Annotated in this window: 53 protein-coding genes, 3 pseudogenes and 2 riboswitches (1 of these 58 only partly in view); of the genes and pseudogenes, 35 read left to right on the forward strand and 21 right to left on the reverse strand. The window is 56.9% G+C overall.

Annotated features, from left to right (window positions below; genetic code table 11):
• Window positions 1-479: 479 nt before the first annotated feature.
• Complete coding sequence (locus KSX58_RS08255; RefSeq protein ID WP_217735868.1) at window positions 480-1,274, reverse strand: hypothetical protein; 795 nt, start codon at window positions 1,272-1,274, stop codon at window positions 480-482.
• Window positions 1,275-1,843: 569 nt separating this feature from the next.
• Window positions 1,844-1,981, reverse strand: a complete 138-nt coding sequence (locus KSX58_RS08260) for a hypothetical protein (RefSeq protein WP_162882248.1) — start codon at window positions 1,979-1,981, stop codon at window positions 1,844-1,846.
• A gap of 270 nt (window positions 1,982-2,251) precedes the next feature.
• On the opposite strand from KSX58_RS08260, the pseudogene KSX58_RS08265 reads away from it, so the two are divergent.
• Window positions 2,252-2,502 (forward strand): annotated as a pseudogene (locus KSX58_RS08265) (IS3 family transposase); the annotation flags it as partial.
• A 132-nt stretch (window positions 2,503-2,634) separates the two neighbouring features.
• On the opposite strand, the gene KSX58_RS08270 reads toward KSX58_RS08265, so the two are convergent.
• Window positions 2,635-3,060 (reverse strand): protein-(glutamine-N5) methyltransferase, encoded by a 426-nt coding sequence (locus tag KSX58_RS08270; protein WP_075662579.1) that lies wholly within the window; start codon window positions 3,058-3,060, stop codon window positions 2,635-2,637.
• Window positions 3,061-3,244: 184 nt separating this feature from the next.
• Here KSX58_RS08270 and KSX58_RS08275 point away from each other — a divergent pair, with 184 nt between their 5' ends.
• The gene (locus tag KSX58_RS08275; protein WP_117320019.1) at window positions 3,245-4,153 is read left to right on the forward strand and encodes a DnaB-like helicase C-terminal domain-containing protein; all 909 of its coding nucleotides are present in this window, start codon (window positions 3,245-3,247) and stop codon (window positions 4,151-4,153) included.
• Between the two features lie 380 nt (window positions 4,154-4,533).
• On the opposite strand, the gene KSX58_RS08280 is transcribed toward KSX58_RS08275, so the two are convergent.
• The 3 genes from KSX58_RS08280 to KSX58_RS08290 all read right to left on the reverse strand — a co-directional run bounded on the left by KSX58_RS08280 (window position 4,534) and on the right by KSX58_RS08290 (window position 7,156).
• Window positions 4,534-5,733 (reverse strand): PD-(D/E)XK nuclease family protein, encoded by a 1,200-nt coding sequence (locus KSX58_RS08280; protein ID WP_217735867.1) that lies wholly within the window; start codon window positions 5,731-5,733, stop codon window positions 4,534-4,536.
• Between the two features lie 104 nt (window positions 5,734-5,837).
• Window positions 5,838-6,386, reverse strand: coding sequence for a hypothetical protein (locus KSX58_RS08285; RefSeq protein WP_229043250.1), 549 nt, complete (start codon window positions 6,384-6,386; stop codon window positions 5,838-5,840).
• A gap of 47 nt (window positions 6,387-6,433) precedes the next feature.
• Window positions 6,434-7,156 carry a hypothetical protein gene (locus KSX58_RS08290; protein WP_151911384.1) on the reverse strand — a complete coding sequence of 241 codons (723 nt, stop codon included), beginning with the start codon at window positions 7,154-7,156 and terminating at the stop codon, window positions 6,434-6,436.
• Between the two features lie 192 nt (window positions 7,157-7,348).
• Between KSX58_RS08290 and KSX58_RS08295 the strand changes: the two genes are divergently transcribed.
• Window positions 7,349-8,158, forward strand: a complete 810-nt coding sequence (locus KSX58_RS08295; RefSeq protein WP_236838046.1) for a DnaB helicase C-terminal domain-containing protein — start codon at window positions 7,349-7,351, stop codon at window positions 8,156-8,158.
• A 404-nt stretch (window positions 8,159-8,562) separates the two neighbouring features.
• Entirely contained in the window at window positions 8,563-9,012 is a 450-nt protein-coding gene (locus KSX58_RS08300; protein ID WP_217736176.1) for a GatB/YqeY domain-containing protein, read from the forward strand.
• A 95-nt stretch (window positions 9,013-9,107) separates the two neighbouring features.
• Here the strand turns inward: KSX58_RS08300 and KSX58_RS08305 are convergent, their stop codons facing one another.
• From KSX58_RS08305 to KSX58_RS08320, 4 genes are all read right to left on the reverse strand, one after another.
• Window positions 9,108-9,788 carry a methionine ABC transporter permease gene (locus KSX58_RS08305; protein ID WP_107646323.1) on the reverse strand — a complete coding sequence of 227 codons (681 nt, stop codon included), beginning with the start codon at window positions 9,786-9,788 and terminating at the stop codon, window positions 9,108-9,110.
• Between the two features lies 1 nt (window position 9,789).
• Window positions 9,790-10,614 carry a methionine ABC transporter ATP-binding protein gene (locus tag KSX58_RS08310; protein ID WP_003810431.1) on the reverse strand — a complete coding sequence of 275 codons (825 nt, stop codon included), beginning with the start codon at window positions 10,612-10,614 and terminating at the stop codon, window positions 9,790-9,792.
• A gap of 87 nt (window positions 10,615-10,701) precedes the next feature.
• Window positions 10,702-11,547 carry a MetQ/NlpA family ABC transporter substrate-binding protein gene (locus KSX58_RS08315; protein ID WP_195561156.1) on the reverse strand — a complete coding sequence of 282 codons (846 nt, stop codon included), beginning with the start codon at window positions 11,545-11,547 and terminating at the stop codon, window positions 10,702-10,704.
• Window positions 11,548-11,745: 198 nt separating this feature from the next.
• Window positions 11,746-12,546 (reverse strand): Cof-type HAD-IIB family hydrolase, encoded by an 801-nt coding sequence (locus KSX58_RS08320; RefSeq protein ID WP_021913803.1) that lies wholly within the window; start codon window positions 12,544-12,546, stop codon window positions 11,746-11,748.
• Window positions 12,547-12,677: 131 nt separating this feature from the next.
• Here KSX58_RS08320 and KSX58_RS08325 point away from each other — a divergent pair, with 131 nt between their 5' ends.
• The 12 genes and pseudogenes from KSX58_RS08325 (at window position 12,678) to KSX58_RS08380 (ending at window position 26,166) form a co-directional block, all read left to right on the forward strand.
• Window positions 12,678-13,826: a M20 family metallopeptidase gene (locus tag KSX58_RS08325; protein WP_035010785.1), complete on the forward strand. Its 1,149-nt coding sequence runs from the start codon at window positions 12,678-12,680 to the stop codon at window positions 13,824-13,826.
• A gap of 86 nt (window positions 13,827-13,912) precedes the next feature.
• Window positions 13,913-15,610: an NAD+ synthase gene (locus KSX58_RS08330; RefSeq protein ID WP_038444599.1), complete on the forward strand. Its 1,698-nt coding sequence runs from the start codon at window positions 13,913-13,915 to the stop codon at window positions 15,608-15,610.
• A gap of 43 nt (window positions 15,611-15,653) precedes the next feature.
• A complete protein-coding gene (locus tag KSX58_RS08335; RefSeq protein ID WP_003810421.1) occupies window positions 15,654-15,863 on the forward strand; it encodes a hypothetical protein in 210 nt (69 codons plus the stop codon).
• Window positions 15,864-16,011: 148 nt separating this feature from the next.
• Window positions 16,012-18,387 carry a formate C-acetyltransferase gene (pflB, locus tag KSX58_RS08340; RefSeq protein ID WP_033499672.1) on the forward strand — a complete coding sequence of 792 codons (2,376 nt, stop codon included), beginning with the start codon at window positions 16,012-16,014 and terminating at the stop codon, window positions 18,385-18,387.
• A 137-nt stretch (window positions 18,388-18,524) separates the two neighbouring features.
• Window positions 18,525-19,403: a pyruvate formate-lyase-activating protein gene (pflA, locus tag KSX58_RS08345; RefSeq protein ID WP_011743355.1), complete on the forward strand. Its 879-nt coding sequence runs from the start codon at window positions 18,525-18,527 to the stop codon at window positions 19,401-19,403.
• Between the two features lie 187 nt (window positions 19,404-19,590).
• Window positions 19,591-20,223 (forward strand): DUF3000 family protein, encoded by a 633-nt coding sequence (locus KSX58_RS08350; RefSeq protein WP_003810416.1) that lies wholly within the window; start codon window positions 19,591-19,593, stop codon window positions 20,221-20,223.
• Window positions 20,216-21,511, forward strand: a complete 1,296-nt coding sequence (locus KSX58_RS08355) for an HRDC domain-containing protein (protein WP_039775331.1) — start codon at window positions 20,216-20,218, stop codon at window positions 21,509-21,511. Before KSX58_RS08350 ends, KSX58_RS08355 begins: the two co-directional genes overlap by 8 nt.
• A gap of 52 nt (window positions 21,512-21,563) precedes the next feature.
• On the forward strand, window positions 21,564-22,934 hold the full coding sequence (tig, locus tag KSX58_RS08360; RefSeq protein ID WP_038444595.1) for a trigger factor: 1,371 nt from the start codon (window positions 21,564-21,566) through the stop codon (window positions 22,932-22,934).
• 222 nt (window positions 22,935-23,156) lie between these two features.
• A pseudogene (locus tag KSX58_RS08365) lies at window positions 23,157-24,538 on the forward strand (amino acid permease); the annotation flags it as partial.
• Window positions 24,538-24,828: pseudogene (locus tag KSX58_RS10640) on the forward strand (homocysteine S-methyltransferase family protein); the annotation flags it as partial. The pseudogenes KSX58_RS08365 and KSX58_RS10640, both read left to right, overlap by 1 nt.
• A gap of 19 nt (window positions 24,829-24,847) precedes the next feature.
• The gene (gene mmuM / locus KSX58_RS08375) at window positions 24,848-25,486 is read left to right on the forward strand and encodes a homocysteine S-methyltransferase (protein WP_337927066.1); all 639 of its coding nucleotides are present in this window, start codon (window positions 24,848-24,850) and stop codon (window positions 25,484-25,486) included.
• A 56-nt stretch (window positions 25,487-25,542) separates the two neighbouring features.
• A complete protein-coding gene (locus KSX58_RS08380; RefSeq protein ID WP_011743349.1) occupies window positions 25,543-26,166 on the forward strand; it encodes a 3'-5' exonuclease in 624 nt (207 codons plus the stop codon).
• Window positions 26,167-26,197: 31 nt separating this feature from the next.
• On the opposite strand, the gene KSX58_RS08385 is transcribed toward KSX58_RS08380, so the two are convergent.
• Window positions 26,198-26,950 (reverse strand): YdcF family protein, encoded by a 753-nt coding sequence (locus KSX58_RS08385; RefSeq protein ID WP_039775325.1) that lies wholly within the window; start codon window positions 26,948-26,950, stop codon window positions 26,198-26,200.
• 158 nt (window positions 26,951-27,108) lie between these two features.
• Here KSX58_RS08385 and KSX58_RS08390 point away from each other — a divergent pair, with 158 nt between their 5' ends.
• Together KSX58_RS08390 and KSX58_RS08395 are read left to right on the forward strand one after the other, a co-directional pair.
• Entirely contained in the window at window positions 27,109-27,882 is a 774-nt protein-coding gene (locus KSX58_RS08390; protein ID WP_011743347.1) for a GNAT family N-acetyltransferase, read from the forward strand.
• A 296-nt stretch (window positions 27,883-28,178) separates the two neighbouring features.
• Window positions 28,179-28,835: an ECF transporter S component gene (locus KSX58_RS08395; protein ID WP_237976476.1), complete on the forward strand. Its 657-nt coding sequence runs from the start codon at window positions 28,179-28,181 to the stop codon at window positions 28,833-28,835.
• A gap of 17 nt (window positions 28,836-28,852) precedes the next feature.
• Here KSX58_RS08395 and KSX58_RS08400 read toward each other — a convergent pair whose 3' ends face one another.
• Window positions 28,853-29,608, reverse strand: coding sequence for a metallophosphoesterase (locus tag KSX58_RS08400; protein ID WP_237976477.1), 756 nt, complete (start codon window positions 29,606-29,608; stop codon window positions 28,853-28,855).
• Window positions 29,609-29,891: 283 nt separating this feature from the next.
• On the opposite strand from KSX58_RS08400, the gene KSX58_RS08405 reads away from it, so the two are divergent.
• Genes KSX58_RS08405 through KSX58_RS08415 form a run of 3 tightly spaced genes read left to right on the forward strand, consistent with a single transcriptional unit; the run spans window position 29,892 to window position 30,794 of the window.
• Window positions 29,892-30,137: a type II toxin-antitoxin system RelB/DinJ family antitoxin gene (locus tag KSX58_RS08405; protein ID WP_033494219.1), complete on the forward strand. Its 246-nt coding sequence runs from the start codon at window positions 29,892-29,894 to the stop codon at window positions 30,135-30,137.
• Window positions 30,124-30,444, forward strand: coding sequence for a type II toxin-antitoxin system PemK/MazF family toxin (locus KSX58_RS08410; RefSeq protein ID WP_011743342.1), 321 nt, complete (start codon window positions 30,124-30,126; stop codon window positions 30,442-30,444). The genes KSX58_RS08405 and KSX58_RS08410 overlap by 14 nt, the downstream gene beginning before the upstream one ends.
• Entirely contained in the window at window positions 30,441-30,794 is a 354-nt protein-coding gene (locus KSX58_RS08415) for a nucleotidyltransferase family protein (protein ID WP_011743341.1), read from the forward strand. The genes KSX58_RS08410 and KSX58_RS08415 overlap by 4 nt, the downstream gene beginning before the upstream one ends.
• 91 nt (window positions 30,795-30,885) lie before the next feature.
• On the opposite strand, the gene KSX58_RS08420 is transcribed toward KSX58_RS08415, so the two are convergent.
• Both KSX58_RS08420 and KSX58_RS08425 read right to left on the reverse strand, forming a co-directional pair.
• Window positions 30,886-31,770, reverse strand: a complete 885-nt coding sequence (locus KSX58_RS08420) for an Abi family protein (protein ID WP_217736173.1) — start codon at window positions 31,768-31,770, stop codon at window positions 30,886-30,888.
• Between the two features lie 449 nt (window positions 31,771-32,219).
• Window positions 32,220-32,543: a nucleotide pyrophosphohydrolase gene (locus KSX58_RS08425; protein ID WP_217736172.1), complete on the reverse strand. Its 324-nt coding sequence runs from the start codon at window positions 32,541-32,543 to the stop codon at window positions 32,220-32,222.
• Window positions 32,544-32,602: 59 nt separating this feature from the next.
• Between KSX58_RS08425 and KSX58_RS08430 the strand changes: the two genes are divergently transcribed.
• The gene (locus KSX58_RS08430) at window positions 32,603-34,741 is read left to right on the forward strand and encodes a DUF2075 domain-containing protein (RefSeq protein WP_011743338.1); all 2,139 of its coding nucleotides are present in this window, start codon (window positions 32,603-32,605) and stop codon (window positions 34,739-34,741) included.
• Window positions 34,742-34,844: 103 nt separating this feature from the next.
• Window positions 34,845-35,042 (forward strand): hypothetical protein, encoded by a 198-nt coding sequence (locus KSX58_RS08435; protein WP_003819003.1) that lies wholly within the window; start codon window positions 34,845-34,847, stop codon window positions 35,040-35,042.
• 18 nt (window positions 35,043-35,060) lie between these two features.
• Here the strand turns inward: KSX58_RS08435 and KSX58_RS08440 are convergent, their stop codons facing one another.
• The 5 genes from KSX58_RS08440 to KSX58_RS08460 form a co-directional block, all read right to left on the reverse strand.
• A complete protein-coding gene (locus tag KSX58_RS08440) occupies window positions 35,061-35,342 on the reverse strand; it encodes a type II toxin-antitoxin system YafQ family toxin (RefSeq protein ID WP_033499846.1) in 282 nt (93 codons plus the stop codon).
• On the reverse strand, window positions 35,335-35,595 hold the full coding sequence (locus tag KSX58_RS08445; protein WP_033499845.1) for a type II toxin-antitoxin system RelB/DinJ family antitoxin: 261 nt from the start codon (window positions 35,593-35,595) through the stop codon (window positions 35,335-35,337). The genes KSX58_RS08440 and KSX58_RS08445 overlap by 8 nt, the downstream gene beginning before the upstream one ends.
• Before the next feature lie 193 nt (window positions 35,596-35,788).
• The gene (locus KSX58_RS08450) at window positions 35,789-36,253 is read right to left on the reverse strand and encodes a D-aminoacyl-tRNA deacylase (RefSeq protein WP_217736171.1); all 465 of its coding nucleotides are present in this window, start codon (window positions 36,251-36,253) and stop codon (window positions 35,789-35,791) included.
• 118 nt (window positions 36,254-36,371) lie between these two features.
• Window positions 36,372-37,739: an ABC transporter substrate-binding protein gene (locus KSX58_RS08455; protein ID WP_080863173.1), complete on the reverse strand. Its 1,368-nt coding sequence runs from the start codon at window positions 37,737-37,739 to the stop codon at window positions 36,372-36,374.
• 53 nt (window positions 37,740-37,792) lie between these two features.
• On the reverse strand, window positions 37,793-39,568 hold the full coding sequence (locus tag KSX58_RS08460) for a glycoside hydrolase family 13 protein (RefSeq protein WP_217736170.1): 1,776 nt from the start codon (window positions 39,566-39,568) through the stop codon (window positions 37,793-37,795).
• 256 nt (window positions 39,569-39,824) lie between these two features.
• Between KSX58_RS08460 and KSX58_RS08465 the strand changes: the two genes are divergently transcribed.
• The 5 genes from KSX58_RS08465 to KSX58_RS08485 all read left to right on the forward strand — a co-directional run bounded on the left by KSX58_RS08465 (window position 39,825) and on the right by KSX58_RS08485 (window position 44,161).
• Window positions 39,825-40,868, forward strand: a complete 1,044-nt coding sequence (locus KSX58_RS08465; protein ID WP_217736169.1) for a LacI family DNA-binding transcriptional regulator — start codon at window positions 39,825-39,827, stop codon at window positions 40,866-40,868.
• A 157-nt stretch (window positions 40,869-41,025) separates the two neighbouring features.
• Window positions 41,026-41,697 (forward strand): hypothetical protein, encoded by a 672-nt coding sequence (locus tag KSX58_RS08470; RefSeq protein ID WP_011743333.1) that lies wholly within the window; start codon window positions 41,026-41,028, stop codon window positions 41,695-41,697.
• Window positions 41,698-41,714: 17 nt separating this feature from the next.
• Window positions 41,715-42,194: a D-aminoacyl-tRNA deacylase gene (gene dtd, locus KSX58_RS08475; protein ID WP_033499841.1), complete on the forward strand. Its 480-nt coding sequence runs from the start codon at window positions 41,715-41,717 to the stop codon at window positions 42,192-42,194.
• Window positions 42,195-42,247: 53 nt separating this feature from the next.
• A complete protein-coding gene (locus tag KSX58_RS08480) occupies window positions 42,248-43,240 on the forward strand; it encodes a D-2-hydroxyacid dehydrogenase (RefSeq protein WP_035010844.1) in 993 nt (330 codons plus the stop codon).
• Window positions 43,241-43,435: 195 nt separating this feature from the next.
• Entirely contained in the window at window positions 43,436-44,161 is a 726-nt protein-coding gene (locus KSX58_RS08485; RefSeq protein ID WP_085380376.1) for a potassium channel family protein, read from the forward strand.
• A gap of 139 nt (window positions 44,162-44,300) precedes the next feature.
• Here KSX58_RS08485 and KSX58_RS08490 read toward each other — a convergent pair whose 3' ends face one another.
• On the reverse strand, window positions 44,301-45,281 hold the full coding sequence (locus KSX58_RS08490) for a DUF1524 domain-containing protein (protein WP_217736177.1): 981 nt from the start codon (window positions 45,279-45,281) through the stop codon (window positions 44,301-44,303).
• 160 nt (window positions 45,282-45,441) lie between these two features.
• On the opposite strand from KSX58_RS08490, the gene KSX58_RS08495 reads away from it, so the two are divergent.
• The 5 genes from KSX58_RS08495 (at window position 45,442) to KSX58_RS08515 (ending at window position 54,485) form a co-directional block, all read left to right on the forward strand.
• Complete coding sequence (locus KSX58_RS08495; protein WP_011743328.1) at window positions 45,442-46,857, forward strand: C1 family peptidase; 1,416 nt, start codon at window positions 45,442-45,444, stop codon at window positions 46,855-46,857.
• 76 nt (window positions 46,858-46,933) lie between these two features.
• Entirely contained in the window at window positions 46,934-50,773 is a 3,840-nt protein-coding gene (locus tag KSX58_RS08500; protein ID WP_080703732.1) for a DEAD/DEAH box helicase, read from the forward strand.
• Window positions 50,774-50,872: 99 nt separating this feature from the next.
• Window positions 50,873-51,025, forward strand: a riboswitch (FMN riboswitch).
• The gene (locus KSX58_RS08505; RefSeq protein WP_003810354.1) at window positions 51,010-51,657 is read left to right on the forward strand and encodes an ECF transporter S component; all 648 of its coding nucleotides are present in this window, start codon (window positions 51,010-51,012) and stop codon (window positions 51,655-51,657) included. Its footprint overlaps the riboswitch before it by 16 nt.
• A 113-nt stretch (window positions 51,658-51,770) precedes the next feature.
• Window positions 51,771-54,098, forward strand: coding sequence for an energy-coupling factor transporter ATPase (locus KSX58_RS08510; protein WP_217736168.1), 2,328 nt, complete (start codon window positions 51,771-51,773; stop codon window positions 54,096-54,098).
• A gap of 81 nt (window positions 54,099-54,179) precedes the next feature.
• Window positions 54,180-54,485 (forward strand): YhbY family RNA-binding protein, encoded by a 306-nt coding sequence (locus KSX58_RS08515; protein WP_085380374.1) that lies wholly within the window; start codon window positions 54,180-54,182, stop codon window positions 54,483-54,485.
• A 102-nt stretch (window positions 54,486-54,587) separates the two neighbouring features.
• On the opposite strand, the gene tenA is transcribed toward KSX58_RS08515, so the two are convergent.
• Window positions 54,588-55,355, reverse strand: a complete 768-nt coding sequence (tenA, locus tag KSX58_RS08520; RefSeq protein WP_021913686.1) for a thiaminase II — start codon at window positions 55,353-55,355, stop codon at window positions 54,588-54,590.
• Window positions 55,349-55,455: riboswitch (TPP riboswitch) on the reverse strand. Its footprint overlaps the gene before it by 7 nt.
• 128 nt (window positions 55,456-55,583) lie before the next feature.
• Between tenA and KSX58_RS08525 the strand changes: the two genes are divergently transcribed.
• The gene (locus KSX58_RS08525; RefSeq protein WP_034984606.1) at window positions 55,584-56,597 is read left to right on the forward strand and encodes a glycosyltransferase family 2 protein; all 1,014 of its coding nucleotides are present in this window, start codon (window positions 55,584-55,586) and stop codon (window positions 56,595-56,597) included.
• Window positions 56,598-56,851: 254 nt separating this feature from the next.
• On the forward strand, window positions 56,852-57,267 hold the 5' portion of the coding sequence (ppgK, locus tag KSX58_RS08530) for a polyphosphate--glucose phosphotransferase (RefSeq protein ID WP_011743321.1). Its footprint extends 352 nt past the window's final position; the window shows 416 of its 768 coding nt (coding positions 1-416); it begins with the start codon at window positions 56,852-56,854; its stop codon lies off the right edge, out of view.

Below are 57,267 nucleotides of genomic sequence, written 5' to 3' on the forward strand. Positions count from 1 at the left end.
GAGGTGCGCATGATAACTGTAGTCATGGCTCCAAGTGTCTCATGGGCTTGAGACCGGGGCTGGATATTCCTTGCTCTTCGCAGGAATGCGGGTTGTGATCAGGGATATGGGGTGGCTGGCCACCAAGGTTGAGACCAATGCATTGGGTAATGATATGTCGAGCGGTTCCGGCGTTTCGCTGTTGGGCCGTGATTGCGATGCCTTGTTCTTCGATAATCTGTGTCACGTTGGCCCTGTGGATCCAGTTCGCGCCGCAGTAAGTGCCTGACGTTTCACCAAGAAAACGTCCGCAGCCCCCTACCCTTGTGGCATGATTGGTGGCGGTGAAATCAATGACGAGTCCGGCGAAACGTCGCCAGTCCCGACACGCGGATTTATTTGGCGAAAGACATCTTTAATGAGCCGCAAGCGCTAGGCCAACACTTGCGGCTCACATTATAGATAAAACTAGTCCGGCTTTACCAGACAGATTTGGTTATCTAATTATTGTTATTACTCTTTATGGGAGGATAGCCATAATATACGGAACCGTAATGCGGTGAAGAAGTATTGTACTTTAACAACGTGTATGATTCTGCCTCGCCAACTTTTGTAATACTTTTTGCTAGACTGACTGGTGTATTGATGGCTCCAGCGTCAACTTTACTGCTGCCACTAGCAATTGAATTCCAAATTTTTGAAGCGAAAGTAGAACAGTTGTTAAGATAGCCCCATTTATCGTTATTTTTAATATTAGAATTCACTGTATTTAAATCAATTTGCCTTAAGGGTAATTGAATGGAAACATTCTGAAGATTAATACCATTGGAATTAAGCTTCGAATCAAGATTGAGCCACAGACCCTTATGTTCTCTACTGACATCTACAGATTCATCCCAAGTGCTTGCTGTTATAGATTTACCATCAGCAACGTTAATCCCAGCAATGTTTGCCGTAGAACCAGACAGGTTTGTGATCATAAGCCAAGAATGACCGAGATTCGTGAAACTAGATGATGAGCCGGATCCTGTAGTGGAATAAATCCGCAGTAAAGCTACAGCCTCTGCAGCGCGCGTTTTGTAATTAGCGCCCCGAGAAGGAGATGAGATAATTCTCAGATCTTCGTTATCTGTGGCTTTCTTGAGATCTTCCAGAGAAGCATTAGACGGAAAGCTAGATAGGATAGGACTCCTATAGGGAGTTTCGATAGATTCTGCTGCCGACGCATTTACTGTCACAGTTCCAGCCAATATTACAGATACTAGAGCAGTGACAATTTGTTTGAGTTTCTTCATTTATTTCTCTTTTTTGTCAGAAATAAAATAGTTTCGACAGCACCAGCAGCGACAAGGAAGGGAACCGCTCGTAAAAAATAAAGATATGAAGGAAAGCTAGACACGTATTCTGGATGCAGGTAGTCAAAAATAAAGCCGCTTACTGTGCGTAGGAGTCCGGCACACACTAGGAGACCTGCAAGAATGTGGCAAATTCGGCGCATATTGACTCGATTCTCGAACTGCGGAGGAATGAGCCCTATTGTAACTTGCTGGAGAGGCCAGGCTCAGTTCAAGGAACAGAAAAAGTGATATGAGCTGATTTTTGTTCCGCATTCCCCTAACTCGATGGGAGATGATGGGATTATGGCAAAGGGCACTTGATACGCGGGCGAGTTCAAGGTGAAGGCAGTCCGGTTGCGTGGGCCGCGTGTCGTTCTGCCTGTTGTCCGACGCGGAGGCGTACTGCCGGGCGAATGCTTCTGGGCGCCACCCATGCGGAACATCATGAAACCACAGGGGGGATTGCACTTTTCCACGCCGGTCGGCGAAGACGTTGAGCGCCGGCAGAACGGTGGAATGTCACCGGATTATTCTTGGGTGCCTGTAGGTGCCTCGTGGAAGACGAGGGTAATCGGCAGGTTTCCCAAAAATTGAAAGCCTTGGAACAAAGCCAAAAACAGCTGACCACGATTATCATCGGAGGTGCGCATGATGATGGTAGTCATGGTCCCAAGTGTCTCATGGGCTTGAGACCGGCGATGGTGCGATTGCGGGAATGGCGCAGAGAGCCGTGGGCTGGCCGCGGCCGATAGCCGGGCTATAACGTGGAACGTCATACGAATTGGCTCACTATGATCAGCGCACCAGCAGCGACAACCATGGGTGGCTCCTGCTCTGTATTTTGATGCTCCTATACATTGTCAAGCGTTTGGACCCGTTGTTTGGGTTCGGGCAGGTTCTGTGCTCCGCGTTCGATTTCGCTGATGCGGCTCGACGGCACGGTCGGCGACTCATACGACAACGCCATGGCCGAATCCGCCGACGGTGCATACGAGACCGAGCTGGTGTGGCGGCGCAAGCCATTCGCCGACCTGGCCGAGCTGGAATTGGCGACGTTCCGGTGGGTCTCGTAGTGGAACTCGAAGCGTCTCCACCAGTCGCTGGGCTACAGGGCACCGGAACAGATCGAAACCGAGTATTATGCAGACCAAGCGGTACAAGCCGCCTCATTATGAAGGCGGAACAAAATCAGTTCATATCAGTCCGAATCCGTCAACAGTACATACGAGACCGAGTTCGTCTGGTGCGACGTAAGACAGTCTTACTATATGGGTGAGAATCAGCCCGTTTTACATGTCGCTGAGCTAATATACGCAAATTAGCGATTAAGCTTTTCAATGTCTTTAGTGACTTTGCTGGGGGGAAGGATGGCTCGCTCGTCAAAGTAGGCAATGGGGTTCTTGGAGTCGTTGCGTTCGAGGGTTTTGCCGATCCAATTGTCGTAGTCGCCGTGAATCGGCTTGCCGATAAAGCCCATGCGCATATCATCGCGCTTGATGATGCCGTTGATCTTGGCGACGCACGCCACCACGTTGTCGGGGGTCAGGATGATGCCTATATCACAGCGGACCGCCCGGCCGGGTTCGAGCCGCCACCAGCTGTTGCCGGAGCGCCAGATTTCCTCGAAGTTGCCTTCCATCTTGGGATCCCATCCCACCAGATGCCGAGTGCCGCCCTCTGGCAGGTCCTCGACCCAGCCAAGTTCCCTGCGGGGGCCAAGTTTCATCGTCACAATTTCAGTCATACCTTATATCTTACAACCTTGTGATTCTGCCATCTTGGAAAGAAGATGGCAGAATCACAAGGCAACAATTCTCTGCTGCCGTGATACTCGTCGTGTGGGAATCCGAGCCGGACCGGGATATGTCGAATCACTTACCTCATGTCCAAGGTATCTTATATAAAAGATAAAATGCATACAAGATAAAATGCAACTGAATAAGGAAAACACCCGGATCGAGACGAAAGGACTGGTCATGGTCGCTATGAAGCAGGAGAAGATCGGCACTCGGAATGGTGCTTCCACGGTCCACGACGTGATGTCCCTCGCGATGGATTTGACTGATGTGCGTTCAAGTGTACGAGGTCGGGGCCGATATGTTCCTACGGGATATGTCGGGTATGACCAGCGAGTCAAAGGGCTTGCACTGGGGAAACTCTCCATTATCGGAAGCAGGGCTGGAGAAGGACATGACGTGTTATCGCTCGACATTGCTCGACATGCCGCCGCGGCCGATGTGCCTTCCTGTTTTTTCTGCCCCGACAAGTCCGCGATCGAAATAGGCAGACGAATCATGTCGGCAGAGGCGGGTGTGCCAATGGAGACTTTGTTTTCCGGTAACGATTTGGACGAGGGAGAATCCGTTCTATGTGACGCGGCCTATTCGCTATGTGAACGCATGCCTTTGTATATCAAGGCGGGGCGGTCCATGGATGCCGATTGCATCGCGGAGACCTGCCGTGGATTAAAACAAACCTCAGGACTGAAGCTCGTGGTGGTCGATGGGCTCCCCTCCATCGTTGATCACGTGGACGACGAACCTAGGGTTTTGGAACAGTTCTCCAAGCTGGCCCGAGACCGTGACGTGGCCGTGGTGCTCACGGATCTTGCGACGCGGGGACCGCTCAGAAAGCCGGGATTAGGCAATCTGATAAATGGCGAAGCGGAATGCCGATATGCGGACGCCATACTTTTCGTATACCGTCCGGAATTCAAGTGTGCCTGTGGGGGAGACGCCAACAAGGCTGAGCTCATGGTTCTCAAGCATCCATGGATTCAGCCATGTACATTTGAACTCCGTTTCCAGCCCGAATACTCGAGATTCACGAATCACTGACTTCCTCCGGCCCGATGCCCAATTTTGGTAAGTATAAGTGAGTGTCTTTCATAGGAATACGAAACGCGTCGCCGAAACAGTGACTATCAATATCGACCCGATTCGATATTTTGTGAGCATTTGATTTTCTGAGCAGGAAGTCCCCATTCCGTATAGGTTGTGGAAAGACATGGGAAACCAGCCAATGAGACGATACTCTATGAATTCGATGCCATAACGGCGGCTGGTGAAAATCGGAACTTGACTACGGAACGTACCGCGATCCGGATATTGGTTTCATCCAGACGAAAATGACCGGTGCAATCAACGGGGGTCACGGCATCCTCAAGCGCAAGGATGCCGTGACCCCATCCCCTAATGGAGTGGAATGGATTCGGATTCTAGATATTCCAATTGTCTTTTAGAGTTCTCTCAACTGCCGCCTCCACGGCCTTCTTGATGTCCTCATTGGAATCCGTTAACTTTGCATCGAGTGTTTCGTTATACGGATTGGTGATTCGAACCGTAGGCTTTTGATCCGTGCCAAGTCCGCCCCAATACGCTTTATACCAAATTGTGTTGAAGGATCCGGATTCCGGATCGGAAACTACATATCCGTCATCAAATTTAATGTTGAAGAAAAACTCACAAGTGATGATGCGGTCCACATCACTGCTTCCCGGATTTTCCAGCTTAAACGATTGGGCATAATACTGATTGTCGAACGGCTTGTGTCGTTTTGGCCACTCCCAATTGTCCGCAAGCGTTACACTCTTTCCATTTACAGGACTTTCCTCTGCCCATCGTGAAATAAGGTCCGCATGAACTGTCTGTAGCTTGCTGCGGACCGCTTCCGTGTACTTTTCGAATGATTGGCGAACGTTGACAAGTTGCTGCTCAATGCCATTGGCTTGAGAGACGAATTGTGTGATATCGGTGGACGTGTTATCCATTTTCTTCTGCTTTCGTTCCGGGGAATAATTATCAATAAACTGTTGAAGAAGATCAACGGCGCGAGGATCCGCGTCAAGTGAATACTCTCCCAACATTCCAAGCGCGTTTCTGAAAAGCTCATCGTAGTGGACATCGAAAAGATCCTGCCCAACTACAAGACCTCGCGCAGACGGATGATCTTTGAGAACAAACTTATTGAATGGGTGAAGGACAATGACAATAGCCGAATCATTATTGGATTGTTCCGCTGCCCAACTACGATAGTCAGCTAAATCGTTATAGAGACCGGCATCCACTTTATTTTCGATGGCGATGCTGATATCTGGCAAGTCCAAGAGAATGTCTATGCGATTATTCTTGCCTGTAGACGCTTCCGTGGACACGCTGACATCGCTGACATCCATGTCTTCCTTGTGAATTGTCCGCAGCAAAGCCTTGAGCATCAAATCCTTAAGGCCATGCCCTTCGGCAGGGTCGAAAAAATAGGCAAGGACATTGCTGCTGACCGTCTCACGTCGGGGGAAGCCGGCTATACGAAAGATGTTCGGACGCGTTGCCTCTGTGGAGGAAGCGGGCACTTCCGTGAATACCGCTATGGCATCATGCCATGTGTCCGACGCATTTATTCCATTTATCTCATTGATCATTGATATAGCCCCTTTTCTAATAGATAATAATAGACAATTCATTTGGCGGTTTTGAACCGCACCCTGATTGTTGGATGTTGTTAGCCCAACAAACGGGGTGCGGTTTAGTTTTCGTGCGCCGCCGTCTCTCCTTCGGGCTTTGCGAGGATGACGGTGATTTCTGTGTCTTTTTGTTGCGGGTCCAGTGCCAGACCACAGATGATTAAGGCGTCGTCCTGGACCGCTTCCTGCACGATTGTGACCAATGAGGTGACTTTGGCCATACCAATATTGGCGGGAGCCCCAATGTTGATCAGCGCCCTATCGCAGCATGACGGGTTGATCCCTTGCGCGGCGAGCGCGTCCGAGAATGCCTTGCTCGGATCATCTCCGGCATTGAACCGTATGATGCGTATGGCCGCGGACGCGCAGATGGAAATGACGTCCGAACAATCAATGTGAATGTAACTGTTCGAGTCGGTAAGCGATGTAACGATCGCCGCGGTCTGTTTCAGCGCGGTTTCGGCACTGATGCCGGGAGGCGGGATGAGATGGGCGGCCGGAGTCGCTTCGACGTCGGCAAGGGGAGCTGTGGAAATAGTCAGCTCCGTCTTGCCGTCCTCATTGCGAAACGTGACGATTGAGCGGTCGACATCGATGTCAGAGGTAAGCATTGCTGGTCCTTTCTGTTTTGTCTATTTTCAGTATGTAGAGGGTGAAGTTATTCTCGATCGAAGCCGTCGTCCTGGGGATTCGTGCATGGCAGCTGTGTCGCATAGGCGTGCACGCGTTCATTGAGCCGGTCGCAGCCTTGTTCCATGGTCTTGAACCATGCGTCGTCTATGGTGAAGCCATCCTCTCCGAACAGCGTCAACCGGTATCCGGGGAAAGCTCCCAATGATTCCCTCAGCCATAGCAAGGATCGCTTGGCGGTTAGGAGACGGATCGCCAGATCGGGAGGCAATGGGTCTTCATAGGAAGATTCCGACTGGTGGCGATTGTCGGGGTCAGAATCGTCATATTCCTCTCCGTTGTCGAAAATCAGCCATAGCAGATCGACGGCATCCCAGATCCGCTGATACGCCTCGCACTCGAAGAGCTCGGCGTCGATCTCGTCGCCGTCTTCGTCAAGCACTCGCGTTTTTTCGGAATTGGTACGTTCGACGGAAAACCATGAGACCTGATACCCCTGGCCGTCACGTTCCCCACGCTCCGGGCGCAGTTCCAGCAGGTCCCGCACGTCAATCGCTGTGGAGTCGAACGAACCGACGCAGGCCTCCACGCGCCACCCATCCCAGGCTAGGTCGGACAGCCAGTCGCACACGGTTTGAGCAAGCCTGTCGTTCTGACTGTTCAGCCATCCGTCGGACCGAGGAAGATGACCGGGCATGCGATTGCATGGGTCGATGACCAGATGCCTGCAGCGGAGCCATAATGTTGCCATCGCTAGTACCTCCTATTTTGTATCAAAGGTATCTTGTATATAAGATACCACATAAGCAGGTATGCTTGTAACATCGTTGTATGGGGAGGAACCGAAGTGAACCACATCATCACGCAACACATGGGCGGCAATGCATCCGCCGACGCACATGGCGGGGAGGACCCATGAGACCTGAATCCGATATATCCGGCGATGCTGCAGGTCATGGAGCTGATGGGCAAGCAGCGCATCAACCCAGCGGACGGGAACTACGTGCCCAGCGGATTCAAGGAATACGATAAACGCACCAACGGGTTCGCCCGAAGAACCCTCACGATCATCTCTGGATGGACATTGGCTGATTCGAGGAACCTGCAACTGGACATCGTGCGCCACGCAGCCGTGAGCGGCCTGCCGTCCGCCATCTTCTGCCCTCGATTGTCCGGCTGCGAAATCGCGGTGCGTATCATGTCGGCGGAAACCGACGTGCCGATGAAGGTCCTCCTCGCGGACGGCGGCCTCGATGAGGACGAAAGGGGATTATGCGACGCATTCTGCTCGCTGTGCGAGCATATGCCGCTGTATGTCAATTCGGAACGATCCATTACCCTGGACTCCATCATGGATGCCTGCCGCAGGCTGAAAAGAACCGTGGACCTGAAACTCGTGGCCCTGCATCGCATCGACGTCATCGCCGACAATTCAGGCTGCGAATTGGGCAAGGTGCTGGACAGACTCGCATCATTCGCCGACGAGATCGACATCGCCGTCATCGTGACATCGGAAATGGAACGGGGTCGGGTGCGCATAGACGGCAGAAGACCTCTGCTTTTCCACCTCAGGAATTCGGACTCTGTATGCCAGTACGCGGACACCGTGCTCATAGCTCACCGCCCGGGACTGTACAACGACAAGACGGATCCGAACGAAACCGAACTCATCCTCGCCAAGCACCCATGGCTCTCGCCGTGCACATTCAATCTCATGCTCAAACCGGAATACTCAAAATTCACAGACCAATGACAGGGCCGCGAAGACGCGGATCGCCGGGGGAACCGAAGGATTAAAACCTGCGGCCAGCGATGAAAACGCTTGATGCGCGCTATGTCCGCCACTGCTCCGGGGAACGGCAAACGTTTGGAGTTGCGGTTGGCGGTGTTTCCGGATTATTTTCGGGTGCCTGTAGGTGCCTCGTGGAAAACGAGGGTAATCGGCAGATTTCCCAAGAACGGAAAACCTTGGAATAGAGCCAAAAATGACCACATGTGATTATCGTCAGAGGTGCGCATGATAACTGTAGTCATGGCTCCAAGTGTCTCATGGGCTTGAGACCGGCGTGGATGCCGACGGCACGGATACAGGACGGCGGATTGGTAGACGCGTAGTATTAAGACGGTGTTCGAACGGTCAAGAAAAGAGGAACGAACATGTCGATGAAGGACACGCTGAAGAAAGCCAAGATCACGGCGATGAAAGCCAAGGACAAGGCCAAGCTCAACCCGATCAACCTGACGTTGGCGGACATCCAGAACCTGGAGATCGCCAACGGTCACGAAGCGACCGACGAGGAAGTGCTCAAGGTCATCCAGAAGGGCGTCAAGACCCGTCGTGAGACCGCCAAACTGTACGAAGACAAGGGACTGGCGGACAAGGCCGCTCCCGAAACCGCCGAGGCCGATTTCCTGGAAACCTTCCTGCCGGCGGCCGCCAGCGACGAGGACTACGCCAAAGCCGTCGCCGACGCCGTGGCAGAAGTGAACCCGGTCGGCCCCAAGGACATGGGTCGCGTCGTCAAAGCCGCTCGTGCCGTGCTTGCCGGCAAAACCATCGATGGCGGCAAGCTGGCCGGTCTGGTCAAGGCCGAGCTCAACAAGTAATCGTCTACGAGCAGCGTCTCTTTCCGCGTACGAAAAGCGGGTCCAAACAACAAACGTTTGGACCCGCTTTTCATAAGGAACGCGAATGTGCTGGCTCAACGCTCGTGATGGTCGATATGGTCGGACACCACGTCGCCGATGGTCTGCACGATCTGCACGAGAACGACGCACAGGATCACGGCAACGGTCATCACGTCGTACTGGTAACGCTGGTAGCCGTAACGGATGGCGATATCGCCCAGGCCGCCCGCGCCGACGGTACCGGCCATGGCGGAGAAGCCGAACAGGGTGATGAACGTCAGTGCCGCACCGCGCACCAGCGATGGCAGGCTTTCGAACAGCAGCACCTTGAACACGATCTGCAGGTTGCTGGCACCGAAGCTTTGCGCGGCCTCCACCAGACTGCCGTCCACTTCGGCGAGCGACTGTTCCACCACGCGCGCCACGAACGGAGCCGCGGTGATGACCAGCGGCACGATGGCGCCCGGCACGCCGAGCGAGGTGCCGACAATCAGTCGGGTCAGCGGGATGATGGCCACCAGCAGAATGATGAACGGCACGGAACGCACGATGTTCACGATCCAGCCGAGCACGGTGTTGAGCGGTGCGTTCGGACGGATGCCCTTTTTCGCGGACGTGATGAGCAGCACGCCGACCGGCAGGCCGATCACATATGCCAGCAGCGTCGCCACAGCAGTCATGATGATCGTGTCACGCACGCCTTCGACCAGCAGTTCGCCATAATCGGCGATGAATTGCGAAACCACCTGTCCCATCTCACTTCACCTCTTTCTGGGCGGAATCATCGGCCGCCCCATTCTTCGCGCCATCCGCCGTTTCGTGCGTATGCCGATGGTTCGTCACCTTCGCGTCGGCGATCAAAGTCTTCAGAATGTCACTGTGCGGATCGGCGAACAGCGCTTCCGTATCGCCCATTTCCACAATGCGGCCTCCGTCTATCATGGCCACACGGTCGCAGATGTTGCGTGCCACGGACAGCGAATGCGTGATGACGACCAGCGTCACATTAAGTTCACGGTTGATGCGACGTAGCAGGTCGAGGATCTGCGCCGTCGTGGTGGAGTCGAGCGCGCTGGTGGCCTCATCGCACAGCATGATGGACGGATTGTTGGCCAACGCCCTTGCGATGGCCACGCGCTGCTGCTGGCCGCCGGACAGCTGGCTGGGGTAGCGGTCGGCCAGATCAGCCAGACCGACCAGATCGAGCAGATACCGCGCACGTTCCTCACGCTTGGCTTTCGGCGTGTGGTTGAGTTCCAGCGGGAAGGTCACGTTGCGCAGCACGGTGCGCTGTTGAAACAGGCTGAAGTTCTGGAAGATCATGCCGATTCCGGCGCGCACGTCCGCCAGCTCCTTGCCTTTCACGCCGGTGATGTCTCGTCCGTCGATGAGCACCTTGCCGGAAGTGGGGCGTTCCAGCAGGTTGATGCAACGCACCAATGTCGATTTGCCCGCGCCGGACGAGCCGAGAATGCCGAAGACCTCACCCGAATCGATGGTCAGGTTAATGTCGTGCAGCACCTCATGCGCTTCGGCGCCACTGCCGTAGCTTTTGTGCAGATGGTCGATCTGAATCGTCATAATGTCCTGTTCCTAATCGTGTTCCATAACAAGAATGCCGCAGGGTAGTATACCTGCGGCATTGAACTCCTACTGCCGAAACGGGTCTTAGAAGACCGAAACGACAGCGCCCTTGTAGTTCTTGTTGATGTAGTCACGCACCTCGTCGGACTTCAAAGCCTTCTTGAGCTCCTTGGTCTTGGCGGTGTTCTCATTGCCTTCCTTCACCACGAGGATGTTCTGGTAGGTCTTCGCGGCCAGACCGTCGGCCTTCTCGGTGGCTAGCGTGTCCTTGGTCGGATCGAAGCCGGCCTGGATGGCGTAGTTGCCGTTCAGGGCCGCGATGTCGACATCCTTGATGACGGTCGGCACGACGGCGGCCTCAAGCTCCTTGAACTTCAGGTTCTTCGGATTGGAGGTGATGTCCTTCGGCGTGGCGTTGATGTCCTTCGGATCCTTCAGCTTGATCAGGCCGGCATCCTGCAGCAGCAGAAGCGCGCGGGCCTCGTTGGTGGCATCATTCGGCACGGCCACGGTGGCGCCGTCCTGAAGATCCTTCAGCTCCTTGGTCTTGCCCGGGTACAGGCCGAACGGCTCGAAGTGGATGCCCTCCACGGACACCAGATGCGTGCCCTTCTCCTTGTTGAAGTTGTCGAGGTACGGCTTGTGCTGGAAGTAGTTGGCGTCAACCTCGCCATCCTCGGTGGCGGTGTTCGGCTGCACGTAGTCGGTGAACTCCTTGACGACCAGCTTGTAGCCGTCCTTCTCGACGAGCGGTTTGACCGCCTTGTTCAGAATCTCCGCGTGCGGGGTCGGGGAGGCGGCCACGGTGATGGTCTTGTCGTCCTCCTTGGAGGCGGCACCGTTGGAACCGGAATTGCCGCAGCCTGCCAGGCCGAAGGTCGCGAGCGTGGTGACGGCGAGCAGTGCGCCGAGAATCTTCTTGTTACGCATGGTTGAGTTCCTCTCTCTCAATTTCGCTACACGGCCCGGACGCTTACTGCGGTTGCGGGCCAACGATTGACCAATATAGAGGAACCTGTGACGGCAACACGTCGCGCGCTTATCGGAATTATTTATAAAGGGCGCGAAAACCGCAGGAATATGCGAAAAACAAACTTGTGAATCGTAAATAATCTTGCGGAAACACCGTCATATAACGCCGAAATGCTTAAGCGCGTTGGCTATGCCGGCGTCGTCGACGCTGTCGGTGACGTAATCGGCCGCCGCTTTCGGCTCGTCGGTGGCGTTGCCCATTGCCACGCCGATTCCCGCGAATCGTAGCATGTCCACATCGTTGCCGCCGTCGCCGAATGCGATCGCATTGTCTTTCGTCCAACCGAAATGCTCCAGCATCACCTGCATACCAACCGCCTTGCCTCCATCGGCGGGAATCAGATCGGTGAAAGCGGGATGCCATCTGACGCCGCGCACGTTGCCGCACATGCTGGCGATTTCGGCTTCCATCGTCTCGTCCACATACGGGCTGATTTGGAACGTGGAATGGTTTGCGATGCGTTCGCGCGGATCATGCACGTCGATTTTCGGCGCGGTCTTGCCGAGACTGTTCCACGTGCGTTCCAATGCGGCGTTCGTGCGATTGAAATACCCGTAGTCGCTTTCCGCATAGTTGGCGACCACGTCGGCATGCGTTTCAAGCCAGTCGGTGATCAGCTTCACGTCGGCCTGGTCGATCGGATGCCGGTAGTCGAGACCGTCGCGCGTGGTGCAATACTGGCCGTTAAGTCCCACGATGCCGTCGAACGTGACGGGAATGGTATCAAGCACCACGCCCATGTAGGAGGGTGCGCGGCCCGAACAGATGAACACCTTCACGCCATTGCGCTGCAATGCATGCAACGCGTCGACGGTGGACTGCGGCACCACATGCGTGACGAAACTCGTCAACGTGCCGTCGATGTCGAAAAACGCCGTCTTGATGTCCTGAGCCATGCTGCCTCCATGAAAAACCATGTCAAACCCGGTATCCAGCTTACGAGGATATGTGCGAAAACGTCGTGCACGGCACGGAACACGACCACGAAAATAGGAAAAACGGCCGGATGTGCCTACAATCGTCAACCATGAGCGAACATATCGAAATCACGCCGGAGATCATCGAAATCAGGCACTATCTGCATGCACACCCCGAACGCAGCTTCAAGGAATACGAGACCAGCGCCTACATTGAGAAGCTGCTGCGCGCACACGACATCGAAGTGCTCAACAATCCGCTCGAAACCGGCGTGGTCGGACTGATCCGCGGCGACCAGCCGGGACCACGCATCGCATTGCGCGCCGATATCGATGGTCTGCCCATCCAGGAAGACACCGGTCTGCCGTTCTCATCCGTCAACGACGGCGTGATGCACGGCTGCGGCCACGACCTGCACATGTCGTACATGCTCGGTGCCGCGTTCTGGCTCGCCAAGCGCCGCAAACACATCAAGGGCTCCATCAAACTGCTGTTCCAGCCCGCCGAGGAACTTGGCCTCGGCGCGAAGGCCATGGTCGACGCGGGACTGCTCGCCGACGTATCAGCCGCCATCGGCGCGCACAACAACCCGAACTACGCGCCCGGACAGATCGCCGTCGGCCCCGAACCGATGATGGCCGGCTGCGTGAAATTCCATGTAACCCTGCACGCCACCGGCACACACGCCGGCTATCCGCACAAGGGCACCGGCCCGATCGAGGCGCTCGCCACCATGGTCCTCGCATTGCAGACCATCGTGAGCCGTAACGTCTCGCCGTTCCATCCGCTCGTACTGTCCATCACCGAAATGCACGGCGGCCACGTGTGGAACGTCGTACCCGACAAGGCGAGCTTCCAAGGCACCGTACGATACTTCCACAAGTCCGACGGTGAACTGGTGGAGAAACGCTTCAAGCAACAGGTCCAGTCCATTGCGGCCGGTTACGGCATCACCGCCGACATCGATTGGGACGACTTCCAGAATCCGCTCGTCTCCGATACGGAACTTTCCAAGATAGTCGCCGACAACGTGCGCGATTACGCCCAGCTCGAACCCATCCACCCGTCGATGGCGGGGGAGGACTTCTGCGATTTCATGCCCGTCACCATGCCGGTGTTCGCCTTCATCGGTTCCAACGGCGAGGAAGGCTGCCCGGATTGGCACAGCCCGCATTTCGTCGGTCTTGACGAATCGCTGCAAGCCGGCGTGGAATTCTACGCCAACGCGGCGCTGACGGTGCTCAACGAACTGTCGTGACGTCACGTGCGGAACGCCGTAATCGTAATTTTCATAATCGTAAAAAACACAACATATCCAACAAATCAACGGTAAGTTAGGCAGCTATGACAGACATTCGCTTCGCACTCGCCCAAATCGACACCTGCGTCGGAGACCTTGATTCCAACGCCGACAAGGTCATGCGGTACGCGCATCTCGCCGCTCAGCAGGGCGCGCAGGTCGTCGTGTTCCCGGAAATGACATTGACCGGATACCCCATCGAAGACCTCGCCCTGCGTGCCACCTTCCGCAAAGCCGCATGGGACAAAGCCAACTGGCTCGCCACCGAACTGGCATCCGACAGTCTCGGCGAACTATATGTGGTGGTCGGCACTGTAGGCACCGACCGTGAAACCTCCAAACCGCGCAACCGACTCGTCGTCCTGCACGACGGCGTTGTCTGGGCCGGCTACGACAAGCATTTCCTGCCCAATTACGGCGTGTTCGACGAATTCCGCATCTTCAGCCCCGGCAACAAATCCATGGTGCTCGACGTGAACGGCGCGCGCATCGGCGTGGCCATCTGCGAGGACATCTGGCAGGACGGCGGCCCTGTGGCCGAACTCGCCAAGGAGAACATCGACCTGCTGCTGACCATGAACGGTTCGCCATACGAGGAAGGCAAAACCGACACCCGTCTCGACCTCGCGGTGCGCCGCGCGGCCGAAGTGAACGCCCCGATGATCTACCTGAACCAAGTGGGCGGCCAGGACGACCTCGTCTTCGACGGCGGCAGCTTCGTTGTGGACACCGACGGCACCCTGCTTGAGTGCTCGCCGATGTTCATGGAGGATCTGAGCTTCTTCGACTTGGACACGTCCGCGGAGCATCAGAAGGTCGGTACGATCGCAGCCAAACCCGATCCGGACGAGGAAGTGTACACCGCCTGCGTGCTGGGTCTGAAGGATTACATGGCCAAGAACCATTTCAAGGGCGTGTGCCTGGGCCTGTCCGGCGGCATCGATTCCGCGCTCGTGGCTGCCATGGCGGCCGACGCGGTGGGCGGCGAGAACGTGTACGGCATCTCCATGCCGAGCATGTATTCGTCCGACGGATCCAAGGACGATGCAGCTGATCTGGCGCGCAATATCGGCGCGCATTATGACATCCAGCCCATCGAGCCGCTGTTCGTCTCCTTCCAAAACCAGCTGGAACTGGAAGGCGTCGCCGCCGAGAACCTGCAGGCGCGCATCCGCGGCGTCATCGTCATGGCCTACTCGAACTCCAAAGGACTGCTGGCCGTGGCCACTGGCAACAAGTCCGAACTGGCATGCGGCTATTCCACAATCTACGGCGATGCGGTCGGCGGCTATGCGCCAATCAAGGACCTGCTCAAGACCCGCGTGTGGGAGATCTCCCGCTGGCGCAACAAGGCTGCCGCCGCCGGCATGGGCATCGGCGGTCTGCATGTCGTCGGCAACGAGCAGGGGAGCGCGGGCACTCCGCTGCCGGATGGTGTGATGATCCCCGTCAACTCGATCGAGAAGGCGCCGTCCGCCGAATTGCGCCCAGGGCAGAAGGATTCCGATTCGCTGCCGGAATACGCGCTGCTCGATCAAGTATTGGCGATGTACATCGAGCATGCTCATGGCCGCGCCGACCTGCTGGCCGACGGCTTCGACGAGGCGACCGTCGACACGGTCATGCGATTGGTCGACCGCGCCGAATGGAAGCGTCGCCAGTATCCGCTGGGACCGAAGGTGACGGCGCTGGCGTTTGGGCGTGATCGCCGTCTGCCGGTCACCAATGCATTCCGCGAGTAGTCGGCGATCGCAAGTAGAACATCGAGAGCCGAAGGAAGCCGATATGGAAAAGCAGTGGTATTTCAACACCGTCACCGAGCAGCCGGAATTGGGCATGATTTCCCCGGCAAGCCACCGCATGGGGCCGTACAGAACCCGTGAGGACGCGCTCGACGCGTGGAAGATCGTGCAGGAACGCAATCTCAAATGGGAGGAACAGGACCGCGAATGGAAACGCTGGTCAGCGGACGGCTCGGCATCTTCCGAAAAGTGAATTCCATATGAAAACCACGCCCGATTGTGATTTATGTCACTAATTTCGGGCGTGGTTTTCAGGCTTTTCGCAGATGATTGCCGTTACAATCGTGAAGTAGCGACGGCGTAACGATGCGTCGCCAACCGACACCCAGTAAGGAGTGGAAATGGCAGCAGTTGATGCAACGGCGGTCTCCCAGGAGGAACTTGAGGCTAAGGCTTGGGAAGGCTTCACCGAGGGCAACTGGCAGAAGGACATTGATGTCCGCGACTTCATCCAGAAGAACTACACGCCGTATGAGGGCGACGAGTCCTTCCTGGCTGACGCCACCGACAAGACCAAGCACCTGTGGAAGTATCTGGACGACAACTATCTGTCCGTGGAGCGCAAGCAGCGCGTCTACGACGTGGACACCCACACCCCGGCGGGCATCGACGCCTTCCCGGCCGGCTACATCGATTCCCCGGAAGTCGACAATGTGATTGTCGGCCTGCAGACCGATGTGCCGTGCAAGCGCGCCATGATGCCGAACGGCGGCTGGCGTATGGTCGAGCAGGCCATCAAGGAAGCCGGCAAGGAGCCCGATCCGGAGATCAAGAAGATCTTCACCAAGTACCGCAAGACCCACAACGACGGCGTCTTCGGCGTCTACACCAAGCAGATTAAGGTAGCTCGCCACAACAAGATCCTCACCGGTCTGCCGGATGCCTACGGCCGCGGCCGCATCATCGGCGATTACCGTCGTGTGGCCCTGTACGGCGTGAACACGCTGATCAAGTTCAAGCAGCGCGACAAGGACTCCATCCCGTACCGCAACGACTTCACCGAGCCGGAGATCGAGCACTGGATCCGCTTCCGTGAGGAGCATGACGAGCAGATCAAGGCCCTGAAGCAGCTGATCAACCTCGGCAACGAGTACGGCCTCGACCTGTCCCGTCCGGCACAGACCGCACAGGAAGCCGTGCAGTGGACCTACATGGGCTACCTCGCCTCCGTCAAGAGCCAGGACGGCGCCGCCATGTCCTTCGGCCGTGTCTCCACCTTCTTCGACGTCTACTTCGAGCGCGACCTGAAGGCCGGCAAGATTACCGAGACCGACGCACAGGAGATCATCGATAACCTGGTCATGAAGCTGCGCATCGTGCGCTTCCTGCGTACCAAGGATTACGACGCGATCTTCTCCGGCGATCCGTACTGGGCGACTTGGTCCGACGCCGGCTTCGGCGACGACGGCCGTACCATGGTCACCAAGACCTCGTTCCGTCTGCTCAACACCCTGACCCTCGAGCACCTCGGACCTGGCCCGGAGCCGAACATCACCATCTTCTGGGATCCGAAGCTGCCGGAAGCCTACAAGCGCTTCTGCGCCCGAATCTCCATCGACACCTCGGCCATCCAGTACGAGTCCGATAAGGAAATCCGCTCTCACTGGGGCGACGACGCCGCCATCGCATGCTGCGTCTCCCCGATGCGCGTGGGCAAGCAGATGCAGTTCTTCGCCGCTCGTGTGAACTCCGCCAAGGCCCTGCTGTACGCCATCAACGGCGGACGTGACGAGATGACCGGCATGCAGGTCATCGACAAGGGCGTCATCGACCCGATCAAGCCGGAAGCCGATGGCACGCTGGATTACGAGAAGGTCAAGGCCAACTACGAGAAGGCCCTCGAATGGCTGTCCGAGACCTATGTGATGGCTCTGAACATCATCCATTACATGCATGATAAGTACGCTTACGAGTCCATCGAGATGGCTCTGCACGACAAGGAAGTGTACCGCACCCTCGGCTGCGGCATGTCCGGCCTGTCGATCGCGGCCGACTCCCTGTCCGCATGCAAGTACGCCAAGGTCTACCCGATCTACAACAAGGACGCCAAGACCACGCCGGGCCACGAGAACGAGTACGTCGAAGGCGCCGATGACGATCTGATCGTCGGCTACCGCACCGAAGGCGACTTCCCGCTGTACGGCAACGATGATGACCGTGCCGACGACATCGCCAAGTGGGTCGTCTCCACCGTCATGGGCCAGGTCAAGCGTCTGCCGGTGTACCGCGACGCCGTCCCGACCCAGTCCATCCTGACCATCACCTCCAACGTGGAATACGGCAAGGCCACCGGCGCCTTCCCGTCCGGCCACAAGAAGGGCACCCCGTACGCTCCGGGCGCCAACCCGGAGAACGGCATGGACTCCCACGGCATGCTGCCGTCCATGTTCTCCGTCGGCAAGATCGACTACAACGACGCTCTTGACGGCATCTCGCTGACCAACACCATCACCCCTGATGGTCTGGGCCGCGACGAGGAAGAGCGTATCGGCAACCTCGTTGGCATCCTGGACGCCGGCAATGGCCACGGCCTGTACCACGCCAACATCAACGTGCTGCGCAAGGAGCAGCTCGAGGATGCCGTCGAGCATCCGGAGAAGTACCCGCACCTGACCGTGCGCGTCTCCGGCTACGCGGTGAACTTCGTCAAGCTCACCAAGGAACAGCAGCTCGACGTGATCTCCCGTACGTTCCACCAGGGCGCTGTCGTCGACTGAACGGCACAATCAGCCAAATGAAAGCCGCCGCATGAAACGACGGTAATGCGAAGGGACGGAGCTCGTGGCTTCGTCCCTTTCGCTTTTCCCATATCGTTTTCCCATATGATTGGGATGGCAGATGAAAGGGGACATTGATGTCTGAACATATTTTCCGTTCCACGACCAGACACATGCTGAGGGATTCCAAGGACTACGTCAACCAGACGCTGATGGGAGGCCTGTCCGGATTCGAATCGCCAATCGGCTTGGACCGTCTCGACCGCATCAAGGCGTTGAAAAGCGGCGATATCGGTTTCGTGCACTCGTGGGACATCAACACTTCCGTGGATGGTCCTGGCACCAGAATGACCGTGTTCATGAGCGGATGCCCTCTGCGCTGCCAGTACTGCCAGAATCCGGATACTTGGAAGATGCGCGACGGCAAGCCCGTCTACTACGAAGCCATGGTCAAGAAAATCGAGCGGTATGCCGATTTATTCAAGGCCACCGGCGGCGGCATCACTTTCTCCGGCGGCGAATCCATGATGCAGCCGGCTTTCGTGTCCCGCGTGTTCCATGCCGCCAAGCAGATGGGAGTGCATACCTGCCTCGACACGTCCGGATTCCTCGGTGCGAGCTACACCGATGACATGGTGGATGACATCGACCTGTGCCTGCTTGACGTCAAATCCGGCGATGAGGAGACCTACCATAAGGTGACCGGCGGCATCCTGCAGCCGACCATCGACTTCGGACAGCGTCTGGCCAAGGCAGGCAAGAAGATCTGGGTGCGTTTCGTGCTCGTGCCGGGCCTCACATCCTCCGAAGAAAACGTCGAGAACGTGGCGAAGATCTGCGAGACCTTCGGCGACGCGTTGGAACATATCGACGTATTGCCCTTCCACCAGCTTGGCCGTCCGAAGTGGCACATGCTGAACATCCCATACCCATTGGAGGACCAGAAAGGCCCGTCCGCGGCAATGAAACAACGTGTGGTCGAGCAGTTCCAGTCGCACGGCTTCACCGTGTACTAAACGCCCGTCCTCTCAATGGCTTCCCCATATTCGCTGGATATGCGGAACGCCTCATATTGGTCCATGCCGCCGACTGAATCGATGGCATGGACCAATTTATTCATATGCTGAAAAATCTTCACATTCGACGCGTGGCAAAATGGTTCGAAATACTACGAAATGCCCTTCTCTGTCGTAGCCTTGAACTATGGCAGACATCTTTGATTTTCCACGAGATGCGCGCAACGTGGCGCGCGCCGATGGCAAGGGAGCGGATATGGGCGGCGAAGCCCCACAGACCATGCTTATGCGACCGCAGGGCGTTCCCGACCAAGTCTGGAACGCGGTGCTTTCCGTGGACTGTATGCGGCGTTTGAAAGGCATGACATACCGTGAGATTCCGGTGCCCAATTCCATGGCGAACTTCGGCATCGGCGTCGCGTTGGAATGCGATGAAACATACGCATCCGGCTGGATCATGATCCTGTACTCGCTCAAATTCCGAGAGGACTGGCACTCCCACTGGCGTTGCGTGGCTTTCGCATCCCTGCCACTGCCCGACAAGGAGGACGACTGCCTGACTCCGGGCATGTATTGGGACATGATGATGGAACGTCTCAATCCAAACGATTCCGAACATGTATCCGGCACCGTCACAGTCACCCAAAACACAGCATTCGGCCATGACCCCGATGTGCCCAGGGTGGGCTGCGAGATCCGGGTGTCTTGGACTCCACTAGACTATGCCGATGGAGGCCTTGACGCCGGCTCCCAAGTCGGACAGTGGGCGTCGTTCCTCCGGTCCATGACGCAATCCGAGGAGGAAAACCCCGTTGACTGACGAGCCGAAGCTGCTGGCGGAACCGCGCGAAGGCGTGCCCAACGTGATCGACACGTTGCCGGCATTCCGTGACTATTGCAGTGAGCTGGCTTCCTCACATGGCTCCCTTGCCGCGGACGCGGAACGCGCATCCGGCTTCCGGTATGGGCATGAGGACTGGTTGGTGCAGTTCAAACGCGACGGAGCCGGCATCGGCCTGCTCGATCCGCAGGCGCTCGCCGCGGCCGGGGCGGATTGGAACGATTTCAACCGTGCCGTCGGAGATGCGGTATGGATTCTGCATGATTCCCTGCAGGATCTTCCGGGATTCGACGAACTCGGCATGGAACCGCAACGGCTGTTCGACACGGAAATCGCCGCGCGTCTGCTGGGATTGAAACGATTCGGACTCGCCGCTGTCACCGAGCATTTTCTTGGACTGACCCTTGCCAAAGAACATTCTGCGGCTGACTGGTCGTATCGTCCGTTGCCCCGCGACTGGCGAAATTACGCGGCGTTGGACGTCGAACTGCTCATCGAGCTTGAAACGAAGATGCGCGCCGAACTCAAACGCCAAGGCAAGATGGAATGGGCTCAGGAAGAGTTCGATTACGCGCTCAAAGAAGGTCTGGGACCACGCAAGGAGCATCTGATTCCCTGGATGCATGTCTCGCACATCACTGAAGTCATGCGTGACCGGCAGGCGCTGGCCATCGTCCGCGCGCTATGGACCCGACGCGACGAACTCGCGCGCGAATACGACATCGCGCCGACCCTGCTATTGTCCGACAGCTCCATCATCGAAGTGGCGAAACGCAAACCACACAACGCTGCGCAATTCCGTTCGATTCGCTCCATCAACGAACGTGTGCGCATCCATACCGATTCCGAACAGGACAAGATGTTCGAACGGTACGCGCCGATTCAACGCAAAATCAAACCGAGCATGTGGAAGAACATCATCCAGGACGCGCTCGCCCTGCCGCCAAGCGAATGGCCGGACGTGGACGGCGGCGCCGCGCGGCGTCATGAATCGCAGTCAGCCTCGGCTCCCAAATCGATTCGCGTGTGGAAGGAACGGTATCCGGAACGTCTGCAAGTGCTCAACAGGGTGCGCAAGGCGGTCTCCCAGATAGCGGAGGACACGCGCACGCCTGTGGAAATCGTCATCAAACCGCAGTATTTGCGTAACCTGTGCTGGACGGACGAACCTCGTAAGCGTGACGTCGCGCGATTCCTCAGCGAACAGGGCGCACGCGACTGGCAGGTCTCCCTAGTTGCAGAGTCCGTAAGTCGCGCTATTATGTAGAGGTTGCCTAACGGCAGAAATATGAAGAACCGTATTTTTCAGGAGCGCAAGCGTGAAAATCAGCGTCAGGAATCTTGAGCCGACCAAGGTGAAGCTCACCGTCACCGTCGACCCGGAGGAGTTCAACCCGTATCTCGACGAGGCTCGCAAGGAAATCGCAAAGCAGGTCAACGTGCCTGGCTTCCGTAAGGGCCACGTGCCCGGCAAGATCATCGACCAGCGTATCGGCTTCGGTGCCGTCGCCGGCGAAGCTGTGAACAACGGCGTGCCGGAGCTGTATTCCAAGGCTCTTGAAACCAAGAAGATCCACCCGATGGCCCAGCCGGAGATCGACGTTCAGGACGTGCCGGAATCCGCCAAGGATGAGACCAAGCTGAAGTTCGTCGCCACCGTTGAGCGTCGCCCGGACATCGAACTGCCGGCTCTTGACGGCATGGAGATCGAGGTCGCCAAGGCCGAGGTCACCGATGAGGACATCAACAACCGTCTGGAAGCCCTGCGCCAGCGTTTCGGCACCCTCGTGAGCGTCGACCGTCCGGCCGCCAAGGGTGACTACGCCAACATCGACCTCAACGCCGAAATCGACGGCGAAACCGTCGACTCCCAGGAGGGCGTGAGCTACGAGCTCGGCTCCGCCACCATGCTCGACGGCCTGGATGAGGCCCTCGAAGGCCTGTCCGCCGGTGAGGAAACCAGCTTCGAAGGCACCCTCGAGGCCGGCAAGCACGAAGGCGAGAAGGCCCTGATTAAGGTCAAGGTCAACTCCGTCAAGGCCGAGGAACTGCCGGAACTCGATGACGACTTCGCTTCCGAAGCCTCCGAGTTCGACACCCTCGACGAGCTGAAGGAAGACCTGAAGAAGGTCGCCGCTCAGGACGCCGAAGGCCGTCAGGCCACCGCCGCTCGTGACGCGTTCATCGCCAAGCTCGAGGATGGCCTCGAGATTCCGGTGCCGAAGGGCGTCAAGGCCGAAATGGTCGAGCAGCAGCTCAAGAACGTGACCGCGGATCCGTCCAAGGCCACCAAGGAGCAGAAGGCCGAAGCCGAAGAAACCGTGGAGAAGGAACTGCGCGACCAGATGGTGCTCGACGTGCTCGCCGAGACCATGGACGTCAAGGTCTCCCAGGGTGAGGTCTTCAACTTCCTCGCCTCCATCGCCCAGCAGTACGGCATGGACCCGAACGCCTTCATCCAGGCCATCATCCGCAACGGCCAGATCGGTTCCGCCGTGCAGGAAGTCGGCCGCTCCAAGGGCCTGCTCTCCGGCATGCGCGCCGTGACCTTCAAGTCCGAGGGCGAGACCCTGGACCTGAGCGCCTTCCTCGGCGAAGCCGCTGAAGACGAAGAGTCCGAGAGCGTTGAAGCCGCTTCCGCAGCCGCCGCTGTGGCCGACGAGCTCGCCGCCGACAAGGACGCCGAGTGAATCGCTGCCGCCGATAGGCTAAAGCGCTGACAAACGCGTAAAGAAGGCTGGAATCCTTTGATGATTCCAGCCTTCTTCGTTTTTCTCTCAAATACTGGAGGTTCGACTCTCCTCAATGATGCAACCAATATTATGAATCAGGCGTCGGCGACATGTTCCGCCGACGATAGAGGGGAGAATCAAATGAAGGACGCTACGCGGGAGAACCCTGCGAAGACCACGCATACCGATTTGAAACGCAAGATGGAGGTACGCCACCTCCGCATGATTTCACTGGGAGGCGTGATAGGTACGGGACTGTTCCTCAGCTCCGGCTACACCATCAACCAGGCGGACCCATTGGGTACGGTCATCGCCTACGCTATCGGCGCGGTGATTGTGTATCTGGTCATGCTCAGCCTCGGCGAGCTTTCCGTCGCCATGCCGGAAACCGGCTCATTCCATGTGTATACGACCAAATTCATCGGTCCTGGAACAGGCTTCACCGTCGCGATCCTGTATTGGCTGACCTGAACGGTCGCATTGGGGTCCGAATTCACCGCTGCCGGACTTATCTGCGCAAATGGTTCCCCGGCACGCCGGTATGGATTTGGAGTGCCCTGTTCATCGTGGTGATCTTCACCTCGAACGTGCTTTCCGTGCGCTTCTTCGCGGAAACCGAATTCTGGTTCTCTTTCATCAAAGTGGCGGCCATCGTGCTGTTCATCCTCATAGGCGGTTGCGCGGTGTTCGGCGTGCTGCCGATTCAAGGGTATGACCATGCGCCGCTATTCGAGAACTTCGTGAAGGACGGATTGTTCCCCAACGGGTGGATGCCGGTGTTCACCACCATGCTGACGGTGAACTTCGCCTTCTCCGGCACCGAGCTGATCGGCGTAACGGCCGGCGAGACCAAAGATCCTGACAAAGCCATCCCGAAGGCGAGCCACACCACCCTGTTCCGTCTCGTCATCTTCTTCATCGGTTCCATCGTGGTCATGGCTTCGCTGATTCCTTGGCAGGACGCCGGTGTGGACGAAAGCCCCTTCGTGCTGGTGTTCAACTCCATTGGTCTGCCTTTCGCCGGCGACGTGATGAACTTCGTTGTGCTCACCGCGATTCTTTCGGCTGCGAACTCCGGGTTGTACGCCTCCACACGCATGCTGTGGTCCTTGGCGAACGAAGACATGATCCCACACAACATCGCCAAAACCAATAGCAGGGGAGTGCCGATGACCGCGCTTCGCCTGAGCATGATCGGCGGTCTGCTGGCATTGCTGTCCAGCGTCGTGGCCGCTTCCACGGTTTATCTGGTATTGGTGTCCGTGTCCGGTTTGGCCGTCGTGATCGTGTGGATGGCCATCGCAATCTGCCAGATTCGGTTCCGCAAGCAGTGGATCGCTTCCGGACATACCGTGGACGAACTCACCTACCGCACGCCAGGATATCCGATTGTTCCGTGGGCCGCCTTCATCACCAGCTTGCTGTCATGCGTGCTGATCGTGTTCGACCCATCTCGGCGAAGCGCCTTGTTGTGGATGGTCCCGTTCATCGCGGCTTGCTATGCCGTGTATTACGGCAAGGAATTCCTGCATAAGCGCACGGCACAGAAGGAGAAGGCATGATGGAAAACGGTTCGATTCGGCAATTATTGCATAACAGGCATGTTGCGATCGTAGATGGAGCCATGGCGACCGAATTGGAAAAACATGGCGTGGACACCAGCGGCGAACTGTGGTCGGCCGCGGCGTTGCTGCATCAGCGGCAAGCCATATACGACGTGCATATGAGCTATCTTGAAGCGGGCGCCGACTTCGCCACCACCAACACCTATCAGGCGAATCCCGAGGCATTCGCCAACATCGGACTGAGCGAAAGCGAATCACGGACGCTGATCGCGCAGGCAGTGCAAGAAGCCAAACGCGCGTGCGCGGATTGGTCGGCAGCGGCACCCCTCCCGTCGCACGCCGTTGGTGGCCGGAAGCGTCGGCCCGTATGGCGCGTTTCTGGCGGACGGCAGCGAATACACCGGCGACTACGCGTTGAGCGGGCAACAATACCAGGACTTCCATCGCGTTCGCATGCAGGTCATGGCCGAATCCGGCGTGGACCTGTTCGCATTCGAAACCATGCCGAACATTGGCGAAGTGAAGGCCTTGACCGGTCTCCTACGGGACGAATTCCCGAACATGACAGCATGGCTGTCGTTCAGCCTGTCCGAAAATGGCGATATGGCGGATGGCACGGACCTGGCCGAAGCCGTCTCCTACATCCAGAACGTGCCGCAAATCGAAGCCGTCGGCGTCAACTGCGTGCCGATGGACCGTGTGCTTCCAGCAATTCGGGCCATCCGACAGGTTACGGACAAGCCGATCATCGTGTATCCGAACAACGGTGACATCTACGATCCGAAAACCAAAACCTGGTCGCCTAATCCCACCGGTTCCGAACCGGCCTTCGCCCATCTGGTACCGCAATGGATCGACGCGGGAGCCCGACTCATTGGAGGATGCTGCCGAACGACTCCAGACGATATCCGAACCATAGCGCATGCCGCTTCGGCGAACGTCTGACGAGCAGCAGAGATAGCTAACCGGACCTTAACCGGACCTATATACTGGCAGGTGTGATGAATTCTCAAGGATATGCGGTAGTCGACTTCGAAACCACGGGTTTAAGTCCCGCAAAAGGCGACCGGGCCATCGAAATCGGCCTGGTGCATGTGGCTCCGGACGGTACGCTCGAAGACGAGCATGAGACGCTGATTCATGTCGATCGCAGTGTCGGCGCCTCATGGGTGCATCACATTACCGCACGCGAACTGCTGCATGCTCCCGATTTCGAAGGTATCGCGCATGAGCTGCGCGACCTGCTCGCCGGACGCGTGTTCGTGGCACACAACGTGTCGTTCGATTCACGGTTCCTACTTGCGGAATACTCGCGTATGGGAGCTTCCATTCCGGTCGATCAAAGCACCATGCTGTGCACGATGAAACTGTCGCGTTCCCTGATCGGACGGGGCAAGCTCGCCGACTGCTGCGAGTATTTCGGCATTGCCAACGAGGATGCGCATAGCGCGTTAAGCGACGCTCACGCCACCGCCATACTGCTCGGACGACTGTTGGAAGCCGACCCGAAATGGCCCGGCTTCCAACGTCGGCTGGACGCGGCCGGTGCCGCTGCGGAACAATGGCCCACATTCGCAACCCTGCCGAAGAAGGAATGGCTGCCGCGCGGCACGCATCTTGCGTAGTGACGACGGGCACTGAAACGCTGATTGGCGGCTATGAGAACAGGAATTTGATTTCGGCGAAGAACTCACGGACCATATTGTTGACCAGCATGTCCTTCGGGGAACTTGCCGCGATGCCCTGCGCCTGCTTCAGACCATTGGCATGTGCGATCTGCAAGGCACGGAACATGTGGAAATCATTGGTGACGATACCGACCGAAGCGTTCTCCTGCCGCATAAGCTTCTTGCTGTTGACGATGTTCTCCATAGTGGATTCCGACTTGGACTCCTGGATGATGCGGTTTTCCGCAATCCCATGCTTCTGCAGATAATCGGCCATGCCCTGCGCTTCGGCGAACGGCTCGTTATGGCCCTGACCGCCGGAAACGATGCAGATGGTATCCGGATTCTCCTCCAGATAATCGATGGTTCTGTCCAGCCGATAGCGCAACGCTTTGCTGGGGCCTGACTCGCGCACCTGCGCGCCCAGCACAATCACATAATCAAGATCCGGTTCGCCCTGAGCGTTCATATTGCCGATGATGCAACCCTCTATTGTGCAAAACGCGACAATGCCGATGGCCACCACAGCGATGATGGCGCCCCTGATGATCCGGGGAAGCGCCGCCCACCAGTGACATGCGATGCCAATCGCCAGCAATGCGAAAACAACGGCGAGAACCAGCCAGACCTTCCAAAATCCCGTGCCCGAATGCGTCCTCAACACGGCGAACGCGTAGGCCGCCGACAGCAACGCCAGCGTAACGCACACCACAATCGCCAGCCGTCGCAGCATCATCTTCATCGCAAGCCTCGTGTCGTCATCGTCCTACATCACTTCATACCGTGTATCAGCGTAATGAAATCGTTCCCGCAGAGTGCCGTACCGTGCCCGAATGCGAACGATTCTTTCGCATTTGCCCTGAGCGCATCTTCGATAGGGGCGAGGTATAGGATGGTTGCATGACTTGTGAAACACCTACCATCCGTCCGTTGCGTCGCACCGATTTTCCCGCTTTGGAAGAGCTGATACGGCTCGCATGGTACGACGATGGCAACGATTCACACAACACGCATGACGAGGTCGGACAGACGTCAGGCCCAGACAAGCATCGCGCCGAACTACGCAAGGCGACCCGTCTGCGCAACATGCATCGGCTTGCCGCAATCGACATGCAGGATTGCCTGGCCCGCACCACCAAAGCATATGTGGCCGAACTTAATGGGCAGGTGCTCGGCGTGATTCTCGGATCGCTGCGTTCGGATATCACCGGTCGGCAGCGGACACGCCATATGCTGCGCCGACATTGCCTCACGTTGCCGTTGCTGGCAAGCCACGAGGGACGTCACGGTCTGCTTGCGCAGCTGGCCATTCTGCAGGCCGACGAGGCGTTGAAACATGACGCGGGCAAGGAGTACGAGGCCGAAGTGGTGCTGTTCGTCGTTTCCCCGGCCGCACGAGGCATGGGAGTGGGGCGCAGACTGTTCAACCATATGCTTGGCGTATTCCATGACGCCGGCCTGCGCGAATACTTCCTGTTCACCGACAGCACATGCGATGTCGGCTTCTACGACCATCGCGGACTAATCCGCAAAGCCGAACGTGATGACCGGAACGATGGTTCCTCGCGGCCGAATCCGACAGACAGCTCGTCCAGCGGGTTGACGGTCGGCACGACAAGCCTGTTGGCGGATGACGAGCCCATGTCTTACTTCCTGTACGAAGGACGTTGCTGAAGTCATTCCCCACTGAAACAGTGCTTGCTCAAGCAAGAAGCCACGCATTTTGGACTGGATGCGCGGCTTCTTGGCTTTCCCACATGGCATCATGCATGCCAGCGAGCGACGAATTTCCTATGCGTTGAGGAGCGAAAACGGCCGGAACTCGGAGCATGGAACATTTTCGGCAACAATAGGCCGTATAATGGCGCGCGTCGTTCCTGCCCGGGCCGCGCAGGTCGAGGAACGGCCCACGGCGACCGCCGCGATCTCCAACTCACGGTGCGCGGCGTCAACCAAGGCAAGGATTCATCATGGCAGAGCCATCCTCTGAAACGATTACCCAAAAACCACGCATCCCGATGCTGAAGCATGCTCCGCAAACAACGGAGGAAACACGCAGATCCCTGAAATGGCGTGTCGTCGACATCGCCGTCGGAGCGGCCGTCGGCGTAATGTCCGGCGTGATGTTCTGGGTGTTCGATGGCATGTCCTATGGCTTGTTTCCTTTACTGACTCTGATACTTCCAGGCTCCGCGGCACTGCTGCACGCATTGTTCTATTTCCCCGCCACACTGGGCTTGCTGATCGTACGCAAACCGGGCGCGTCGGCCTACGTGCTGTTAGTCGCCTCGTTCGTGGAAGTGGTGCTCGGCACGAAATACAGTGTGAGTCTGGTAGTGATCGCGCTCGTGCAGGCGCTCGCCGCCGAAACGGTGTTCGCGGTGTTCCGCTACCGCCGTTGGACGCTTGGCGTCACATTGCTGTCATCCGTGGCGATCGGCATCGTCTACAACTTCTACCTGTTGTTCTTTTACTACCAGGCGTTTTCGTTCTTCAGCCCGCGCGGACTCATCGGCACGGCATGCGAGCTGCTGAGCGCGGCCGTATTCGCCGGGTTCGGCTCGTGGATCCTCTACCGAGCCTTGGCCAAGTCGGGAGTCCTCACCCGCTTTGTCTCCGGACGATGACGCATGCTCGGGGGAATTTACTTTGATTGGTCGGCGTGCCGGAATGTGAACCAGGCGAGGATCTGTTGCTCGCTGACTGGCTTGAAATCCCATGCGTCGAGCCCCACGTTCACGCTGAGCGGATCGGTGCCGTCGGGAATGCCTTGATGCGTGTGACCATAGAGCAGCCAACCTTCGGTGGTCGGTGCCACATCGGCGAACTTGTTCCAGTTTTCCGGCCAGTTGCCGTGTTCTTCGGCCAATGCCGAGAGCCTGGGGAAGTGGCTCATGCCTATGGTCTGCCGTGTGGTTGCGGCCGTCGGCTTGCCGGTTCCGTCGAGAACGGGAAGCTCCATGTCGATCTCACGGTAGTCGTCGATGGTCTCGAACACGTTCTCGTATAGCGCGTCATTGGAGCGGAGACGGAAGTTGCGGTCGTGGTTGCCGATGATCAGGTGCAGATGGCGGCAGTTGATGCGGCGTAGACAGTCGAGCGTGTGCTCGACGGTGCAACGGTAGGAGAGATCGCCGAGAATCCATAGCTCGTCATCACGCCCGACGGTCTCGTTGATGTTGCCGATGATGGTGTTCTCATGGCGTGTGATGTCGCAGATTGCTTTGAACGACGTCTGATTGTCGCGCACATATTGTTTGATCCACGTGTGCGCGGCGGCACGCCCCTGCGCCTGCCAGACATCACGGTATTCGGCGCGGAGCCTGCCATTGTTCAGGAATCCGCGCAGTGCGGTGACCAGAGGGTGGCCGAAATGCGTGTCCGAAGTGAAATAGCGCATGTGGTTCCTTACGGTATGCGGTTGCTGGATGCCTTTATCAATGATAGAGCGCAACATTACGTGAAAAGCCTTCCCCAAAATGCTTGTTGGCTTGTTTGTGGCACTGTTTGGCGATTATGGCGAGTATGAGCGTTGGAATTCCAACGCTCATACTTCGGGTTTCGGCGTTCGGCTGCCACATTGCAAATTCTGTGAATCTAGAGTTTTAGTAATCCAGATATGGAATATTAGCAAAACATGTCAATAAGATATAAAATGATAAAAAATAGTGATTGGAGTGGCAATGGTAGTTCAGCTTGCGACACGTGTTGATGATGATCAGGCGGAAGAGTTCCGTGAAACGACAAAGAAGCTCGGTCTTTCCACGGCTGATGCGCTGCGTATGTTCGTCTCGTCCTTTAATGAATATCAGGGGTTCCCATACCAGGTACGAGTTCGACAGGTTGCGGAACCGTTCGAGAATGAACGGGAGGCTTCTGATTTCGCTAATGATTTGTCGATGAGGATGATCGCTGATGAGGAGGGGTGAAATCTGGACTGTGCTGGCTGATGGTTACGCGAGAAAGCCTCGGCCGGTTGTCGTTGTGCAGAATGATGAAATCGAGGGTTTTGACTCTACCGTGGTATGCCTGATGATTTCTTTTACGTCGGATGATATGACTACCCGGGTTAAAGTTCCTCCTACTGCGCAGAATGGTTTGATTAAAATAAGTTGGGTGATGACGGAGAAGATTCTTGCAGTGCACACTTCGGCATTGGGCCAACGCATTGGAATTTTGGAAGATGATGTCATGCGCCAGGTGGAAAAGAAACTTGCACATGTTCTAGCTCTATGAAAGCGCTTGATGTGATTTCGCGGGTCGCTATGCCGCAGCAGATAGCGGAGATTGCTCGTCCTATCGCGCTGCGGCATCATGTCAATGAACTGTACCTGTTCGGTTCCATGGCTCGAGGGGAGGGGCATGCGGATTCGGATATCGATTTCATCTATCAGTTTGACGACACCGCCAATCCAATGATTGATGAGTGGGCTTTGCGTGATGATCTTGCATCGACTTTTGGTCGGGAGATCGACTTGGTGAAAAAACGATACATTACCACTGAACTGCAGGACAGACTGGCTGAAATGCAGCGTGTGATATTCGTCAATTCCATAACCTCCAATCCGATGTTCCGCATTATCTGAGGTGTGTCATATTTATCATTTTCTTCGATACTGGGCTTTCTCATGACAATGAGATTCGGGGAGCTGACAAATATTGGTCAGGTGGCTGTGTCTAATGCCACCGTTTAGGATGACATAATCCCCAGAAATAGTTATCATTCGACTCAGCTTGTTTTATAAGCATGGATGAATATGTGGAATTCTTTTTTATTCCATCGATTAAATCCATGAGAACAATAAGAGATTTCCAGACGGAGCGGTCTTCATAAACATATGAGCCATAGCGCTCAGCTGTGGCATCAAGGACTGGGGGAGGAAGGACAATCTCCCTGTTCCAAAGACGGCAATGGTGCGAGCAAATGTTGCGTAGATACACCATGCTGTGAATGATTTGCGCAGCACGTTGACGATTTTTCCCTAGAGAAAGCGACTGATTGAGTTCGTCAACAGCTGTTGTGTTGGTATGCAATGAAATCATTTTTGAGAGAGTGTCAAAGGGCATCGCCTCGACCGCCGCCCATATGGGAATAGGCTCGTTGTTATTCCGATAATGGCGAATGCATACTTCGCTGGAACGTTCAAGCCATTTGTGAATGTTCTCAATTAGAACTTCTCTGGCTTCGGTGCCATCGGAATATTTGATTGTCTTATATGAGCTGAGTTCCGTGTAGGAGTAGGCTCCTCCGTTTTGAGCAAGGTAGTAAGCGAAATGAGCCCGAAGCGTTTGTTCTAAGGATGATGTTCCACGAAGGATGAGTAGACGTAGCTGTTCATCCATTAAATAGGGGATCATGAAATCTCTAATGTGTGTTCCGTTTCGAAAGCGATTATTGCCATGGGAAGGATCAATCTGAAAGGCTCGGAAGTAGCCGGACAATCTGTAATAGTTGCAATCAAGAAGGACGGTACTGAAATCGGAGAATCCGGTGATATCCAAGCCTCGTTCTTCGACTAAAAGCGTCATCATTTCCTGTATTGTTTTTGGCTGCTTCGTCATGGCGTATCCAAGTGCGACTTGATAAAAAAAGAGCCCCCGGATTTGAGCATTGTTAAGAGGCTTGGAGGCTACTGTTATTAGTTACGATAGCATAGTTGATTCGATTGGTCGATTCTAGCGTGTCTTAGGGAACGTTCTACCGTCGTTATAGACAGAAGAGGCCCACCGCATTTCAGGACGTAAACGTAGCCTTGGGTGGGTGCTGATACACAGGACTGTACATCTTTGGGTAAGTGAGCATGCCGTACATGAACAGAATATGTAATCAAGATGTTGGTACGCGAGAATGCATGAAAGTGCGCGAACGCATTCTGACGGATTACTAACCTAGATGCAGGTTCTATCTGTTGGAACCCCTGTCGCGCTCGCGAAGAAAACGTGGCTCATAGTGAATGCAGATTGGGCAGCGTGCAACTATTCAGGTGTTACCTACGAACGTATATACAGCGTCAATTGGCTTTATTACTATTGCCGTAGGCAAATTCAACCGGATATCTCTGAGCATTCTTCGCAATCTTATCGAGGATTATCTCGTCAAGGTCAAATCCAAATTTGTCAGATAGCATGATGCAATACATGAGTACATCTGCTATTTCCTCATGAATATGTTCGATATTGCTGTCTTGTGGCTCGTCGTTCCATTGAAAACATTCCAGAAGTTCTGCGGCCTCAATGCTGATAGATTTGGCAAGATTGCCGGGAGTGCGGAATTGAGACCAGTCCCGCTCTGCTACGAATTTACGGATCGCGTTGATGCTTGAATCGGAAATCATAATACGTAAGTGTATGTCGAATCTTTTCTGAAGGCCTCTCTCGGGTGCATAATGAGCATATGACGAAGAGCGCGCTTCCAAAGCCAATCATTATAGATTTGCCGTATCAGAGCATTGATGACAAAGCAGAAATAGAGAAAGCCTTTGTCGAGCAATTGGGATACGAGACATTATCTGCTGTTGAGCGTGAGACTTTGCACTATATTTTCGATTATCCAACGGTGTATGTGGTTCATTCAAAGAAGAGGAATCAGCATACTTTACGTCCCGAATATACGGTGTATGTGGGAGAGACGAATAATATTCGTAGTCGAACAATGCAGCATCTGAGGGAAGATCCCAAAACGAGAGTTGATTGGAAGGAATTTCAAGAAAATTTGCAGAGCGACGCTAGTTCTGTGTGGCAGTATGTCATTGGCAATCCGCATTTCAACAAATCTCTGACTTTGGACGTGGAGAACCGGCTGATGCATTATCTTCTTGGCTCTGATGCAGTCAAGAATTTGAACAATCGTCGCACCAATGCGCAAGGCGACTACTATACGCAGGATGAATTCAACCAGATTTTCTCGGACATCTGGATGGAACTGAACCGACAGGATCCGGAACTATTTCCGGCTGAGGAGATTATTCGCGATTCTGCACTTTTTAAAGCATCGCCTTTTCACCAATTGAGTGATGATCAGATAGCTGCGGAGGAATCGATTATGGACGCGCTTTCTGAAGCTCTTGCCGGCTCTGGTGATTCAGCCGATTCCGGTTTATCAAGACTGATTTTCGTGCAAGGCGTTGCGGGTACTGGAAAGACGGTTTTGCTAAGTCACCTGTTTTATCGCATAGCAACAGAAATGGATATCAATGGGCGCATCAATGACGAAGATGATGAAGATATTCTGGAAACCGATTCATCACTAAAAATCAGTAAGGAAGATCGCAGAAAAGCATATATCCTTGTCAACCATAACCAGCAAATGCACGTCTATAACCAAATTGCAAGCAAATTAGGTTTGCAGAAACATTTTGGCGAGGTGGCTCTTAAACCGAGTCAATTCATCAATCGATTTAGTGAGAAAACAACAAGTAATCGAGCTATTGCGGACAAGCCCCGAGGCAAAGCCGATGTAGTGCTTGTTGATGAAGCTCATCTGCTGTTGACGCAGGGTGACCAAGGATACTCGGGCAAGAACATGCTGCACGATTTATTGCGTCGTGCGAAAGTGGTTATTGCGGTATTCGACCCGAATCAGATTTTGCAAACTTCGCAGCGTTGGAGCGAAGAGGATCAGGACATGCTCTTTCCGCAGCAAGCAGAAAGCGACGTGCAAAAAACTGCTGCTGGCTATAGCGGGCAGTTGGAGCGATTTGTGCCATTGAATATGTGGGGTGATCACTATTTGCTAAGTCGCATATGCTTGCATAGGCAATTTCGCATTGCTGCGGATGATGCGACGATTCGATGGATTGATGATTTCGCTGATGGTAAGAGAATAGGTCGTATTCCTCAAGACATTGGGGAGAAGGATAGAAAAACAGGCGAATATGTCCGCGAGCCATTTGAAATCAGAGTATTCGATTCGCCGGTTGGACTGTTTAAAGCCATAAAGGAGAAGGCATATCTAAAGGCTTCAGGCGTTGACGGATGCGGGCTTTCTCGTGTGGTTGCTACGTATGATTGGGAGTATAAGGGCGGCAAAATCAACGATTCCAGTCCCGATGGTCTTTGGAATGTTGAGATGCATCGCGATGCACAGGGAGTATGGCGCATGGGAGCGGCTCCGGGAATGCAGAGAGGATACGATGCGTTTAATCCTGATGGAAGAGCTGATTATTTCTGTCATCCATGGAATTACGAAATCAAGGTAGGGGATAAGGGTCTTTCCCTAGATGCTGTCTGGGCGGAAAGTCCGCATACGCTTAATGAAGTAGGATCAACGTTCTCTATTCAAGGGTTTGATCTTAATTATGTAGGTGTCATCATTGGACCGTCGGTTACCTATCGCGAAGGGAAAATCGTTTTTAACGAAAAGGCAAGTTGTAATAAACGTGCAGTGAGTAAGAGGAACGGCTCAATCAGCTACGCGCAATCCAATCTGCGTAATGAACTGAATGTTCTGCTCAAACGCGGTGTGCATGGATTGTATTTATTCGCCGTTGATCCTGAACTGCAGGCCGCTCTCAAAGAAGCTGCCAGTAAGTAATTGCTTGACTGTACTTGATGTTCGTCTATGTTCATCTTTGAGTTTATCCAGCCGATGCGTATGCAATGTTGAGCGATACATAACCGTTCGAAACGAGACCGCCATGAAATACGGAATGAGAAAACCCAGCTGGAAGAAGAGCCTGTCCGCGCGAACGAAGGGGCGTGCCACCCGTGCGGTCAAGCGGGCGCTGATCCCCGGCTATGGCAAGAAGGGCATGGGGTGGTTGCATCCCAAGCGCAAGCTGTACAACACCATCTACAAGAAGACCACGTTCAGCCTGTTCGACCTGTTCAAATAATCGGTAATCGGGTAATCGCTAGAACAGATCATCATGCGATCCGGTGCGTGTGAGCACGAGTTGCAGCTCCTGCTTCTCCACACGGTAAATGACGAGCCAGTCACCCTCGATGTGGATCTCGCGGTATCCCTTCCAACTTCCGGTCAGCTGATGGTCGCGGTATTTTGTGCTGAGCAACTGTTTGTCCTGGGCCATGAGCGTGTCGATGGCCTGTCTAAGCTTATCGGGATTGTAATGCTTTTTAAGCAGAGCCTTGAAATCCTTTTTGAATTGCGTTGTGCGAAAAACCGACTTAAGCATCCAACAGATCCTTCATCAACGCATCCGTGCTGGTGAAGGATTCTCCGTCATGGGTTTCCGCTTGGCGGCGTGCCTCAATGCTGGACGGATTGTCCCTGGTGATCTTGAAAGGCATGCCGTTTTCTCGAATCGATTGGCGTAGAAAAATGTTGATTGCCGTCGATAAATCCATGCCCATATCGGCATAAAGTTCCTTTGCCTCTCGCTTGATTGTCGGATCGGTACGGAAACTAATCGTCGCAGTGTCGCTCATGGTTGCTCCTAATCATATGCAGGTAACAGCTACAAGCAATTGTAGTGCGAATGTCATGCTGTTGTCTATACACTAGATCATGCCATACGGGAGCACATTCCGTATAGCGGAATCTTCTACGTTCGTAATATCGCATTTATACTTCGGGAAAGGGTGATCAACGTTTTGGAATCCATGCCGGCAAGCGTTGCGGTCATTCCTGCAATGTGAATTGGAAGGGACCGTCGGCGATGGAACCGATGCGCATGCGGGCGCCGAACCGGCCCTCACACACGGGGACATCGCCCGACTGCAACGCTTCATTGAAACGAATCCATATCAGATTCGCATGCTCATCATCGGCATCATGAGATACCAGCTGCGGCCTGCCGACCGCGGGACGCCGCAGTATGGTGAGTGGCTGTGGAATCGACAGAATCTCGCCGTGCATCTCCTGAACAGACAGCGACAGTCTGCCCTGCGGACCATCGAAACAGCGTAACGTGAGCACACGATGCGCCATCCGTGCAAGCGTTCCCTCATCATCATCGGGCTCCACTTCGACGGTCAACACCAATCCAGGCCCGATCTGCGCCATGTCGAATGTCGGATCCGGTGTGCCCAACTCGTTCAATACGATGGCGCTCGCTTCGGCCACGCGTTGCAGGGAAACTTTCATAACGACCAAGTGTACGGCAGCGGATCGGACGACCGTCGCATGGAAAAAACGGCTGGACGCCGGTAGATTGGGGTGTTATCTACCGGCGTCCAGCCGTTTTTCCACGAGTCGGATGGCGTCAGCTCTTTGCGTCGAACTTCTGCGCTTCCGGCACGGAGCCCAGCGATTCCTCGTTGTTGTTCCACTCGGTGGACCAGCCGTCCACGAACGCGCTCTGCACCTTGTCCCACTTGCCGGTGCCCTGTACGTATTCGACCAGCGCGGAGGCGATGTCGTCCTGCCACTGCTGATCCGGAATGGTGAAGCTGCGCACTTCGGTCTTGCCGTCATTGCTGTAGGCTCGGGCGGCCTCGGTCAGAGGATTGTCCGGCTGGTAGTCATCGGTGAACGTGGTGAATGGCACGGAGAATCCCATGTCCTTGGACAGGATCTTCTTGGCCTCGTTGTCGGTGATCATCCACTTGATGAAGTCGAGCGTGGCCTTCTTGTCCTTTTCGGAGGCGTTCTTGTTCACCGCCCAGCTCGCGTCATACACTCCTACGGGGCCGCAATCCTCCTCGCCCTTGATGCCCATGTAGTAGGGGAGCATGCCCAGGTCCTCATCGGCCACGTCATTGCCCTTGATCTGCGAATACGCCCACACGCCGTTCGGGTAGAACGCCACCTGGCCGAGCGCGAATTCGGAGGTCACGTCATCGTAGGTCTTGGAGCTCACCATGCTTGCCTCGGTTGGGCTGGTCTTGAGCTGCAGGTCGAACATGTCCTTGTAGTTCTTGAGATACGTGCCCTTGATGGTCTTCGAGAACGTGGTGTTCGCGTCCCGATACTCGTAGTAGAGCGGCAGACGCGTCATATGCGCAGCGAATCGGTACGTGTCGGAGGCATCCAAGCCCGGGGTGGCGAACGCGCCGTCGACGCCGAGGTCGTCCTTGTGCTGCTCGATGGATTCCGCCACCTGCTTCAAGGTCTTGTAGTCCTTGATGTCATCGGCGGACTTGATCACCGCATAACTTTTGGCGCAATAATCCTTGATGATCTTCTTGTTGTAGATGATGCCGTACCATTCGGCGGCGTACGGCAGGGTGTACGAATTGCCGTCGATGGTGTACGAGTAGGCTTTGCCGGTATCGTTGAGCAACTTGAACACGTCGGTGTCCTGCAGCGGTTCGACGTACTTCTGGTACTTGGCGAACTGGTCGAAGCCGGCGACGTTGAACATGGTTGGTGCGTTGTCCTTGGCCAATTCGGATTTCATGGTGGCGTCATACGTGCCGGCGGCTCCGGTCTGGATGTCCACCTGCACGCCGGTCTTCTTGGTGTACATGCTGGCCAGTTCCTTGTACTGGTCCACGACCTCGGCCTTGTTGTTCATGAAATACACGTGGCCCTTGCTGGAATCGGCGCTGCTGCCGCCGCAGGCCGCCAGCGATGTTCCCATGGCGAGCGTCGCCGCGATGGCGACGATTCGTGTGATGTTGCGGTTCATGATGTGCTCCTTTGCTTGGTTGTTGAATGCGAATTGCGGTTGATGGGGTCCGGTCAGCCGAGCGCGATCCACGCGGTGGTGTCCTGCGGCAGACGGCCGTCGTCGGTGAGGGGTCCGGAGACGAGCAGGATATCGCCTGCCGGCAGTTCGGCCGGTTCCGCACCGAAGTTGGTGACGCTGGCCCAGCCGTTGGCCCTACGGAAGGCGATGGTGCCGCCGGTGTGCCCCTCGGCGCCGTCCGGCTTGCCGGAGGACCGGTCGCAGTCGAGCCAGGTCAGGGTCGTGTCGGGCGTCATCCATTCGTGACGCAGTCCGAGCGCCTTGCGGTATAGGTTGAGCATGGAGCCGGAGTCCGTGTCCTCCCTGTCTACGGCGTAGTCGGCGAACCATTGCGGTTGCGGAAGATGCGGCTTCTCGCACGGATCGCCCGCCTGGCTCGCGTCCACGCCGGCGCCTTCATGCTTGGTGGCGGGGGAGAAGCCGAAGGTCGGCGTCCCGGCCTTCCAGGGCAGCGGGACGCGGCAGCCGTCGCGGCCCTTTTCGATCTGGTCTCGGACGCGGTTGAACGCGGTCGGATCCTCCAACTCGTCCCACGGGATGTCGGCGACCTCTGGCAGGCCGAGCTCCTCACCCTGGTAGATATAAGCGGAACCTGGTAGCGCGAGCTCCATCAGGATGGCCGCACGCGCACGCTTCGTGCCGAGCTCGCGATCCTCATGGTAAGAGGTACCGTTGCGCAGCAGCCAATCCTTGGCAAGTTGGTGGTGGGCTGCAGCCGGCACCTGCGGCAGCCCATAGCGGCTGACGTGGCGGGGGATGTCGTGGTTGCTCATTACCCATGTGGAGGTGGAGCCGGAGCGTTCCGCAGCGGCGATGCCTTCTTCGATGGCGAGGTGCATGTCGTTGCGAATCCAGTCTTTCTTGGCGAATTCGAAGTTGAACACTTGGCCGAGTTCTTCGGGCGAGGCATACCGGTATTGATGCTCCGGAGGTACCCAGGCTTCGGCGACGGCGAATGCCGGCGGATCATACTCGTTGAACACCTTGCGCCATTCGCGATAGATGTCGTGCACTTCGTTCCTGTCATACAGCGGATGCGTGCCGTCGGCGCAATGCATCTCGCCTCCGATGATTTTGAAATCATCGAGATCGTCACGGTCGAGATCCTTAGCCAGGCCGTGCGCCACATCCACTCGGAAGCCGTCCGCTCCATGGTCGAGCCAGAAGTGCAAGGTCTTGATGAAATCGGCGCGCACGTCCGGATTCTTCCAATTCCAATCGGGCTGTTCGACGGTAAACATGTGCAGATACCATTGTCCGTCGGGCACTCGAGTCCAAGCGGATCCACCGAAGCTGGCAATCCAGTTGGTGGGTGGCTCGTCGCCGTTCGGTCCTTTGCCGTCACGGAAAATATAACGGTCTCGTTCCGGTGAGCCGGGGCCTGCGGCAAGCGCGGCCTTGAACCATTCATGCTGGTTGGACGAGTGGTTCGGTACGATGTCGACGACTATTTTGATGCCTGCCGCATGTGCGGTTTTGGTGAGATGGTCGAAGTCGTCCATGGTGCCGAGTTTCGGGTCGACGTTGCGGTAGTCGTCCACATCGTATCCGCCGTCTGCCAGTTGAGACGGATAGAACGGGCTGAGCCAGATGGCGTCCACGCCGAGTCTTTTTAGATATGGGATTTGTTGTGCGACTCCTGCGATGTCTCCGAGGCCCGACCCGGTTGTGTCTTTGAACGAACGCGGGTAGACCTGATAGACAACCGCCTGCTTCCACCAGAGTGATGGATCGTCAGCGATGTGCCGCTCGTTGGCTTCGTTGCTCATTGGGTTGCCTTCCTTCATTGGATGCATTGTGATTTTGTTATAGCTTTTTATGGAAGCGTTTTCACTAGTTCATTCTGTTGAGAACGCTCTGTTTTGACGATTGGAATCACTTCGTTCTCATCTTCGTATTGCTTAAAATGATAGCGCTTTCATTCTGTGAATGCAATAATTGTTTTGTTATGGCGTGTCTGCTTGTGAAATCAACGATTCTGCTAATATGAAAGCGCTGGATAAACAATGGGAAACTGGAGTGGATATGACACGAGCCACCATCGCCGAAGTAGCGGAACTGTCGGGAGTATCTCAGGCGACGGTTTCGCGGGCATTGCGAGGTGCTGGCAAGGTCGCTCCGAAAACGCGTGCCAAAGTTGAGGCAGCTGCGGACCGGTTGGGCTTTACCTTATCTAAAAGCGCATCGTCTTTGGCGTCCGGGAAAACCATGCGGGTTGTCCTGCTGTTTTCCGGCAAACTCAACGAATGGTTCAACGCCAACGTGTTGCAGGGCGTGTGCGAAGTGTTGGAACCGGAAGGCTACGACGTGTCGCCCACATTTGTCACAGGCAGACAGGAGACGGAGCGTTACTTCGCAAAATTGCCTAAAAATCGCAATGCTGACGCGATCATCATTTCGTCGTTCCAACTCGACGAATCCGCACGTGAGAAACTGCGTGTCACCGATATGCCGACGGTCGGTGTGAACATTCCAGCCGAATCGTTCTGCGACGCAGCCATCGGTGTTGACAACTACGATGGCATGTCCAAGGCGGTGCGTCTGCTCAAATCGCTTGGACACCGGCGCATCGCTTTCGTCGTTGATTACTTTCCCGACGACATGGTCTACAGCACCAGCCAGCGTATGGAAGCGTTCTTGGAAGCGGCTGAACAAAACGGTTACGACGATGAGTATGCCTACGTCATAACCGCGGACGAGCATGATGCGCCATTGTCGAAAGCGGACCTTGCTGCGCAACTGGTGGCGAAATTACTGTCATTGCCACACATGCCAACCGCCATCTGTGCCGAAACCGATCAAGTGGCAATCGCAGTCATCAAGGAACTCGGCAAGCAACAATTGCATGTTCCTGAAGATATCTCCGTCATAGGGTTCGATGATGCCGACATCGCACAGGCGGCGAATCTGACCACCGTTCGACAGAATCCGCTGGAAATGGGACGCAACGCCGCCCGTAAGACGTTGTCCCTTCTGCGTGGACAGACGCCAGACGCATCCTATGAATCGCAGGAGGCCACGCTGATGTTGCGTGACACCACCAGACGCGTGGCGACCGACCGTTCGTGACGGTTCTTCCGTATTCTCCGAACGGAATGAACGCAATATGGAAGGATATGGGCCCATGTAGCCTATGTGCCCTATGATGCGTTGAAGGAAACCGGTCTTCGGAAAACCGAGACGGTGGTCGAACCATACGAAGACATCGAAAGACATTCGGCAGGGCATGGGCAAAATCAACGAAAACAGCGCAAAGTCAACGAAAACGAAGAATGTGACGCCCGCGGTCACGCCATGGGGCAAGAACCGTGTGAAGAACACCGAAACAGGCAAGCACGTACTCATCATGCCGGGCATCGGCTACACCGTGGACAGGCCGCTGCTGTACTGGGCAGCGCAGGCGCTTGCGGCCAATGGATGGTTCGTGGACCGGCTCGACCTGAAACTGACAGAAAGCGTCGAGTTTCCGGAAATGATCGCCTGCATGGAACGCGTGGTCGACGAATGGCGCAAGGCGGCGCTCGAACATGCTGCCGAATCGGGTGAGGAGCCGCATTTGCTGGTCGTCACCAAATCGCTCTCCACACTCTCATATCCGCATTCCGCAAAACTAGGATTGCGCGTGGTGCTGCTCACCCCGGTACTCAATCCGCCGCCATTCGACAAGCACAAGTCGGTCATTCCCGCGCCGCTGCCGGGAACTGCCGGCAGCCCGATGCCGCTAATCTGCGCAGGTGACGCCGACCCATACTACGATGATGCCAAAGCGCATCTGCTCACCGACCATGTGCGCACGTACGCTGGTGCCAACCATTCCATCGAAGTGCCGGACGATTGGCAGACGTCGCTCGACTACCTGAAACAGGTCACGCAAGCCATCGTCGACTACGCCGGCTGAAAAGAACGGGACGGAATATGCGCATCGTATTGCAGAAGGTCAGCGAAGGATCCGTCGACGTGGTCGACGAGACAAGCGGAGAAGTCGACACCACATTCGAACCACAGCATATAGGCATCGGCTATGTGCTGCTTGTCGGAGTGGAAGATACGGACGGAGCGAAACAAATCGACTGGCTCGCCCACAAAATCGCCAACCTGCGCGTTTTCGAAGACGAGAACGGCAAAATGAACCGTTCCATCCACGACGTGGACGGCAGCGTGCTGTCGATATCCCAGTTCACGCTGTATGCGGACGTACGCAAAGGCAACCGGCCAAGCTTCGTGAAAGCAGGCGCGCCCGACCATGCCGAACAGGTATGGAACGGATTCAACGACGCCCTGCGCGCGCAAGGACTCGAAGTAAAAGAAGGACGATTCGGCTCCCACATGCGCGTGCGGCTCGCCAACGACGGTCCGGTCACCATCATCCTTGACACCGACGAACTCGGCGTCTGACCCAAAACCCAACGTGAAACCCTATATCCGACGATTGCCATAGGGTAAAACGCATGGGAATATGGAACGACCGCAAACTGATCGTCAACTGCCTGCCGTTGACCGAATCCGAACGTGCGCAGTTCACACGCGCCGCGAAAGACATGCCGCAGGAATTCGTCGGCGACCCGGCACAACGAGGCTCCATGAACTGGACCGCCGAAATACCGGACGAACTCAAAGCGTATGCAACCGCGGTCATCGGCAACATCACGCCCGAAACATGCGCGCAATGCCCCAGACTCGAATGGCTGCAGACCTGGAGCGCCGGCGTCGACAAATACCAGCGGCCTGGCGTGCTCCACCCCGGCTCCATGCTCACCAACGCCACCGGCGCCTACGGACAAAGCGTGTCCGAACACATGTTCGCCATGATGTGGTCCATCATGAAAAACCTGCACATCTACGCCGTCGGCAACCCGAACGCCGCATGGCAGGACGCCGGCCGCGTCATCAGCCCCGACGGCAAAACCGCGCTCATCATCGGCACCGGCGACATCGGATCGCATTTCGCACGCCTATGCAAGAGCGTCGGCATGTCGACCATCGGCATCCGCCGCAACCCCACCGTCGAAGCGCCGGGCATCGACCACATGGTCGGATTCGAATCGCTCGACGACGTGCTGCAATACGCCGACGTGATCGCCATGTGCGTGCCATCCACGCCATCCACACACCACCTGCTTAACGCGGAACGCATCGCAAAACTCAAAACCGACGCCATCGTCATCAACGCGGGCCGCGGTGACGCCATAGACACGCAGGCGCTCGCCGACGCGCTCGCCAACGGCATGATCCGCGGCGCTGGCCTCGACGTGACCGAACCGGAGCCGCTGCCGGCGGCATCGCCATTATGGAGCGAGCCGAAATGCCTGATCACCCCGCATGTGGCGGGCGGCAACCACTTGGAGTCCACCGAACGGCGCATCATCGCCATCGCATTGGGCAACGTGCGCTGCTACGCCAACGGACAATCGCTCGACAACCGCATGCCTCTCAAGGGCTGACGTTCATTAAAAGTGGGTATCCGCTCCTTCGGTCGTCGGCTGAATGGTCCGAATCGGACGGCCTCCGAGATGAACTCTGAAACGAACCACATGAGGAGGTCTATCTGGTCTGAAGGCACATGCACCGCGCCCGGAATACGTCACAAAAACGGGCAAACCCGTATGATGGCAGCCATGGGGAGAAAGGCGGGAGATATGACATTGGACAAATGGCAGCGGATGACCGAGTGGTTCATGACCGCATTGGCGTTGGTGTTCCTGTTCGCGTATTCGTGGGAAGTGCTGGCGAGAACGCATATCGTATTGTGCGAAACGGTGATCAACATCATCTGGATGGCGTTCATCGTCGACTACGTCGTTTCGATTCTGCTGGCGAAGGACAAGAAAGCCTGGTTCAAAGAGAATCTGCTGATGCTGGTGTCCATCGCCTTGCCCATCTTCAGACCATTGAGGCTGCTGCGATTGGTGGCGGTGCTCAACGTGCTCAACCGTACCGGTGGCATGGCGGTGCGTGGACGTATCACACTGTACACATGCTGCAGCGTGACACTGCTGATGTATATCGGCGCCCTTGCCGAATTGGATGTGGAACGTGGGGTTCCAGGCGCTTCCATCACCGATTTCGGCGAGGCGATATGGTGGTCGTTCGTGACCGTCACCACAGTCGGCTATGGCGATTTGTCTCCGGTGACATGGCAGGGAAGAAGCATCGCCATCGGGCTGATGATAACCGGCGTGGCCCTGATCGGCATCGTCACCGCGACACTGGCCTCATGGATAGTCGATTGTGTCCGTGACGAAACCGACAAGCGCGCGGACGAGGCGGAATCGGAAACGGAACAGTTGCGCCACAATGTGCGGGAACTGACGGACACCGTCAACCAGCTGCGTGACGACATCGCGCGGCTGCGCAGACCATAGCGGTTCTCATGACTGCACTGCGGAAAATGCGGAAAGAGGCTGAGGCATAGGAAAAGCGCCGGATGAATAACCCGGCGCTTTTCCTATGCCTCACCGTCATACGTCTTACAACCGGAAAGGCGGAGACGCTGTATTGGATTTATTCGCAGGCGACTCCGTCATGGTCGCGGTCCAGTTGTGAACGGTAGCCCGGCTGGCCCTGGTAGATAGGCGCGGCGCCAGCGGCTCGTGCCGCGGTGCAGTTCTGGTAGTGGACGTCCTGCTGTGGCGCTGGTTGGGGCGCGGGAGCCGGAGCCGGAGCGGGTTCGGGCGCAGGTGCCTGTGTCGTTTGTTGAGTCTGCTGGGCCTGCTCAGCTGACTGTTCGGTTTGCGTCTGTTCGGTTTGCGTCTGTTCGGTCTGCTCGGACTCGGTGGTCTTCTCGGCTGTGGAATCCTTGACCCCCGTGTAGTCGGGCACGGTTTGCGTCGGGCAGGAGGACAGCACCTTGGCCATGGCTTCCTTTTCGGCCTGCGTGACCCACAGTGAGTATTTGTGCTTCACGCCGATCTGACGCGCCACGTATTCGCAACGGAACCCCTTGTTGGACGGCAGCCACGTGGCCGCATCGCCATCGGACTTCTTCTGGTTGGCACGCCCCTGCACGGCCAGCAGATTGTACGGATCGTTCGCCAATGCGGTGCGGCGCTCCTCGCTGAGCTTCTGCGCGCCCTTCTGCCACGCATCGCTCAACGCCACCACATGGTCGATCTGCACCGCGGTGGAAGTCTTCTTGCCCTTCTTGAACTTGATGTCCTTGCCAGTGTATGGATCATGCAGTTTTCCGGACTTCACCACGCAATTGTGCGTACGCCACTTGTGCCTCACGCCGGTCAGATCGCGGTTGAGGATATCATTGCGGGTGTCGCAGCCGTTGTGGTCCATGTCGGCCCACGCCTTGCCGAATTGAGTGCGCTTGTACCCGGTTTTCGGCGCGCGGCCCTTGACCTCCAACGAATCCAACACCTCCGTGGCGGACGTGCCGGCCCCGGTGCCATCCGTCGGCTCGTCCGCATACGCCGAACCGACCGGCAGTCCGATGGCCAGACTCGCAGCCAGCAATCCGGACAAAACAACCATCATCGAACCATGACGACGCATGATACGCTCCTCACCCTAAAACCCCTCAAGTAGTACAAGAATATCCCCGGAACGAATTCGAATCGCTTCTTTACGGCAGATTTTTCGGCATGCCGAAACCAGTATTTCGCATCCGTCAAGACGTATGGCAAGAATCGGCCGTATGACCAACAGCATCACAGCAATCAAACCGGAACGTCTCGCACAATACGCCAAAGACTTCAACGCCGACCGGGCCAACCTTGTGGCCGCCAACGCCGCGGTGTCCTCGGGCGTGCTCGAAGCCGCCACCGACTACAAAGGCCAGCGCGCGCTGCCACGCGACTTCTCCATCGAACTGAAACAGGGGTCCATCACCAACCAGCGCCGATCCGGCCGCTGCTGGATGTTCGCATCCCTCAACACCCTGCGTTACGAGCTCATGCACCAGTGGGGACTCGACGATTTCGAATTCTCCGAAACCTACCTGTTCTTCTGGGATGCGATGGAAAAATCCAACACGTATCTCGAAAACGTGTTCGCCACGCTCGACGAGCCGACCGACAGCCGCCTGTTCCAGGAGATCAACTACGGGCCGGCCGATGACGGCGGTTGGTGGCAGATGTTCGCCGCCCTTGTAGACAAGTATGGTCTCGTGCCGAAGAGCGCCTACCCGGAATCCGCCAATTCCAAGGACTCCGACGCGTTCAAACAATACCTCAACAGCAGGCTGCGCCAGTTCGCCGCCGACCTGCGCGAACGTTACGCAGCCGGCGCCACGGTCGATGAACTGCGCGCGGTCAAGGACGACGACATGTCCACCGTGTACCGCATGTGCGCCATCTCGTTGGGCGAGCCGCCGGAGAAGTTCGACTTCCTGGCCCGCGTGAGCGACGATGACAAGAAGGACGATAAGAAAAGCGGCGAAGACGAGGCCGACAAGCCGAAAACCGGCAAGGACGAGCGCAGACAGATCCGCGAAACCGGCATCACGCCGATGGAATTCTACAAGAAGTACGTGCCGGTGGACGTCGACGATCTGGTGACGTTGTGCAACGTGCCGATGGCGTCCCGTCCGTTCAACAAGCGTTACCGCATCCGCTACACCGCCAATGTGGCCGAAGCGGGGGATATGGAATTCGTCAACGTGCCGCTCGACGTGTTCAAAAAGGCCGCGGTCGACCAGATTAGCGCCGGACACCCGATCTGGTTCGCCTGCGACTGCACCCAGTTCTCGCTGCGTGCGGCCGGCTATTTCGACTGCGACAGCGTGCGCGTGGACCAGCTGTTCGGCACCGATTTCGACTTCGACAAGGCGCACGGCCTCGAATACGGCGACAGTCCAAGCAACCATGCCATGACCCTCACCGGCGTGAACCTTGACGAGCAAGGCAAGCCGAACCGCTGGAAAGTGGAGAACAGCTGGGGCAAAGACAACGGCGAAGACGGCTACTACGTGGCCTCCGACAAGTGGTTCGACCGCTATGTGACCGAAATCATCATCCGCAAGGAATACCTCGACGACGCCACCCGAGCGCTGCTCGAAACCGAGCCGGTGGAACTCGACCCATGGCAGCCGCTGACCAAACGCTGCCGCTGACGCAACACGGGCGATAACATGCCGCGGTCCGGATCGGGCCGCGGCTTTTGCTGTTCCACCGCGCTGGTATGGTTGCATGAGAACAAACGTACGAACGATGGGGGTTCAGGTGGCGGACACTCTGGCATGGCTTTCCGACGAGCTGCGCAGCGAATGCAGCCAGCCGGTACTGCAGCGCGCCCGCGGCATCGCCAACCAATGGCGTTCCAAAATGGAGGACCTGCATTGCCTGAACGACACCGCATCCAACCGCATCACCCTGTATGCCACCATACGGGGCACCACCTCACCCTCCAGCCGTTACGAAGTGCAAGCCACGCTTGATTTCGCCGACGAGCTGTTTCTGGCACGCTACTGCTCCTGCCCGGCATTCAGCGGTTCGCAGCGCGGCTACGGTTCCTACCGGACCTTCGACTACCACAACAGTCCGAAATACCGCAGCTTCGACGATGACGACGACTACGATTACGTCGACGACTACGACGATTTCGGCTCCGGCAGCACGTACGGCCACGTCAACGATGATGACGACTCGGCTTCCTCCACCAGCCGCCGGTACACCGGCATGTGCAAGCACGTAGCCGCCATGCTGCTGCTGTTCCTGCAGCAGCCGGAACGATTCCGGGGATTCCACGCCGCAGCCGCAACACCCCGGGCCCTCGCCGACTACATGCGCTCCCTCGATGCGAAAAGCAACAACGCCGGCGAGAACGCCCAACTCGACGTGCTGAAACGAATCATCAACGCGAAAAGCCGATTGATCGAGGAACAACGTGGCGCCTCCGGACAGGGAGCCGCCAAACCGAAACGCAAATCAAGCGCGCCGGTCGACGTCAAACCGGGAAGCGTGTACCTCGAGCCCACGCTGATCAACGGCCATGACGCCCTGCGCCTGTCCCTGCGCATCGGATGCGGCGACGCCGACTATGCGCTCAAAAACATCTCAAGATTCGTGGCCGACATGCGGACGGGAACATACGAGTCATATGGCAAAAAACTCGCGTTCACCCACACTCCGGACATGCTCGACCCCTTCTCGCTGAAGCTATACCGCTTCCTGCAGCAGGTGATCGCATCCAGAACGGCGGCCCAACTGCAAAACGGATACTATTACGGCGAAGCGGTACGCGTCGACCGTGAACTCGTCCTCACCGATTGGGAGGCATGCGACCTGCTCGACCTGTTCCACGCCGTGACACAGGACGAATACAAGGAACACGAGTCGAAGGCCCGCGGTTTCCTGCGCACGTCGGACGGTGACGGGCTGAGACGATTGCTTATCGAGGATTTCCAACGCACCAAGGAATCCGGGCCAAGCCGCATCCACATGGCCAACGAAGGAGGCGAGCCGTTCGGCCTTGACATTGTCGAAGGCGACCCCACCTTCACGTTCAAGGCGTCCTACGTGCATGAGGGCACCGCGTCGGGCGTGCGCATCACATCGAACCAAAGCATCTCCGATGTCATCAACGGACGCAACGGCTTCTACGTTTTCAGCCGCGAACGTCCCGACGATTCCACGGCGACGGACAGGATAGGCATCGACGGGCTCTTCCGCTGCACCGATAAACTGCGCCCGGCATTGCAGGTGCTGCCTGACCTGTGTTCCGACGATCCGGACGGCGTGTTCATCGCCGAAAACGACTGGCCCATGTTCGCCCGAACCATCGTGCCGAAACTCACCGAAGCGGGCATCGGATTCGACATTCCGCAGGAAGTGACCGAAGCGGTGGGAACCGAATGCCGGATCGAATTCTATCTGGACCGCGATTTGTACGGCATCACCTGCGAAGCGGTGGCGAAATACGGCGACTTCACCTTCCAACTGGTGCCCACCGCCAAAGAACTGCGCGGCGTGATCAACCCCGATTCACGTTCAAGAGCCTCGCAGGTCAAACGCGACCTGTCACGGGAATCGTTCGCCGTGCAGGTGGTACGCCAGCTGTGCCCTACATGGAGCTCCATCGACGTGGCACGCGTCAAAGAAGAGGATGAGCAGGCTATCCTGCTCATGCTCACCGACGGCGTGCAGATCCTCAAATCGGTGGGCCAGGTCTTCTCCACGGCGGCATTCGATGGCATGATGCAGCCCAACCCGCCATCGGTGAAGGTCGGCTTGTCCATCGACTCGAACCTCGTTGAAATCTCACCGATCGCCGACGAGGTGCCGATGAACGAAGTCGGCGCGCTGCTTGACTCCTACCGAAGAAAACGCCGCTACCATCGGCTCAAGAACGGCACGTTCGTGGATTTGAAGGAAGCCGACCTGCATGAGCTCGACCAAGTGTCCACGGACCTCGACCTGAGTGAAAAACAGCTCGACTCCGGCATCATCAAAATCCCCGGATACCAAGCGTTCCTGCTGGACTCCCAAGTGGACGACGAAGGCAAAAGCGCCTCGTTCGTGGACTATGTCAACGATGTGAAGATCGTCGATCCGAAACGCTACGAAGTGCCCGAACGGCTCAAAACCGTGCTCCGCCCATACCAGGTGGAGGGCTTCCAATGGCTGTCCACCCTGTGGGACAAGGGCTTCGGCGGCATCCTCGCCGACGAGATGGGCCTCGGCAAATCCGTGCAGCTGCTCTCGCTCATCGAAGCGCGCAAAGGAAACGGTCCGTCACTCATCGTCTGCCCGGCATCGCTCGTCTACAACTGGGCCGCGGAATGCGAGAAATTCGCGGGCGATCTGACGGTGGAAGTCGTCGCCGGTACGAAAGCGCAGCGACGCAAGGCCATCGCGACGGTGGCCGCGCAATCGCAGGAGAACGACGGTGCTACGACGAATGGCGCCACGACGTACGACGGCACCGACGTGGTGATCACCTCCTACGATCTGCTGCGTCGCGACGTGGACGATTACGCAGCCTGCCATTTCGCGCTGATGGCGCTCGACGAGGCGCAATACATCAAAAACCATGCCACAAAGGTGGCCAAATCGGTCAAACAGGTCACGGCCGACCATCGCTTCGCTCTGACCGGCACGCCAATCGAAAACCGGTTGAGCGAACTGTGGAGCATTTTCGACTTCCTCATGCCCGGACTGCTCGGCACCTATACGAAATTCCGCGAAAAATACGAGCAGCCGATCATGGCTCCCGGTCCGGAACATTCCGTCATGGCCGACAAACTGCAGGCATTGGTGGGACTGTTCATCAAACGCCGTCTGAAAAAAGACGTGCTCACCGACCTGCCCGACAAATTCGAGAACGTGCTCACCGTCAAACTGGAAGGAGAGCAGCGCAAACTGTACGCCGCACACGAACAGCGGCTACGCGCCACGCTCACCAAGGCGTCGGACGCCGACTTCAACACCAAGAAGATCCGCATCCTCGCCGAATTCACCTTGCTGCGCGAAATCTGCTGCGATCCAAGACTCGTATACGCCGACGCGAAGAACGCCTCCGCCAAACTCGACGCCATCGCCGAACTCGTGGCCACATGCATGGGCGAAGGCAAAAAGGTCCTCGTGTTCTCGCAATTCACCTCGTTCCTCGAACTCATCGGCGCCAGACTCGCCGAACAAGGCGTGGAATACTACACCATCACCGGCGAGACGCCGAAGAAACGCCGTGTGGAACTGGTCGACGAATTCAACGGCAACGACGTGCCCGTATTCCTCATCTCGCTCAAAGCCGGCAACACGGGCCTGAACCTCGTGGGCGCGTCCGTGGTGGTGCACGCCGATCCATGGTGGAACGCCGCCGCGCAGAACCAGGCAACCGACCGCGCGCACCGTATCGGCCAAACCCAGGACGTGAACGTATACCAGATCGTGGCCAAAGACACCATCGAGGAACGCATTCTGAAACTGCAGGAAAAGAAAAACGAGCTGGCGCGCCAATTCACCGACGGCACCGCATCCGGCGGCGTCGGCACGCTCAGCAAGGACGATCTGCTCGGCCTGCTGTCATAACATGCCCGCTGTCGCGGCGTGCGCAGACTGCGTTCCGAATCGCAAGACGAAAACGGAACGCAGGTTGCGCATATCGCATGGCGGGCGTATATATGGACAAGCAAGTTTCAGGGAAGGTGAAAATCCTTACTGGCGGTAACGGCACGACCGGCATTCATAACGGCCCCATACCGAAGCCCGCGACCCGCGAAAGCGGCTGATCCGGTGAGAATCCGGGGCCAACGGTTACAGTCCGGATGGAAGAAACGGAGCTCAACATGAGTGTATCCTCTCCTAGCAATACCTCCAATACCGCAGCTGATCAGGCCGCAGACAAACCGATGACCCGTCCGGACAACGCGCACTCCACAGGCGTCGCCGACTCCGGCCGCTGGTCCACCAAACGCATCGCCATGTACGCGCTGTTCGTGGCGCTGTCCATGGCCGTCAGCTTCATCGAATTCCCGATCATCCCAGGCGTGCAGTGGCTCAAATACGACCCATCCGGCATCGTCTGCCTCGTCGCGGGCTTCGCGTTCGGACCGGCCGCAGCCGTCATCGTCAGCGTGCTCGGCTTCGTGCCGCACCTGTTCACCAACCCATGGGGCACCCTGATGGCCGTGCTCGTGGCATTGGCCCTGTCCGTGCCGGCATCGCTCATCTACAAAAAGAACAAGACGCGCAAGGGCGCGCTGATCGGCATCATCGTCGGCGCTGTCGTGGCGCTCGCCGTCGCCATCGTCGGCAACATCATCGTCACGCCGTTCTACGCGCACATGACCACCGCGCAGGTCGTGGCGCTTATCGTGCCGGCGCTCCTGCCGTTCAACGCGTTGAAGTTCACCATCCACGGCGTGGTCACGTTCCTGATCTACAAGCCGATCTCCAACCTGCTGAACCGTTGAGCTTCGTTTGTTCCCATTGAAATGAACATGGAGGGACCGTCCGCATCCACCGGAGGGTTCCTCCGTCTTGTTTTCCCCGAGAATTCCATGCAGTGCTGGTGAAGGAAGATTTTATGGTTACGACCAATGCGCCGATCATAACGCTACGCGATGTGCGATTCACCTATGATGGCGGCGCGACATGGGCGCTTGACGGTGTGAGCCTTGACATCCGCCGTGGCGAACGCATCTGTCTGACGGGGCCGAACGGTTCGGGCAAATCCACGCTGTCACGTGTCATCGCCGGACTGGTGGCTCCCGATGAGGGATATGTCGCATTGTCAGGCAATGTGGTGTTCGACGAGTCCGGCGCGCACGCCGACGAGTATCGAACCGCCCGTTGCGGCATAGGCGCGGTGTTCCAGCATCCCGAAGACCAAATCGTCACCACCGTCACCGAAGACGACGTGGCGTTCGGACCGGAGAATCTTGCGATTGAGCATGATGAGATCGGCCTGCGCATCTCCGGTTCGCTGGACGCCGTGGATATGAGCGACTATCGCGCTTCCGATCCGACGCGCATGAGCGGCGGCCAACAACAACGCATCGCCATCGCCGGCATGCTGGCGATGGATTCCGATGTGCTCGTGCTCGACGAGCCGACCGCCATGCTCGACCCGCAAGGGCGCGCCGACATCATGCGGGTGCTGGACGAACTCCAGGACCGCGGCACCACCATCATTCTCGTCACGCACCATGCGGACGAGTTGGAACATGCCGACCGTGTGATTCAGCTGGAAGCAGGCCACATCGTAGGCGATGGCCCCGCCGACGAGCGGCTTCGGATGCCGGTTCAATCGGTGGGCCTACCGAAACGCATTGATGATAAGCCCGCCGAAACGCTCATCGAAGCACGCGACATATCGTATCGTTACGTGGACGCCGAACGTGACGTGTTCAACCACCTGTCGTTCAGCATCGGCAAAGGCGAGACAGTGGCGTTGATGGGACGCAATGGCGCCGGCAAAACCACATTGGCGCGCATGCTGTGCGCGTTGGAGAAACCCACGACAGGCTCGATCGTCATCGACGGCATCGCCGTGGCCACTGCGAAGGCAAACGGCGGAACGAAGCCCCTCAATCGCAAAAACCGTACGAGGCTGCGCCGTACGGTCGGCTACGTCATGCAGCATCCGGAACGGCAGCTGTTCGCCGACACCGTGGCCGAAGACGTCGCATACGGGCCTTCCAACCTGGGATTGGATACGTCCGAGGCGATGGAACGCGCCATGCAGGCCATGCGGCTGCTGCATATCGAACATCTGCGAGACCGTTCGCCGTTCGACCTGTCGGGCGGCCAGCAGCGACTGGTGGCGATCGCCGGCGTGATTGCATGCGAGCCGAAAGCGTTGATTCTGGACGAGCCGACCGCAGGTCTTGACGAGGAGGCCGCCGCACGCGTGCACGGGCTCATCCACGAGCTCAAATCACGCGGCGTGACCATACTGCTCATCTCGCATTCGCAGGATGAAGTGGACGAGCTTGCCGACCGTACCATCATGTTGGGCAAGCCGGCGAAACGTGCGGACTCTAAGGAATCCACGGAATCCACAGTGAAAGCCACCTGCGAAGAGGGGCCGGATGCGGAATCATCCGTGGACGCCGCCGGCTCGGACACCGCGACCGTGGGGGAGCGGCGGACCCTGTTGGAACGCCTCGATCCGCGCGTGGGCATGCTGTCCGCATTGGCGCTCATGTTCTCCGCGTTCGCCATCGGCTCATTCTGGCAATTGCTGCTTGCCGTGGTGTTCACCGGCGTGATCGCCGCGGCCGGACGCATCAATGTAGGCCGATTGGCCGCTTCCGTGCGTGTGTTCCTGGCATTGTTCGTTTTCTGCGGCCTGCTGAACATCTTCTTCGTGCGCACCGGCACCACGGTGGCGAGCCTCGGGCCGATTCCCATCACCGATGACGGCATCCGCATCGCCATACTCTACGCATGTCGGTTCGCCGTGGTCATCGTCATCGGAGCGATGTTCCTTGCCTCCACCACACCGACCGCCATGACCGACGCGTTCGAATCATTGCTGTCACCGTTCGCCAGATTCGGCCTGCACACGCAGGAGACGGCATTGGTGATGAGCCTCGCCCTGCGTTTCCTGCCGACGCTTGGCATGGAAACGAAAGCGATTATCGACGCGCAGTCGGCGCGCGGTGGCAGCGTCGAAACAGGTTCGTTCGTAGTACGCATCAAAGCGATGGTGGCGGTCGTCGTGCCGGTCTTCGCCGCAGCCATCCGCCACGCCGACAACCTGAGCCTCGCCTTGGACGCGCGCTGCTATGAGGAAGGTGCGACGCGCACGCATTGGCGTGTCATGCGCGTCACCGGCATGGACGTGGCCGTGGCGATCGTGGTGCTCGTCTATCTCGTCGCACTGGTCGTGCCGGGCGTGCTGTTATGACCGGTGCGTTGCGGGCGGATGGGCAAATACCGTCCTCACGCTAGGCTTGAGCGGGTATTTGTAGATAGGAATGGAACACATATGGCACTTACCAAAAAGCAGGTCAAGCAGCTGCGCGGCCTGGCCACCAAACTCAATCCGCTCATCCAGGTCGGCAAGAACGATCTGAGCGAAAACGCCGTCAAACAGGCGGACGAGACCATCGAGAAGCGCGAGCTCGTCAAATGCTCCGTGCTCGACGGTTCCGGTCTGACCGCCAAGGAGGCCGGCGAAGGTCTCGCCGAACAGCTTGGCGCGGAACTCGTGCAGGTCATCGGCAACCGTTTCGTGCTCTACCGTCGTTCCCAGCGTGACGACGTGGAGCACATTCGTCTCGTGCGCGAATAGCGATCCGAACGTTATATGAGAAGCGGCCCGCCCTCCGAAACCAATCGGAAGGCGGGCCGCTTCATATGGAAATAAACAATCGGAAGAGAGCGTGCCGGAGAATCAGCTCTCCTGATCCCATTCGGGCTTCCACGTGTACTGCATGTCGTACGCGCTGGACCAGAACATGTACTCGTTCTCAACGCCGGTCACAAAAATATCGACCAGCTCCTGCTTACGTTCCTCGCTCACCTCGGCGGCGAGTTTCTCGATATGCTCGATCAGCCAAGCCGAACCCTGCCAGAACTCGTCGGTCTTGTACATGTCCACCCAGCTCTTGTACTGGTTCACATCGAGCGTGTCGGCGAATTCATGGGCAAGACGATATCCGTAATCCGCGTACACCCAGGCGCAGGGGAGCACGGCCACGAGAATGTCGAGGATGTCCTTGCCATAGGCGATGGAAAGGATGTTCGACGTGTACGCGCGGGCGAACGCCGACTGGCGCACGTTGTTCATCTGCTCGTCGGTGATGCCGTAGCTGGCCAGATACGTGCGGTGCACGGTCGACTCCACATTCAACGCGCCGTTCTGCACGTTGAGCATGAACGCCATGATCTCCGGATCGTCTGTTTTGGCCAGTCCCAAAGCATGCACTCTGGCGTAGTCGTTAAGATAACGGAAATCCTGCAGCAGATAGAACGCGAACTTCTCGCGCGGCAGAGTGCCTTCGCCCAGTTCGCGGATGAACGGCTGCCTGTAGCCTTCCTCCCATACGAGGTCGGCGGCTTTGCGCAGCCGCTGCGCGAATGGGGGAAGATTGGTTCGCGTGACGCCCTTCGAAGCGTCGAACGCGGAATCGGAATTGGTTACGGAAATCACATCAGCCATATGGCCATGCCTCCCTACGCTGGTGTCAACCATCAGGTTCAAAGGGTTCGGACGTCCACGCCCATCTCAATCCGTCATACGGATTCCCCTGCATACGCGGTTCATTATGGCAAACAAGTTCGTGCCGTGCAAGGTTCTGTCCATATTTGTCGCGGGATTATGCCCGTGCTCGGCTCCATATCGAACATGGCCGATGTGTGGTTGAGGGCCGGTGCAAGAATGGAACGTATGACTGAAAAGCAAGTTGCGAAGAAGACCATCGAAAAGCTGGCTATCGTCGTGGTGACCTACAAGCGCCAGCAGCTGCTCGCCACCCTGTTCGAATCCATCGAGAAGCTTACCGTCGCCCCGTGGCGCATCATCGTCGTGGACAACGAGCACAGTGACAAGACCCATGGCATGGTCGAAGAATTCAGCGCCAAGCTCACCGCGCAGTGGGGCACCACCGTGGCCGACCTGTCCGGCAACGAGAACCGCGTGGTCTACGCGCCGCAGACCGACAACCTCGGAGGCGCGGGCGGTTTCTCCGCAGGCGTGAAGAAGGCGTACGAGCTGGGTGCCGAATGGTTCTGGGTCATGGACGACGACGTCGCCGTCATGCCGGAAGGCATCGAGCGCTTGGCCAAGTGGACCGATCGGCACGACGTGATTCAGGGAAGCCGCTACGACTATGATGGCGGTCCGTTCTACTGGCAGTACGATTTCATCGTCCCGCTCGGCATTCCGAACCCGATCGCACCGGCTGCGTTCGGCCCGGCTGGCTATCGCGTGATGGACACGTTGTGCTTCGAAGGCGGCCTGTTCCGCCGCAACATCGTCGAGAAGATCGGTCTGCCCGACCCGCGTTTCTTCATCTATTGGGACGACACGATGTACGGCTATCGTGCCAGCAAGGTCACCAATCCGATCGTCGTGCCCGACGTGGTGCTGCGCCGTACGCGCGAGATCGGCAATTGGGACATCGCCGGCGTGCGCCAGCTCAACTCCACTTCCGACATGAACCGCTACCACATCATGCGCAACCGCGGCTACATGGCCCGATACTTCATGACGTACGGCGATTACCGTCCGCTATTGTTCGGCCTGGGTACGGTGCTGACCGCGGTCAAGGAAGTGATTCGACTGACGATGGTGGACCGCGAGCATTTCAAGACTGGCATCGTTCAGATCGCCAAAGGATGGTGGGATTCGCGCAAGCTGCTGCATGATCCGGAATGGCAGCCGATGCCGCCGCTGAAGTAACACCGTGGCCCACGCGTTTCCCAACGCGCGGCGATCACGCGATTGACGATTCGTCCCACGTCGGAGCCTCTACCGACGTGGAACGAATCGTTTGCAAAACAGGCGATGAAATATTTACTCGGTTAAGTATTACAATTTGTGCAATCGTTCTCACCATTTGTGCATGTCGCGCGCGATTTTGGGCATGTTGCGAGTTATCATAACACGTATCGGTTCGAATACACCCATAACATACCTTGATAGAGAGGTTGAAGATGATTGAGACTGCACAGGCATTCGGCGTTGACATTGGTGGCTCCGGAATTAAGGCCGCCCCGGTTAACCTCGAGAAGGGCGAGTTCGCCGAACCGCGTCTGAAGATCCTCACCCCGGAGGTGTCCACTCCGAAGGCCGTCGGCGAAATCGTTCGCCAGCAGCTCGAGCATTTCGAGGTTCCGGAGTCCGCTCCGGTCGGCATCGCCTTCCCGGCTCCGATTCATGTGGGCGAGAAGCTTGGCTACATGGCCAACCTGGACCAGTCCTGGGTCGGCGTGGACGTCACCGAAGTGTTCTCCGAAGCTTGCGGTCGTCCGGTCACCGTGGTGAACGACGCTGACGCCGCCGGTCTTGCCGAGCAGCAGTTCGGCGCCGCGAAGGGCCAGGATGGCCTCGTCATCGCCACCACGCTGGG

It is taken from the genome of Bifidobacterium sp. MSK.17.10, from assembly GCF_019129655.1.
GTDB classification, from domain to species: Bacteria; Actinomycetota; Actinomycetes; order Actinomycetales; family Bifidobacteriaceae; genus Bifidobacterium; species Bifidobacterium adolescentis.

Excerpts from the sequence above, each read along its gene's own strand:
- KSX58_RS08255 (WP_217735868.1), bottom strand. The coding sequence starts at position 1,274 with ATGAAGAAACTCAAACAAATTGTCACTGCTCTAGTATCTGTAATATTG.
- KSX58_RS08260 (WP_162882248.1), bottom strand. The coding sequence starts at position 1,981 with ATGACTACCATCATCATGCGCACCTCCGATGATAATCGTGGTCAGCTG.
- KSX58_RS08270 (WP_075662579.1), bottom strand. The coding sequence starts at position 3,060 with ATGACTGAAATTGTGACGATGAAACTTGGCCCCCGCAGGGAACTTGGC.
- KSX58_RS08275 (WP_117320019.1), top strand. The coding sequence starts at position 3,245 with ATGCAACTGAATAAGGAAAACACCCGGATCGAGACGAAAGGACTGGTC.
- KSX58_RS08280 (WP_217735867.1), bottom strand. The coding sequence starts at position 5,733 with ATGATCAATGAGATAAATGGAATAAATGCGTCGGACACATGGCATGAT.
- KSX58_RS08285 (WP_229043250.1), bottom strand. The coding sequence starts at position 6,386 with ATGCTTACCTCTGACATCGATGTCGACCGCTCAATCGTCACGTTTCGC.
- KSX58_RS08290 (WP_151911384.1), bottom strand. The coding sequence starts at position 7,156 with ATGGCAACATTATGGCTCCGCTGCAGGCATCTGGTCATCGACCCATGC.
- KSX58_RS08295 (WP_236838046.1), top strand. The coding sequence starts at position 7,349 with ATGCTGCAGGTCATGGAGCTGATGGGCAAGCAGCGCATCAACCCAGCG.
- KSX58_RS08300 (WP_217736176.1), top strand. The coding sequence starts at position 8,563 with ATGTCGATGAAGGACACGCTGAAGAAAGCCAAGATCACGGCGATGAAA.
- KSX58_RS08305 (WP_107646323.1), bottom strand. The coding sequence starts at position 9,788 with ATGGGACAGGTGGTTTCGCAATTCATCGCCGATTATGGCGAACTGCTG.
- KSX58_RS08310 (WP_003810431.1), bottom strand. The coding sequence starts at position 10,614 with ATGACGATTCAGATCGACCATCTGCACAAAAGCTACGGCAGTGGCGCC.
- KSX58_RS08315 (WP_195561156.1), bottom strand. The coding sequence starts at position 11,547 with ATGCGTAACAAGAAGATTCTCGGCGCACTGCTCGCCGTCACCACGCTC.
- KSX58_RS08320 (WP_021913803.1), bottom strand. The coding sequence starts at position 12,546 with ATGGCTCAGGACATCAAGACGGCGTTTTTCGACATCGACGGCACGTTG.
- KSX58_RS08325 (WP_035010785.1), top strand. The coding sequence starts at position 12,678 with ATGAGCGAACATATCGAAATCACGCCGGAGATCATCGAAATCAGGCAC.
- KSX58_RS08330 (WP_038444599.1), top strand. The coding sequence starts at position 13,913 with ATGACAGACATTCGCTTCGCACTCGCCCAAATCGACACCTGCGTCGGA.
- KSX58_RS08335 (WP_003810421.1), top strand. The coding sequence starts at position 15,654 with ATGGAAAAGCAGTGGTATTTCAACACCGTCACCGAGCAGCCGGAATTG.
- pflB (WP_033499672.1), top strand. The coding sequence starts at position 16,012 with ATGGCAGCAGTTGATGCAACGGCGGTCTCCCAGGAGGAACTTGAGGCT.
- pflA (WP_011743355.1), top strand. The coding sequence starts at position 18,525 with ATGTCTGAACATATTTTCCGTTCCACGACCAGACACATGCTGAGGGAT.
- KSX58_RS08350 (WP_003810416.1), top strand. The coding sequence starts at position 19,591 with ATGGCAGACATCTTTGATTTTCCACGAGATGCGCGCAACGTGGCGCGC.
- KSX58_RS08380 (WP_011743349.1), top strand. The coding sequence starts at position 25,543 with ATGAATTCTCAAGGATATGCGGTAGTCGACTTCGAAACCACGGGTTTA.
- KSX58_RS08385 (WP_039775325.1), bottom strand. The coding sequence starts at position 26,950 with ATGAAGATGATGCTGCGACGGCTGGCGATTGTGGTGTGCGTTACGCTG.
- KSX58_RS08390 (WP_011743347.1), top strand. The coding sequence starts at position 27,109 with ATGACTTGTGAAACACCTACCATCCGTCCGTTGCGTCGCACCGATTTT.
- KSX58_RS08395 (WP_237976476.1), top strand. The coding sequence starts at position 28,179 with ATGGCAGAGCCATCCTCTGAAACGATTACCCAAAAACCACGCATCCCG.
- KSX58_RS08400 (WP_237976477.1), bottom strand. The coding sequence starts at position 29,608 with ATGCGCTATTTCACTTCGGACACGCATTTCGGCCACCCTCTGGTCACC.
- KSX58_RS08405 (WP_033494219.1), top strand. The coding sequence starts at position 29,892 with ATGGTAGTTCAGCTTGCGACACGTGTTGATGATGATCAGGCGGAAGAG.
- KSX58_RS08410 (WP_011743342.1), top strand. The coding sequence starts at position 30,124 with ATGAGGAGGGGTGAAATCTGGACTGTGCTGGCTGATGGTTACGCGAGA.
- KSX58_RS08415 (WP_011743341.1), top strand. The coding sequence starts at position 30,441 with ATGAAAGCGCTTGATGTGATTTCGCGGGTCGCTATGCCGCAGCAGATA.
- KSX58_RS08420 (WP_217736173.1), bottom strand. The coding sequence starts at position 31,770 with ATGACGAAGCAGCCAAAAACAATACAGGAAATGATGACGCTTTTAGTC.
- KSX58_RS08425 (WP_217736172.1), bottom strand. The coding sequence starts at position 32,543 with ATGATTTCCGATTCAAGCATCAACGCGATCCGTAAATTCGTAGCAGAG.
- KSX58_RS08430 (WP_011743338.1), top strand. The coding sequence starts at position 32,603 with ATGACGAAGAGCGCGCTTCCAAAGCCAATCATTATAGATTTGCCGTAT.
- KSX58_RS08435 (WP_003819003.1), top strand. The coding sequence starts at position 34,845 with ATGAAATACGGAATGAGAAAACCCAGCTGGAAGAAGAGCCTGTCCGCG.
- KSX58_RS08440 (WP_033499846.1), bottom strand. The coding sequence starts at position 35,342 with ATGCTTAAGTCGGTTTTTCGCACAACGCAATTCAAAAAGGATTTCAAG.
- KSX58_RS08445 (WP_033499845.1), bottom strand. The coding sequence starts at position 35,595 with ATGAGCGACACTGCGACGATTAGTTTCCGTACCGATCCGACAATCAAG.
- KSX58_RS08450 (WP_217736171.1), bottom strand. The coding sequence starts at position 36,253 with ATGAAAGTTTCCCTGCAACGCGTGGCCGAAGCGAGCGCCATCGTATTG.
- KSX58_RS08455 (WP_080863173.1), bottom strand. The coding sequence starts at position 37,739 with ATGAACCGCAACATCACACGAATCGTCGCCATCGCGGCGACGCTCGCC.
- KSX58_RS08460 (WP_217736170.1), bottom strand. The coding sequence starts at position 39,568 with ATGAGCAACGAAGCCAACGAGCGGCACATCGCTGACGATCCATCACTC.
- KSX58_RS08465 (WP_217736169.1), top strand. The coding sequence starts at position 39,825 with ATGACACGAGCCACCATCGCCGAAGTAGCGGAACTGTCGGGAGTATCT.
- KSX58_RS08470 (WP_011743333.1), top strand. The coding sequence starts at position 41,026 with ATGGGCAAAATCAACGAAAACAGCGCAAAGTCAACGAAAACGAAGAAT.
- dtd (WP_033499841.1), top strand. The coding sequence starts at position 41,715 with ATGCGCATCGTATTGCAGAAGGTCAGCGAAGGATCCGTCGACGTGGTC.
- KSX58_RS08480 (WP_035010844.1), top strand. The coding sequence starts at position 42,248 with ATGGGAATATGGAACGACCGCAAACTGATCGTCAACTGCCTGCCGTTG.
- KSX58_RS08485 (WP_085380376.1), top strand. The coding sequence starts at position 43,436 with ATGACATTGGACAAATGGCAGCGGATGACCGAGTGGTTCATGACCGCA.
- KSX58_RS08490 (WP_217736177.1), bottom strand. The coding sequence starts at position 45,281 with ATGATGGTTGTTTTGTCCGGATTGCTGGCTGCGAGTCTGGCCATCGGA.
- KSX58_RS08495 (WP_011743328.1), top strand. The coding sequence starts at position 45,442 with ATGACCAACAGCATCACAGCAATCAAACCGGAACGTCTCGCACAATAC.
- KSX58_RS08500 (WP_080703732.1), top strand. The coding sequence starts at position 46,934 with ATGAGAACAAACGTACGAACGATGGGGGTTCAGGTGGCGGACACTCTG.
- KSX58_RS08505 (WP_003810354.1), top strand. The coding sequence starts at position 51,010 with ATGGAAGAAACGGAGCTCAACATGAGTGTATCCTCTCCTAGCAATACC.
- KSX58_RS08510 (WP_217736168.1), top strand. The coding sequence starts at position 51,771 with ATGGTTACGACCAATGCGCCGATCATAACGCTACGCGATGTGCGATTC.
- KSX58_RS08515 (WP_085380374.1), top strand. The coding sequence starts at position 54,180 with ATGGCACTTACCAAAAAGCAGGTCAAGCAGCTGCGCGGCCTGGCCACC.
- tenA (WP_021913686.1), bottom strand. The coding sequence starts at position 55,355 with ATGGCTGATGTGATTTCCGTAACCAATTCCGATTCCGCGTTCGACGCT.
- KSX58_RS08525 (WP_034984606.1), top strand. The coding sequence starts at position 55,584 with ATGACTGAAAAGCAAGTTGCGAAGAAGACCATCGAAAAGCTGGCTATC.